Below are 54,455 nucleotides of genomic sequence, written 5' to 3' on the forward strand. Positions count from 1 at the left end.
AAAGCCCGTGAGCATGGGGCACTGATGGCCGCTTGCCGCCTTTGAAGCGAGGCCGGCGGCTCCCTAGAATGTGCCGTTCATGCCGTTGCCTGTGGGCGACGGTCCCAGGATCGCGGGACGCACGGGAGTTGCATGAAGAAGGGAGCGATGCTTTTCGCCGTACTCTGGGCGGTACTCGGCGTGGGCCTGCTGGTCGGTTTGCCGGTGGCCATCCATTTCGTTCTCGGCCAGTACGACGAGGCCGGGTTCAGCGGGCCGCAACTGGTCTTCGAGGAACAGGGCCATTCCTACCTGGCGTTCACCCTCGACGACTATCGCGCCAACGAAGTGGACAACGGCGTGGTACACGGCAGCAGCCGCAGCTATGCCCAGGTGGTCGACCTGGAGGACGGCAGCCTGCGCTGGAGCACGCGCCTGGATGCCGACAACGAGCGCGGCGACGACTGGGGCTCCGGCGAACTGCTGGGCCAGTCGTCGCGCTACCTGTTCTTCCTGCGCAACGAACTCTACGTACTCGACCGGCGCGACGCCGCCCCTGCGCTGGCGTTCGACGATCTGGAGCAGCGCACTGGCGGCCTGCCGTTGAAGTCGGCGCCCTGGGGGAAGGACGCCTATCGCTACGACGAAGGCCGGGGCGGATTGCTGATGCTCGCCCTGGACGGTCGCGTCTGGTTCCTCGACGGCGACAGCCTGGCCCTGCGCGAAGCTCCGGAAGTCGATGCCGCGCGGTATTTCCACGGCGACCCGATGCCGCCGGCGAATGCCGGGATCGACTGGCAGGCGCCGGGCCTGACGCGCCTGCCCGACGGACGCCTGCTGATCCTCGCCAGCGATCACGAAGCCCGCGCGCTGGAGCGTGGCGAGGCGCTGCCGGCAGCGAACCAACGGGCGCGACGCCAGCGCCTGTCACTGGGCACCCTGGATTGGCGGTCGCCGGCGGAGAACCGACTGCGTCCGCTGCTCGACGCGGCCTTCCTGCAGGCTGGCCTGCTGCCCGATCCAGCCGCTGCCGAAGAGCCGCAGCGGCTGCTCGAGCGACCGTCCGAGCGGCAGCGCCAGCGTCCGTCGCTGCCGCCCGAGCCGCAGCCGCCGGAAGAGTTCGACGAGCGCGTGGAGCGTTTTCCCAGTACCCGTGCGTTCCTCGCGGCGCGCGACGCCTACCGCCAGGAACGGCGACGCTGGATCGCCGCGCACGATGCCTGGCGGGAGCGGGTCGCCGACCTGGAGGCGGCGGCGGATGCCGAGTACCGTCGCCGGCGCGACGAGCAGACGCGCGAGGAGGCGTTGTACCGTCGCTATGCCTCGGCGCTGCCGGGCGGCGATTCCAGGTTGGCGCGCCGGCCCTGGCGAGTCGACGGCAACTGGCTGGTGCTGCACCGGCGCAGCCTGGCCGAGCGTAGCGAGCTGCTGCTCAGCTCGGTTTCCGCCGATGGCAGCTTGCTCTGGACCCTGGGGCTGCCCATCGAGCGTCCGGAACGGCTGTTCCGCCTGGATGCCCACAACCTGCTTCTCAGCGGCCGTGGAGAGGAAGGCGGGCGGTTGCTGCGGGTCGATCTGCGCCGGGGCAGCGGCATCGTCCATCGCCTCGGGCGCGGCGGCGCGCCATTGCAGCGGGTCGAGTGGCCCGAAGGCCAACCGTGATCGCCTGCGCCCGGCCTGGGTGGCTGCCCAGCGGCGAGGGCCGGGCGCCGACTCAGGGGTTCCTGAAGACGAATACGTCACTGTCCACCAGGCGCGTCAGGCGGATGCGCAGCAGCAGGGTGCGGTGGGCTGCGAGGAAGCGCGGCACTTGCGCCAGCGGAATTGCCAGGCCTTCGCTGTCGCCGGGGCCCACTGCGGTATAGCCGACCGGCTGGCGCGGCGGATCGAACGGCGGCTGGGCCGAAACGCTGAGCGACAGGGTGTCCACGGCGAAGCCGGCGAGCAGGTCGTCGAGGGACTCGATCGACAGGTACAGCGAGCGGTAGGCGGGGTTGTCCTCGTAGGGATGGACGTCGGTGATGACCTGCTCGTAGAAGCGCTGTTCGAAACGCCGGTCGCTGTTCAGCTTGCGAAAGAACTGGATGAAGTAGTCGCGCACCTCCTGGTCGAGGTCGTCGCAGATATGGCTGACCAGGTTCAGGTAGCGCGGCGAGCGGCGCTCGATGCCGGGGTCGAGCTGATCGATGCGGCGCTGCCAGGGGAAGCTTGCGCCGCTGCTCCGGTAATCGGCGTCCTCGACCTCCAGCGCGGCGCGGATCAGCTCCAGGGTATGCGGGTTCTTCGGCCCGCGGTCCTTCAGCGCCACGCTGGCGTGGTTCTCGCCATCGACGATGGCGAAGGCGATCTCGCCGCGCGATTCTTCCAGGCGCCAGCCGGGCCTGGCGCGCTGGCGGACATCCAGTTCGAGGCTCAGGCGGCAGGCGTTGAGGTTCGCCGTGGCGATCCGCACCGTGCCGTCGCCGCCGGCCTCGTTGGCGATGGCTTCGACGCCGTTGTAGCCGACATTGCCCACCAGCACCGTGGCGAGCAGGCGGCCGGCGCCGTACCAGGCCTCGGCGCCGAACAGGTCGCGCTCGGCGAGTTGCCAGGAGTACGGCGAGCCCAGTTCCAGTCCCTTCAGCACCTGGGTGCCGGTCTGCCCGACGAAGCGGTTCCAGCCTTTCAGCACGCGACCGATGAAGGAGCGTCCCTTGTGCGCCAGCGGCGAGCCGAAGTTGGCCGGGGCGAGCATCAGGAAGCGCTTGACCGGCGCGCTGGCGGGGTCGAAATGGCGGGTCAGCCAGTCGCGCAGCACCAGGGCGCCGGTGCTGTGCACCACCACGTCAACCGTGCGCGGCGCCCGCGACAGTCCCTGGGCGGTCCAGGCGCGATCCAGGGCGGCGGCGAGGTCGGCGTAGGTGACGTCGTCCTGCAGGGAGATCCAGTCGGCGAGGCGGATCTGCGTCGGCGCGCTGCCGAACCAGGCTTCCAACTGTTCGGCGAGGCGGCGGAACGACTTCGAATCGTCGCTCCAGCCGTGGACGATGACGATCGAACGGGGCATGTCCGGCATCCTCTGGGGCTGATCCGGGCGACTATAGATCATGCACCGCGGCGACGTGCCCTGACCTGTGAAAACGTCTAGGATGCGGCGGTCGCCATCCGGAGGTCGCATGTCGTCGTCAGCGCTTTCCATCCGTACGGGCCGCCCGGCCGACTTCGCCGGGTTGTTGGCCATCGACCCGATCGCCCGCGAGCAGGCCGGGCGCCGTGGCTTTCTGGTCGAGCGGCTCGCCCAGGAGCAGTGCCGCGTGGCGGAGGAGGACGGGCGGCTGCTCGGTTACGCGGTGCTGGAGCGGAGCTTCTTCGGCCGCGACTTCGTTTCCCTGCTGATGGTCGCGCCCGACTGCCGCCGGCGCGGCATCGCCAGCGCGTTGCTGCGGCAGGCGCGGGACGACTGTCGCGGCGACCGCCTGTTCACTTCCTGCAACCGCTCCAACCTGCCGATGCGGCGCCTGCTGGAGCGCGAGGGTTCCAGCCGAGCGGGATGATCGACAACCTCGACGAAGGCGATCCGGAGCTGGTCTTCGTGCGTTTTCTCGCGCCGTCGCGCTGAGCCTCGGGCTCATGTCAGGTTGCCGGCGAGGAACTGGCGCAGGCGCTCGCTGCGCGGCGCGCCGAACACCTGGTCCGGCGTTACCCGGCGCGGCGGCGCCCTCAGCAATCCGGCGCCGCGCCCGTTCGGCGAAGAAGGATGACCGGCGCCTGTTCGAAACCCTGCGCCTGCTAGTCTGATTCCTACTGGCACGGACGTACGGTCGCTCAAGATCGGTCGTGCTGCGACCGATAGCCTGGAAAGCCACGAGCGAGGATGCCGGCATGCTGCAATGGTTCGCTAACCTGTCGTTCCGCAGGAAAATCGCCCTGCCTATCCTCTTGCTGGCGGTGCTTCTGCTGCTGGTGGGCGCGCTCGGCGTGCATGGCATCGCCCAGCTGAACGAATCCAACCAGCGCCTGGGCAAGCGTTTTCTCCCCGGCATCGCCCTGCTGCTCAACGCCGACCGCGATCTCTACCAGGCCTTCGTCGCCGAGCGCAGCCTGCTCGAGGGTCACCTGAGCGCCGAGCAGATCGCCGGCCTGAGGAACGATCACGCGGAAAACCTGCAGCAGGCCCTGGATCGGGTGCGCCAGTACGCGGCGATGCAGCCGGGCGAGGCGGAACTGGCCAAGGTCGCCGAGTTCGAGCGCGGCTATGCCCTCTGGAGCGCGACCTCGGCGCGGGTGCTGAGCCTGGCGGCCAGCGATCCGAGCGCCGCGGCGCAGCTCAGCTACGGTGACAGCGATCGCCAGTTCGGGGCGATGCGCGAGGTGATCAACCAGCTCGACGAAATGGAAGAGGCGGCCGCGGCCGCCGACGGCGAGGCATCCTCCGCGCTGGGCGAGCGCCACCGCTGGCAGCAGGTGGCGCTGGTGGCGTTCGGCCTGCTGGTCTGCCTGTCGCTGGTGCTGATGTTCCCCGGCCTGGTGACCCGTCCGTTGCAGCGCCTGTTGCAACGCCTGGAAGAGATCGCCAACGGCGATGGCGACCTGCGCGTGCGCCTGGAGGTCACTTCGCGCGACGAACCCGGCCGCCTCGGCAGCGCCTTCAACGCCTTCCTCGACAAGTTGCAGCCGCTGATCCGCGAGGTCGGCCGGGTCACCGGCGAGGTCGCCGATTCCGCCGGTTCGCTGGCCGGCATGACCGCCGCCAACGATCGTCTGATCAACAGCGAGCACGCGTCGGTGGACCAGGTCAGCACCGCCGCGACGCAGATGAGCAGCGCCGTCCACGAAGTGGCGCGCAACGCCCAGAGCGCCGCGCAGGTGGCCCATGACGCTCGCCGGCAGGCGCGCGAGGGCGCCAACGTGGTGGAAGCGACCATCGAGGTGATCCGCCAGTTGGCGCAGGAAGTGGAGAGCAGTTCCGAGAGCATCCAGCAACTGGCCCAGGAAACCGCCAGCATCGACGCGGTGCTGACGGTGATCAAGGGCATCGCCGAACAGACCAACCTGCTTGCCCTCAACGCCGCCATCGAAGCCGCTCGGGCTGGCGAGCAGGGTCGCGGTTTCGCCGTGGTGGCCGACGAGGTACGGGCGCTGGCGGCGCGCACCCAGGATTCGACCAAGGACATCCAGGCGCGCATCGAGCGCCTCCAGGCCGGGGTGCAGAACGCCGTGCGGGCCATGCAGTCGGGCAGTCTCAAGGCGCGCGACAGCGTCGAGCGCGCCGCCGGGGTCGACGGTGTGCTGGCCGCCACCGGCGACGCGGTGGGGCGGATCAACGACCTCGCCGCGCAAATCGCCTCGGCCTGCGAGGAGCAGAGCCGGGTGATCGACGAAATCGCCCGCAACATCAGCGAGGTGCGCGAGCTTTCCGCCCAGGCGGCGGAACATTCGGAGCAGGGTACCGGGGCCAGTCGTCGGCTGTCCGAGCTGTCCTCGGAACTGGCGCGGCTGGTCGGGCGTTTCCGCGTCTGAAGCGCCGCCGCCTAGCGCGGCGCCAGCCAGATCGCCACGCCGGCCAGGGCCGCCGGGACCAGGAAGACCAGCAGCAGGATCGGCAGTTCTTCGCGCAAGCCATAGCCGGCGTGCTGGACGCCGACCCACAGGTTGACCAGCGCGACGGCCAGCCAGGTCGGCAGGAACAGGCCGGCAGCGAGCGCCGGCCCGGCATCCCAGAGTTTGCCGAAGAGCAGGAACAGGCCGAGCAGGACGATGCCGCCGGCGATTACCAGGGTCACGTGCATGGAGATTTCCCGGGCAGGTGCCGGTCGCCGTGGCGGCGACCGGCACCTGGGTCACTTGGTGGTGTAGCCGCCGTTGATGAGGATGGTCTGGCCGGTGATCCACCAGCCTTCGCTGACCAGGTGGCGGATGAACGGCACCACGTCTTCGATGTCGGTCAGGCCGGTCCTGGAGAAGGGCGACAGCGCCGCTGCGGTCTTGTGGTAGGCCACCGCGTCGGCGCCCTCGGCGGGATAGAAGAACGGCGTGTCCATGGGGCCCGGGCCGACCGCGGTGACCGAGATGCCGCGCGCGCCGAATTCCTTGGAGGCGGCGCGGGTGAAGTGTTCCACCGGCGCCTTGGTGCCGGCGTAGGCGGCGTAGTACGGGGTATAGGCGCCGAGCAGGGAGGTCACCAGGGTGCAGATCTTGCCGTTGTCGTTGACGTGCTTGCCGGCTTCGCGCAGGAAGAAGAACGCAGACTTGGAATTGACCGCGCTCATCTCGTCGTATTCGGTCTCGCTGATCTCGGTGATGGGTTTCTTCAGCACCTTGCCAACGGTGTTGATGGCGATGTCCGGCTTGCCCACCGCGGCGATGGCGTCGGCGAACAGCTTTTCCATGGCCGCGGCGCTGGTGAGATCGCCCTGCAGCGCTACCGCCTTGGCTCCGGCTGTCTGCAGCGCGGCGACGGTGGCGTCGGCATCGGCCTTGCTCGCGGCGCTGTTGTAGTGGATGGCGATCGCCTTCGCTCCGTGGGCGGCGAGATCACGGGCGATCAGCCCGCCCAGGTTCTTGGCGCCGCCGGTGATGAGGACGGTCTTGCCTTGGATGGAGTGGTCGACCATGGGGTGGTTCTCCTGCGGTGAGTGGAGAACCCAGTCTAGGGAGGGCGGCCTTGCGGAGTAATCGCGGCGACCTGGATAGATTGTCCAGAAACGCCGATCAATTCCCGCCTCCGGAGGAGCGCAGCCAACTGCACGAATCTTCTAGAACCCCGGGGCGGGCGCGTTATAGTCGCGGCGACGAAACCAACGAGTGGGAAGACCTGACGCACGATGGGCAGCCGAGACTGGATCGACCTGGCCCGCGACGCCGAGACCGGGATCGAGACCCTGCGCGCCCATTTCGAGGGCCACGCCTACGATCCGCACTGGCACGACAGCTACCTGATCGGCTACACCGAGATCGGCGTGCAGCAATTCAACTGTCGCCGACGCCGACACGACAGCACCGCCGGCCAGGTATTCCTGGTCGAACCGGGAGAGATCCACGACGGCCGCGCGCCGATCGCCGGCGGCTTCACCTACTCGATGCTGTACCTGCAACCTGACTGGCTGCGGCGCGAACTGCGGGCGACCTTCGACGACGCGCCCAGCGACCGTGACCCCGGCTTCCACGCCAACCTCACCGAAGACCCGCGCCTGACCCTGGCTATCGCCCAGGCCTTCCGCGTCCTGCATGGCCGCGAGCTGCGGCTGCTGCGGCAGACCGCCCTGGAGCTGGTGCTGGAGCGGCTGCGCGTGCACCTCGGCTGGCGCGAGGCGAAGCCGTTCGATCCGCGCCTGCCGCTGGTGGCGCAGAAAGCCCGCGACTACCTGCACGCGCACTTCTACCAGGACATCGGCCTGGACGAACTGGCCAGTGCCTGCGGCACCGACCGCTTCCGCCTGAACCGTGCATTCAAGGCCGCCTACGGCTTGCCGCCCTACGCCTACCTGGTCCAGCTGCGCCTGGCCAAGGCGCGGCAGATGCTCGCTGTCGGCGGACAACCGGCGGACCTCGCCGGCGCCCTCGGCTTCGCCGACCAGAGCCATCTCGGCCGCTGGTTCCGGCGCGCCTACGGGATGACCCCGGCGGCCTACCGCAGGCAGTGCACCCAGCTTCCAGACTGAGGCCCGGCGCGCCGCCAGGATGAAGGCTTCCCCCGCCACAGGAGCCTGTCCATGCAATCCCTCGTTCCTTTCCTGCTGTTCGCCGTCGTTGCCTCGATCACCCCCGGACCGACCAACATCCTGGTCCTGAGCAACAGCCAGCGCCACGGCCTGGCTGCCACCTGGCCGATCGTACTCGGCGCCTGCGCGGCGGTGGCGGCGCTGATCCTGCTGCTCGGGCTCGGCCTGGGCGAGCTGCTGCGACGCCACCCGCTGCTCCAGCAGGGGCTCGCCTGGCTCGGCGTCGGCTGGCTCAGCTACCTGGCCTGGAGCCTGTTCCGCAGCGCTGGCGGCATCGACGGCACGGAGCCGCCGCGGCGCCTCGGCGTGTTCGGCGGCGCGGCGTTGCAACTGGTCAATCCCAAGGCCTGGATGATGGCCCTGGCCGCGCTGGCGCTGTTCGCCGGGGAGGGGGCCGGACAGGCCGGGCGGATCGGCCTGCTGGCATTGCTGTTCTTCCTGGTTTCGTTGCCGTGCCTGGCCAGTTGGGCCTTGCTCGGCGTCGGCAGCGCGCGGCTGCTGCGCTCGCCGTCGCTGATGAAGCGCTTCAACCAGGGCATGGCGCTGTTGTTGCTGGCATCGGCCTGGGCCGCCCTGCTGCTCTGAGGCGGTCCGGTAGCTTCCTGACAAACCTGTGGGTTGGTACGCGAGGCCCGGGTTGGCTATGGTGGGACGATCCGTAGCCATGGCGCGGCCGCCGTCAGCACGCCGCGCAAGGAACCCCCATGCTGAAACCCGATATCACCGCCTTCTTCGACCCGGCCACCTCCACTTACAGCTATGTGGTGCGCGACCCGTCCAGCCGCGCCTGCGCCATCGTCGACCCGGTGCTGGACTACGACCCGGCCGCCGGGCGTACCAGCCATGCCAGCGCCGAACGCCTGATCGCCCACGTTCGCCAGCACGACCTGCAGGTGGAGTGGCTGCTGGAGACCCACGTGCACGCCGACCACCTGTCGGCGGCCATCTTCCTGCAGCGCGAACTGGGCGGGCGCCTGGCCATCGGCGCGCGAATCACCCAGGTGCAGGCGAAATTCTCCGGCCTGTTCAACCTCGGCGAGGCTTTCCCGGTGGACGGCCGCCAGTTCGAGCACCTGTTCGAGGACGGCGAGTCGTTCCGCATCGGTGCCCTGGAATGCCGCGCGCTGCATACCCCGGGGCATACCCCGGCGTGCATGACCTACCTGGTCGGCGACAGTGCCTTCGTCGGCGATACCCTGTTCATGCCCGACTACGGCACCGCCCGCTGCGATTTCCCCGGCGGCGACGCGCGCCAGCTTTATCGCTCGATCCAGCGCCTGTTCGCACTACCCGACGCGACCCGCCTGTTCATGTGCCACGACTACACGGCTCCCGGCCGCGACGAGCACCGCTGCGAAACCAGCGTCGGCGAGCAGCGTCGGCACAACGTGCACGTCCGCGAAGGCGTCGCCGAGGAGGCGTTCGTCGCCATGCGCCAGCAGCGCGATGCCACCCTCGGCATGCCGACCCTGATGCTGCCGGCGATCCAGGTCAACATGCGCGGCGGCAACCTGCCGCCGGTGGAAGGCAACGGGGTGCGCTACCTGAAGATCCCGCTGGATCTGTTCTGATCAGTTGCGGCGACGCAGCAGGAGAATGAAGAACAGCCCTCCGATGGCCGCGGTGGCGATGCCGATGGGCAGATCCTGGGGGGCGATCAGGGTGCGCGCGGCGACATCCATCCAGACCAGGAACAGCGCGCCGAGCAGGGCGCACACCGGCAGCAGTCGGCGGTGCTCGGCACCCACCAGCAGGCGCGCGGCGTGCGGCAGCATGAGACCGACGAAGCCGATGGCGCCGCTCACCGAGACCAGCACGCCGGTCAGCAGCGAGCAGCAGACGAAGACCCACAGGCGTACGCGGCGGGCGTCCAGGCCGAGGGTCACGGCGGTCTGTTCGCCGGCCATCAGCGCGTTCAGCGCACGGCCCAGCCCGAGCAGCACCAGCAGGCCGCCGGCCACGCACAGCGCCGGCAGCCAGATCAACGACCAGCGCGCCAGGCCGAGGCCGCCGAGCATCCAGAACAGCACCGAGGAGGCGGCGCGGTGGTCGCCGAGGAACAGCAGCAGGTTGGCCAGCGCCAGGAGCACGAAGGACACCGCGACCCCCGCCAGCAGCAGCCGGTCGCTGCCCAGGCGGCCGCCGCGGCTGGCCACGCCGAGCACCAGCAGCATGCTGCCGAGGGCGCCGAGGAAGGCCGCCAGCGGCAGGGTCAGCAGGCCGATTACCTCGCCGATGTAGAGCACCACCAACACCGCGCCGAGGGTCGCGCCGGAGGTGGCGCCGAGCAGGTGCGGATCGGCCAGCGGATTACGCGTGACCGCCTGCAGCGCCGCTCCCACCAGCGCCAGGCCGGCGCCGACGCAGGCGCCGAGCAGTACCCGCGGGGCGCGGATCAGCCAGACGATGTGCTCCTGGCCGGCGCTCCAGGCGCCGGGCTCCGCCGCCACGCCGAACAGGCGCTGGAGGACGATGCGGCCGACCAGGCCGCTGTCGAGTCGCGCCGGACCGAAGCCGAGGGCGACCACGCAGGACAGGCCGAGCAACATGACCAGGCCGCCCAGCAGCAGGCAATAGGCGCGGGGGCTGCGGAACAGGGTCATGGACGTGGCGCCCGAGGGTGGAGGCCGGCGACCAGGGTTTCTATCGCCGCGACGTTGCCGATGCCCGGCGTGGCCTGGTTATAGGGCAGGACGATGAAGCGTCGCTCGCGGATCGCGGTCAGGCTGCGCAGCGCCGGGTTCTCTTCGAGGAAGCGCTGTTTCTGCGCGGCGCTGGTCTCGCCGTAGTCGACGATGACGATGACCTGCGGATCGCGGGCGACCACGCTTTCCCAGTTGACCTGGGTCCAACTGGCCGCCACGTCGTCGGTCACGCTGCGACCGCCGGCGGCCTCGATCAGCGCCTGCGGCATGCCCAGGCGGCCAGAGGTGAAGGGGCGGTCCTCGCCGCTGTCGTAGAGGAACACCCGCGGCGCCTCGGCGTTCGCCGGGATGCCGGCGCGGGCGCGCTCGATGCGTGCCTGGAGACTGGCGACCAGGCGCTCGGCGCGCGATTCGACGTCGAAGATCCGTCCCAGGTTGCGCAGGTCGCGGTACAGCTCGTCGAGGCTGGCGCGGCGCGGCGCGGCGATCTGTGCGCAGGATTCGCTCAGCTCGTAGACCTTCACCCCCAGCGGCTCCAGGCTGGCCGGAGTGAGGTCGCCGCCGACGCGCATACCGTAGCCCCAGCCGGCGAAGAAGAAGTCGGCGTCGACATCGAGCAGGGTTTCCGCCGTGGGGTAGCGCGCCACCAGCTCGGGCAGCGGCTTGAGCGCGGCGATCAGTCCGGGATCGGCATTCTTCCACCAGCCGCTGATGCCGGTATAGCCGACCATGCGCGTCTGCAGGCCGAGGGCGACCATCATCTCGGTGAGGTTGATGTCGTGGCTGACCGCGCGCGACGGCGCGCGCTCGAACGTCACCTCGCGCTCGCAGCTGCGCACGCTGAGCGGGTAGCGCTCGGCCAGCGCGGCATCGGCGCAGGCGAGCAGGGCGCCGAGCAGCAGGTGGTGCAGGATCGGGTGCTTCATGCTTGGGTAATCCAGGTCAGGCGTGGGTGGTCGGCGAGGGGGTGGCGGTCGACCAGGGCGCGGACGCCGAACACCCGCAATAACAGATCGGCGTCGAGCACCTCGGCCGGCGTACCCTGGGCGACGATGCGGCCGCCGTCGAGCACGTAGAGGCGGTCGCAGAAGGCCGCCGCCAGGTTGAGGTCGTGGAAGCTCGCCAGGGTGCTCAGGCCGAGGCCGCGCAGCAGGCGCAGAAGCTCCAGCTGGTAGCGCGGGTCGAGGTGGTTGGTCGGTTCGTCGAGGATCAGCAGGCGCGGCTCCTGGACCAGCGCGCGAGCCAGCAGGGCACGCTGCTTCTCGCCACCGGAGAGGCTGGCGAAGGGGCTCGCTGCACGCCCTTCGAGACCGACCTGGAGCAGCGCCTGGCGGACCCGCTGGCGGTCGTCCGCGCCGTGGCCGTCGAACAGGCCCTTGTGCGGCGTGCGGCCCATGGCGACCACGTCCTCGACGGCGAGGCCGAAGTCCTCGGGGAATTCCTGCAACACCACCGCGATACGCCGTGCGGCCCAGCGCGGCGGCTGGCGCCAGAGGTCGTCGCCGTCGAGCACCACCCGACCGCGCTGCGGTCGCGCATAGCGGAAGGCGCAGCGCAGCAGGCTGGTCTTGCCGCTGCCGTTGGGGCCGATCAGGCCGACGAAACTGCCGGCCGGGACTTCCAGGTGCACGCCGCGCAGCAGCTCGGTGGAGGCGTCGGGCGACCAGTGCAGGGCATCGAGGTGAAGGGACGACATGGCTACTCGCAGGTCCGGTGGTTCAACAGAGACGATTGCCGCGGCGCCGGCTTCAGAAACTGAAGTCGGCGGTGACGTTGAACGAGCGCGGCTGGCCCATGATCCATTGCTGGCCGTTGTTGTTGTCAGCCAGGGCGTATTGGCGGTCGAACAGGTTGTACAGCTCAAGGCCGAGGGTCAGGTCCGGCCGTACCCGCCAGCCCAGGTTGGCGTCGACCACCGTGTAGCCGGGCAGGCTGGCCTGGTTGGCGGCGTCGGCGTAGCGCCGGTCGACGTAGCGCAGCCCGGCGCCGACGCGCAGGGTATCGGCGAAGGATTTGTCCAGCCAGAGGTTGGCGGTGCGCCGTGGCACGTTCCTGGGGCGGTTGCCGTTGCGCGAGTAGGTCTGCCCGGCGATCGATTCGTCGAAGTCGTCGTATTCGGCACGCACCAGCGCGGCGTTCGCCGACAGCCGCCAGTCCTGGGCCAGGTTCAGTTCCAGGCTGGCCTCCAGGCCGTCCGAACTCTGCTGGCCGACCTGCTGCGCGTCGTGCGGCGGCAGCGGGTTGGCGCTGAGCAGCTTCTTCTTGACGATATGGTAGGCGGCCAGGGTCCATTCGCCGCGACCGTCCGGGAACAGCTGCTTGAGGCCGACCTCGGTCTGCTTCGAGTGGGTCAGGTCCATCTGCTGCTGGGCCGCGTTGAGGGTGATCAGGTTGCTCACACCGTCCTCGCTGGTGGAGTACTGGCCGTACAGCGACAGTTCCGGGGTCAGCGCGAAGACCAGCCCGGCGCGCCAGTTGCCGCCCCGCAGGCTGCGGTCGCTGCGGGTGCCGGCGCGCAGGTCGTCGCGGTCGATATGGTTCTGGTCGCGGCGCACCCCGGTCACCAGCGACAGGCGCTCGTTGAGTTGCAGGCGGTTCTCGGCGAACAGGGCGAAGGTGCGGGTCTGGCTGCGCGAGTGCGGCCGGTAGGGCGAGCGGCTTTCGAAATAGCCGGGCGCGGGATGCCAGGGGTCGATGCTTTCGCCGCCGTCGACAACGTCCTCGTATGGTGAGTTGTTGGTCAGGCGGAAGCGGATGCGGTTGTACTCGGCGCCGACCAGGGTGCGGCTGTCGAGGCCGAACAGGGCGTGCTGGAAGGCGAAGGTCTGGCGGTCGCCGATCTGCTCCTGCTCGTGGCTGATGCGCAGGTAGTCCCTGCGCAACAGCTCTTCGCGCGGGACGTCCCATTCGTAGGTTTCGGCGTTGCGCCAGTGGCGGCGGGCCTTGATGTAGTACAGCTGGTTGCTCGCGGTGACGTTGTCGGAAAGGCTCCAGTCGCTGGTCAGGCGGGTCCACTGGTCGTTGTAGCGCTGCACGTCGTTGCGCACGTTGTAGTTCTTCTCGCGCAGGCGCTTGTGGTACTTGCCGCCGACCAGCGGGGTGCCGAAGTCGTTCATCGGCTCCTGGTCGCCATAGTCGTGGGCGAGGGTGAAGGCCAGATCGTCGCTGGCCTGCCAGCGCAGCGCCGCGCTGATGCCCAGGTTGCGCGAGTCGCCACGGTCGATCCAGCCGTGGCTCTGCTGCTGGTTCAGGTTGAGCCGGTAGCTGAGGCTGTCGGTCAGCGAGCCGCCGCTGTCCAGGGCCAACTGGCGGTTGTCGTAGGAACCGTAGCCGAGGTGCAGGTGGTTGCGAATCTCGCCGGCGAAAGGCTTCTTCGGCACTACGTTGATCACCGCGCCGGTGGCGCCTTCGCCGTACAGCACCGAGGCCGGGCCACGGATCACGTCGATGCGCTCGACCATCCACGGATCGCTGGGGAAGTTCACCGTGCCCATGCCGGTGTACAGGCGCGTGCCGTCGAACAGTTGCATCACCGACGCATGGCCGCTGAAGCCGCGCGCCGAGAGGCCGGTACCGCCATCTCCTGGGGTGCCGATGAAGCTGATACCGGGGCTGCGGGTAACGGCGGCCTGGACGCTGGGGTTGTTGCGTCGGCGAACTTCCTCGCCGCTGATGCTGCTGGTGCTCGCCGGGGTGTCCAGGGCGCTGAGGCCCAGGCGCGAACCGGCGCCGACCGGAGTGGCGAGGTCGATGTGGTCGAGTTCGGCGGGGTCCTGGCGAACGCTGACCAACTGGCTGGGCAGGGCAAGGGCGGCTTCTTCGGTTTCGGCGAAGGCAGGCGGCACCAGCAGCAGGCTGGTGGAGAGGCCGAGGGCGAAAGGCTCGGTGCGCAAACGGCTGAAGCGGGGCATGGGCGTTCCATCTCATGACCGGGCAGGACGGAACGCGCAGGAAATCGCAGGCGCGACAGCGCCTCGAACAACCGGCTCGCTCCCGCCCACCGCGGGTGTGCCAACAGGGCGTTGCAGGCCGGTCTCCGGGCTTGCGAGGGTCGTGAAATCCTCGCCTTCCCATGCCGGAGCACAGTGGCCTGAAGAGGATTTCGCTCGCTTACCGTTGCGGGGGCAGCGCCGGACTGATCACCGAAGTGACGCACCGGCTTCCCGTTTCACCTCCTGCGCGGCGGCAGGAGGCACCTGGAACGGGCCGGATGGGAACATCCGCACCGTTTCCAGTCAAGCCTTGAACGATCTGGATTGGATAAAATGTTATAATATAACAATTCATCCGTGCAATTTTTCTTCCCCGCGCCCTGGCGTGGCTTCCCGGGTCATCACATTTTCTTCACGCCGGCCTGCTATGCTGCCGGCCTTCCTTGGGGAGTAGCCTGCCGTCACCCGTTGACGGCGCGCTGGTCAACATTCTTGGCAACCTGCCATGGCCAGCGCATCCAACCGGATTGGTGAGACCAACGACATTCCTGCGCCGAAGCCGGGCCGCGGGGGCATGTCGTTGACTCATGCCCGGCTGGAGTATCCGCGTGAATCCCGTTTCCCTGATCTTCCTCGCCTTCGCCATGTCCACCGATGCCTTCGCCGCAGCCATCGGCAAGGGCTCCAGCCTGGATCGGCCGCGCCTGTCGGAGGCGCTGCGCACCGGGATAATCTTCGGCGTGATCGAGGCGATCACCCCTCTGGTCGGCTGGCTGCTTGGCCAGGCCGCCAGCCAGTTCGTCGCCGACTGGGACCACTGGATCGCCTTCGTCCTGCTGGTGCTGCTCGGCCTGCACATGATCCACAACGGCCTGCGCGCGGATCATGCGACGGAACAGGAAAAGCCCGGCCAGCATTCGTTCTGGATTCTCGCGGTGACGGCGCTGGCGACCAGCATCGACGCGCTGGCGGTGGGCGTCGGCCTGGCTTTCGTCGACGTCAATATCTTCCTCGCCGCCGGTGCCATCGGCCTGGCCACCACGACCATGGTCACCCTCGGCACCATGCTCGGCCGGGCGCTCGGCGCGGTGACCGGCAAGCGCGCGGAGATGGTCGGCGGGCTGGTGCTGATCCTGGTCGGCGCGACCATTCTCTACGAGCATCTCGGCGCGGCGTGAGCGGCGCCGGAGACGGAGGCGGGACAGGTCGCGGCGAGTGGGTGGGCGTTCGCTTCAGGCGCTTTCCCAATCGCGGATCGCCGTCAGCAGCGCCTCGCCGTCGGCGAACTCGCGGTCCGCCGGCGGCAGCGCCGGACGCGCCAGGACCAGCACCGGCAGGCCCATTTCCCGCGCCACCTGGAGCTTCGGCTCGGTGGCCTGGCTACCGCTGTTCTTGCTCACCAGTACGTCGCAGGCGAGGCGCTCGAACAACGCCCGTTCGCCATCCAGGCTGAACGGCCCGCGCGCGCCGATCACCTCGGCGCGCGGCGCGGCCGGCTGGCCTTGCAGGCAGCGCACGGTCCAGTGCTGGTGCGGCGGGACCTGGCCGAGATGCTCCAGCGGTTCGCGGCCGAGGGTGAACAGCGGACGGCGGAAGGGTGCGAGGGCGGCGATCAGTTCGCGCCAGTCGGCTACCTCGCGCCAGTCGTCGCCGGGCCCGGCCTGCCAGCCGGGCCGGCGCAGCGCCCAGCAGGGCACTCCGGCCAGTCGCGCGGCGCGCACGGCGTTCCGGCTGATCCTTGCGGCGTAGGGGTGGGTGGCGTCCACCAGCAGGTCGAAGCCCTGCTCGTCGATGAACGCCGCCAGCCCTTCGGCGCCGCCGTAGCCGCCGACCCGGACCCGGCAGGCCAGGTCGCCGGGCACCTTGCCCAGCCCGGCGAGGCTGTAGAGATGCGCCGGACCGAGCTGGCGGGCGAGGGCCAGGGCCTCACCGATCCCGCCGAGCAGCAACAGGCGCTTCATCGGCGCTCCTCGCAGGCCTGGCCGACCAGGTTGCCCTGGCGGTCGATGGCGAAGACTTCCAGCGCCACCTCGGCGGGCACGATGCCGCGGGCGAAGCGCAGGGCGTGGGCGCAGACCGCATCGCCCAGGGCCACGCCTTCGGCGTGTGCCTGGGCCAGCGCCTGCTGGCTGGTATTGGCGGCGCGCATGCTGTCCTGTAGCGCGGTGCCGGCACCGAGCGCGGCGGCCCAACCGGCCAGTTGCGGCAGGTCGATGCTGGAATGGCGGCTGTGCAGGTCGAGGTGGCCGCCGGCGAGCTTGCTGATCTTGCCGAAGCCGCCGCACAGGCTGAGCTTTTCCACCGGCGCCCTGCGCAGGTGCTTGAGCACCGCGCCGGCGAAGTCGCCCATCTCGATCAGGGCGATCTCCGGTAGCGCATAGCGCCGGCGCATGGCGTCCTCGCTGGCGTTGCCGGTACAGGCGGCGATGTGACGGACGCCGTTGGCGCGAGCGACATCGATGCCCTGATGGATCGAGGCGATATAGGCCGAGCAGGAGAACGGCCGGACGATGCCGCTGGTGCCGAGGATCGACAGCCCGCCGAGGATGCCCAGGCGCGGGTTCATGGTCTTCAGCGCCAGCTCGGCGCCGCCCTCCACGCCGATGGCGACCTCGAAGCCGCCGGCGTAGCCCCGTTCGGCGGCGAGCTGGGCGAGGTGGCGTTCGATCATCTGTCGCGGTACCGGATTGATCGCCGGCTCGCCGACCGCCAGGGTCAGCCCCGGGCGGGTCACCGTGCCGACCCCGGGGCCGGCATGGAAGCGCACGCCAGGCTCGGCGCTCAGGCGCACCCGGGCGAACACCAGGGCGCCGTGGGTGACGTCGGGATCGTCGCCGGCATCCTTGAGGGTGCCGGCTTCCGCGCCGTTTTCCCAGGCGCGGCAGAATTCCAGGCGCATCAGCACCTGCTGGCCCTTGGGCAGGACGATCTGCACCGCGTCGCTGATCGTGCCGCCCAGCAGCAGGCGCGCCGCCGCCAGGCTGGTGGCGGTGGCGCAACTGCCGGTGGTGTAGCCGCTGCGCAACGGCGCGGGCTGCTCGGGGGTTTCCTCACGCATCGCGGGGAGGCTTCCTGGCGGCGGGTTTGCGCAATTCCAGCAGGGTGATCGGCAAGGCCTGGCGCCAGGTGTCGAAACCGCCCAGCGGCCGCGCGTGGGCGACGCCGAGGCGGGTGAGGTCGCCACCCAGGCGTTGCTGCCAGTCGAGCAGCACCCGTTCGCTCTGCAGGGTGACCGCGTTGGCGAGCAGGCGACCGCCGGGCCGCAGGCGCTCCCAGCAGGTCTCCAGCATGCCCTCGGCGGTGACCCCGCCGCCGATGAAGATGGCGTCCGGCTCGGGCAGTTCCAGCAGCGCCTCCGGGGCGCTGCCGGCGACCAGGTGCAGGGTCGGTACGCCGAGGGCGTCGCGGTTGTGGCGGATATGTTCCTGGCGCTCGTCGTTGGCTTCGATGGCGATCGCCCGGCAACTGGGGTGCGCGCGCATCCATTCGATGCCGATGGAGCCGCAGCCGGCGCCGACGTCCCAGAGCAGCTCGCCGGGGCAGGGCGCCAGGCGCGCCAGGGTCACGGCGCGGACGTCGCGCTTGGTCAACTGGCCGTCGTGGCGATAGGCCTCGTCGGCCAGGCCCGGGGTCAGCGGCAGGCGCACGGCACCGGCGCCGGCGCGGCATTCCACCGCCACCAGGTTGAGATCGGCGGCGCGCGGCAGCGACCAGTCGCCGGCGAGGCCGTCGAGACGGCGCTCGAGCGGCCCGCCGAGGTGTTCCAGCACGCTCAGGCGACTGGCGCCGAAGCCACGGGCGTTCAACAGGCGGGCGATGGCGGCCGGGCTGTCGCCGTCGTTGCTGAGGACCAGCAGGCGCCGGCCGTCGTGGACCTGTGCCTGCAGCGCCGCCAGCGGACGCGCCACCAGCGACAGGCAGGTGACCTCCTGCAGGGCCCAGCCGAGGCGGGCGGCGGCCAGCGACAGGGAGGAGGGCGCCGGCAGGACCCGCAGTTCGGTCGCCGGCAGTTGCCGGGCGAGACTGGCGCCGACGCCGAACAGCATCGGGTCGCCGCTGGCCAGCACGCAGGTCGGCTGGCCGCGCCGGGCCAGCAGTGGTTCCAGGGAGAACGGCGTCGGCCAGGTTTCGCGGGCGCCGCCGATGCACGGCGGCAGCAGTTCCAGCTGGCGCGCCGCGCCGACGATCCGGCTGGCTTGCAGCAGGGCACGCCGGGCCTGCTTGCCGAGGCCGGGATAACCGTCCTCGCCGATGCCCACCAGGGTCAGCCAGGGAGGCGTCGAGTCTGCCGATGACACGGTTCCGATACTCCTGAAATGCGTCTGTGAAGGGCCCGCGACGGCTTCCGGACGGAATGGGTTTTCCCGGCCCCGGGCTGGGCGGCATAATAGCGCGTTCGTCGGTGCCCGGCCCTTTCGCGTTAGCGCGGGGCCAACGAGGGCCGAAGAGGGAACACGGAGCCCCGGTCTTTTCGAAGCCCGGGCCTAGCCGTGGCTGCCCCCGCAACTGTATGCAGCCTGTATTCGCGCCATTCGCCACTGGATTACCGGGAAGGCGGCGCGAAGCGGAGGTTCCTCCCCCGGGTGGAACGCCGGGCTGCGAGCCAGGAGACCTGCCGCCGAAACCAGTCGCGAGTGCCAACATCGGGCGGGGTGTACCGATGCCGTGGTCTGTCCCTGGGGGACAGCGGTGCGGTCGCCGCGACGCCGATTCGAGTAGCGTTTTTGAACGACGACCAGACCCCGGCGCCCCTGCCCGTACCACGTCCGTCGCCCTGTCCCGGCCTGCTGCGTATCGTCCAGGCGCTGGACGGCGGCATCTGCCGCGTCAAGCTCGACGCCGGCCGCCTGGACGCCGCCCAGGCACGCGCCGTGGCGGCCGCGGCGCGGGATTGCGCCAGCGGCGTGATCGAGGCGACCAACCGTTCCAACCTGCAATTGCGCGGCGTCCGTCGCGGCGAGGAAGAGCGGCTTGTCCGCCGCCTGCTGGACGCCGGCCTCGGTCCCCGGCATGGGCCCCTGGCCGGCGCCGACGACGTGCGCAACCTGATGCTCAGCCCGGCCGCCGGGCTCGATCCGCACCTGTCGCTGGACGTACGCCCGCTGGCCGCTCGGCTGTTGCTGCGGCTCCAGGCGGACAGCCGCTACCACGCGCTGTCGGCCAAGTTCGCCATCCAGCTGGACGGTGGCGAAGACCTGGCGATGCTCGAGCATCCCCATGACATCTGGCTGTCGCCGATGCCCGCGGCGCCGACCGCGACGCTGGTCTTCGGACTCGCCGGCTGCCCGGCCCGCGACCGCCCCCTGGCGGCGTTGCCGGCGGAGCGGGGCGAGTCCCTGGTGCTGGCGCTGCTCGACCTGTTCCTCGAACGCGCCCAGCCGCAACAGACGCGGATGCGCCACCTGTTGCAGGAGCTGGCCGGAGAACCCTTGCTGGAGGCCTTGCAGGCGCGCCTGGATTTCCCTCTGCGGCGTGACGAGCGGGTGGCGGCCTGGCGGCGTTCGCCGGGGCGTCCGTGGAGTCATCTCGGCGTCCAGCCGCAACGCCAGCCAGGCCTGGCGATGGTCGGCGCGGCGGCGCCGCTCGGCCGGCTCGACAGCGCTTGCCTGGAAGGCCTGGCCGAGCTGGTCGAGCGCCATGGCGACGGCAGCCTGCGCCTGACCCCCTGGCAAGGCGTGCTCCTGCCGAACCTGGCGCACGTCGAGGCCCACCAGGCGCTGCTCGGCCTGCGCGGGCTCGGCCTGCTGACCGAGCCCGACGCGCCGTTGGCGCGGCTGATCGCCTGCAGCGGTTCCAGCGCCTGCGCCAAGGGCCTGGCCGACACCAAGGGCGACGCCTTGCGCCTGGCCGAACGCCTCGGCCCGCGCAGCGACCTGCCGCAACTGCACCTGTGCGGCTGCGAACGGTCCTGCGCCGCTGCTCACCGCGCGCCGCTCACCCTGCTGGCGCGCAGCGGCGGGTTCTACGACCTGTACCGGCACGACCCATGTCACCCCGGATTCGGCCAGTTGCTGGCCAGCCGCCTGACTTTCGCCACTGCCGCCGACTACCTGGCGGCCCTGCCTTCCCAGCCCACTTCCGGAAAACCCGCATGATTGACTACATCCGCGATGGCCAGGCGATCTATCGCCAGTCGTTCGCCACCATCCGCGCCGAAGCGAACCTCGCCGGCATCCCGGCCGACCTGGAAAAGCTCGCGGTCAGGGTGATCCACGCCTGCGGCATGATCGACGTGGTCGACGACCTGCGCTTCTCGCCGGGCGCCGGTGCCGCCGGCCGCGCCGCGCTGGCCGCCGGCGCGGCGATCCTCTGCGACGCGCGGATGGTCGCCGAAGGCGTGACCCGCTCGCGGCTGCCCGCCGCCAACCGGGTGATCTGCACCCTCAACGAAGCGGACGTGCCGGCGCTCGCCACGGAACTCGGCAATACCCGCTCGGCGGTGGCCCTGGAGCACTGGCGCGAGCACCTGGAGGGCAGCGTGGTGGTGATCGGCAACGCGCCGACCGCACTGTTCTACCTGCTGGAAATGCTCGACGCCGGCGCGCCGAAACCGGCGCTGATCCTGGGTTTCCCGGTCGGCTTCGTCGGTGCCGCGGAATCCAAGGAGATGCTCGCCGCCGATAGCCGCGGGGTGCCCTACGTGATCGTCCGCGGTCGCCGTGGCGGCAGCGCCATGGCCGCCGCGGCGGTGAACGCCCTGGCCACGGAGCGCGAATGATGAGTGTCGCGAAGGGCCGCCTGCTGGGCCTGGGCGTCGGGCCCGGCGATCCCGAACTGATCACCCTCAAGGCCCTGCGCCTGCTGCGTGCGGCGCCGGTGGTCGGCTATTTCGTGGCCAAGGGCAAGAAAGGCAACGCCTTCGGCATCATCGAGGCGCACCTGGACGAGGCCCAACTGCGCCTGCCGCTGGTCTATCCGGTGACCACCGAGAAGCTGGAGCCGCCGCTGTGCTACGAGACCATCATCAGCGATTTCTACGACACCGCCGCCGAGCAACTGGCCGCGCACCTGGATGCCGGCCGCGACGTGGCGGTGATCTGCGAGGGCGACCCGTTCTTCTACGGTTCCTACATGTACCTGCACGACCGCCTGGCGACGCGCTACGAAAGCGAGGTTGTGCCTGGCGTCTGCTCGATGCTCGGCGGCGCGGCGGTGCTCGGTGCGCCGCTGGTGTACCGCAACCAGAGCCTCTCGGTGCTCTCCGGAGTGCTGCCCGAGGAGGAGTTGCGCCGGCGCCTGGCGGATGCCGACGCGGCGGTGGTGATGAAGCTCGGACGCAATTTCGACAAGGTCCGCCGCGTGCTGGTCGAACTTGGCCTCGAGCGCCGCGCGCTGTACGTCGAGCGGGCGACCATGGCCAACCAGCGGATCGTGCCGTTGGAACGGGTGGAGCCGATGGCCTCGCCGTACTTCTCGCTGATCGTCGTCCCCGGCGACAAGTGGCAGGGAGGGGCCGGCGGTGAGTGACGCCCAGCTGGTTCCGGCCATCGTCATCCTCGGCCAGGGCGCGCTGGATACCGCGCGGCGGGTCCAGGCGCGCTATCCCGGAGCGCTGGTCCACGGACTCGCCGGGCGGGTCGAGGCCGACCGTTCCTATACGGACTTCGGCGACACCCTGCGCGAACTGTATTGCGCCGGCCGCCCGATCGTCGCCCTGTGCGCCGCCGGCATCGTCATTCGCAGCCTGGCGCCGTTGTTGCAACGCAAGGGAGCGGAGCCGCCGGTGCTGGCCCTGGCCGAGGACGGCAGCGCGGTGGTGCCGCTGCTCGGCGGGCTGGCCGGGGTCAACCGGCTGGCGCGGGAAATCGGCGAGGTGCTGGCCGTGGCGCCGGCGATCACCACCAGCGGCGAGCTGCGCTTCGGCACCTGCGTGCTCAACCCGCCCGCCGGCTATGTCCTGGCCGACCTGGAGCAGGGCAAGCGCTTCGTTGCCGATTTGCTCGGTGGCCAGCCGGTGCGCGTCGAGGGTGCCGCCGGTTGGCTCGACGCGGCCCGTTTGCCGCGCGACCCGGAGGCAGCGCTGGCGATTCACGTGACGCCCTCGGCGCGTGCGCCGCGGGCCGAGGAACTGCTGATCCATCCGCGCTGCGTGCTGGCGGCGCTCGAACCTGCCGACGCGGCGGCCGACGCGGTGCGCCAGGCGCTGGCCGATGCCGGCCTGGCCGCGGCGGCGCTCGGCGGGTTGCTGGCCGACAGCGCGCGGATGGCCGATCCGCGCCTGCAGGCCGCCGCCGATGCGCTCGGCGTACCGCTGCGCTTCCTGGCGCAGGCCGATCCCGCTGCGCGCCTGCGCCAGGCCTTGCCCGCCGCCGAGCAGGTCGGCGACCGGCTGGCGGTGGCCGCCGCGCCCTTGGCGATGGACCGCATCGGCCAGCGTCGCGGCCGACTCACGGTGATCGGCCTGGGGCCCGGCTGCGCCGAGCTGATGGTGCCTGCGGCGCGGCGGGCACTGGACGAGGCCGAGGACATCCTCGGCTACCAGACCTACGTCGACATGGCAGGACCCTTCCGCGCCGGACAGGTGCTGCATGGCAGCGACAACCGCGAGGAATTGCAGCGCGCCCGGCATGCCTTCGAACTGGCGGCGACGGGCAGGGCGGTGGTGGTGGTATCGTCCGGCGACCCCGGCGTGTTCGCCATGGCCGCCGCGGTGCTGGAAGCCCTGCATGGCGCTGGCGAGCCGGCCTGGGACGCGGTCGAACTGCGGATCTTCCCTGGCGTCTCGGCGGCCCTGGCCACCGCGGCCAGGGCGGGGGCGCCACTGGGCCACGATTTCTGCCTGCTGTCGCTGTCCGACAACCTCAAGCCCTGGGAGGTGATCGAGCGGCGCCTCGACCTGGCCGGCGCCGCCGACCTGGCGATGGCTTTCTACAATCCGATCTCGCGGGCGCGGCCCTGGCAACTGGGACGGGCGCTGGAGATCGTCGCCCGCCATCGTTCGCCGCAGACCCTGGTGGTGCTCGGCCGCGACATCGGGCGGCCCGGCGAGCGCCTGCTGCGCACCACCCTGGGCGAGCTGCGTGCGGAGCAGGTGGACATGCGCACCCTGGTGATCATCGGCTCGTCCACCACCTGCAGCTTCCCGCGCGCCGACGGCGAAGCCTGGGTCTACACGCCGCGCTGGTACCCATCGGAATAGCGGGGCGGGAGCGCGCGCGGAAATGTGGCAGACTGCTGCGCGCATCCCTGTACCGCGGAGCCTGAATCCATGTCCTTTCGCTGTTCCCCGTGTCGCCTGGCCGGCATCCTGCTGGCGGCGCTGTTCGTTCCGGGGCTGGCCGCGGCGGCCGGCTCCTGCGAGCGCCTGGTGGCCACCGGCAACCCGGAATACCCACCCTACCTGTGGCGCGACCCGCAGGATCCGAAGCGCCTGATCGGAGCCAATGCCGACCTGTTGCAGCGCCTGGGCAAGGAGCTCGGCGTGCGCATCGACGTGCTCTACAGCGGCTCCTGGGAGAAGGCCCAGGAAGAGGTGACCAGCGGTCGCGCCGACCTGCTCGCCGGGGCCTACCTGACCCTGGCACGGCTCGGCAGCATGGACTACGTGCATCCTCCGTTCCTGATGACCAGCGGGGTGGTCTGGGTGAACAAGGACGCCGCGTTCCCGTTCATCGGCCGCGACGACCTGATCGGTCACAAGGGCAGCGTGCTGGCCGGCAGCAGCCTGGGCGAGGAGTTCGACCGCTTCGCCAAGGCCAGCCTCGACCTGAAGCCGGTGCCGAGCCTGACCCAGGGCTTGCAGGACCTGATGCTCAAGCGCAGCGAGTTCCTCCTCTACCAGGCGTTGCCCGGGCAGGCCCAGGTCGAGGCGCTGGGCATGGCCGACGACCTGGAAGCGCTGGAACCGGTGCTGAGCAGCGAGGGGCTGTACCTGACGCTGTCGCACAACTCCGCCTGCAACGATCCGTGGCTGCGCGGACAACTGGCGAAAAAGATGACAGAATTGTCGGCTGCCGGCGTTCCCGTAACGCTCTTGCAGGACAATCTCGAACGCTGGAAAGCCCAGCAATTGCCGGCTTCCGGCGCCAGCTCGACTACGCAGGAAAGTGACTTGTGAGCATTCGATGGATGATGGCCGCAGGCCTCGCCGCGCTGACCCTGAGCGGTTGTGCGAGCAACGACCCGGCTCCGCTGGAGCAGATGCGCCTGACCGAACAGGCGCTGGAGCAGGCCAAGGCGGTGGGTGCCACCGACGACGTGGCCGAGCTGAAACTGGCCCAGGACAAGTACGCTGCGGCGCAAATCGCAATGACCGCGGAGTCCTACAAGAAGGCTCGCCTGTTGGCCGAGCAGGCCGAACTGGACGCACGCCTCGCCGAGTCCAAGGTGCTGACGCAGAAGAGCAAGGACCAGCTCGGCGAGCTGGACAAGAGCCTGAAACGTCTGCGCAAGCAACTGGGGGAGACCGACTGATGCCGGGCAAAGCGACTCTCTTCGCCACCCTGCTGGCCTGTGCCGCGCTGGCTGGCTGCGCCGACCACAAGCTCAGCGAACAGTCGCTGGCCAAGGCGCAGAGCGAGTTCGACCAGGTCAAGGAAGATTCCGACGTGCTCCGCGCGGCGCCCAAGGATGTGATCCGTGCCGGCGAATCGCTGGCCCGCGCCGAACGCCTGTCCAGCTACTGGGGCAGCAGCAGCGACGTGATCCAGTATGCCTACCTGAGCCAGCGCTACAGCGAGATCGCTCGCCAGCACGCCTTGCTCAACCTCAACCAGGAGCGCCTGACCCGCCTGCAACTGGAGCGCGAGCGCCTGCAACTGGCCCTGCGCGAAGCCAAGCTGCTCAGCGTGCAGGAGCAGGGCCAGCGCCTGAGCGAGGAGATCGCCAGTCTCAGCACCGAGGAAACCGAGCGCGGCCTGGTGCTCACCCTTGGCGACGTGCTGTTCGACTTCAACCGCGCCGAACTCAAGCCGGCGGCCAACCGCACCGCGCTGAAGCTGGTGCAGTTCCTCCAGCTCAATCCGCGGCGGGTGATCCGCATCGAAGGCTATACCGACAGCGTCGGCGACAGGCAGGCCAACCTCGACCTGTCGCGCGAGCGCGCCCAGGCGGTGGCCGACGTGCTCGCCGATCTCGGCGTGGATCCCGCGCGCATGCAGGTGGTCGGCTACGGCGAAGCCTTCCCGGTCACCGACAACGCCTCCAACCGGGGGCGGGCGCAGAACCGCCGGGTGGAGATCGTCTTCTCCAACGACAAGGGCCAGCTCAGCGCGCCGCGCTGAGAACCGCGCCGCCGCAGGAAGCCCCGGTACCCCAAAGGGTCCGGGGCTTTTTTCGTCTGGCGAACCGGGCGGCGCCGGATTTCTCTGTCAGAACTTGCGCAAGAGCGGGCTATCATCGGGATCGAACTAGTTCGAGCGGCAATCCGTGCAGCATAAGCACCTTGTATTTCGTTATAACGAGTAGAGAGGCGCAATGAGTTCGAACGAAACCCTGCCGGGGTTGGTGATCGCCGATTCCTTCCCGGTCATGCAGTGGGCGCTGCAGCGCTACCTCAGCGAGGAGTGCGGACGCCAGGTGCTGGCGGTGGTCGGCGATAGCGACAGCCTGGTGGAGCGCCTGGCCGACCTGCCGCCGGAAAGCATCCTGATCACCGAGCTGGGCTTGCCGGGCCAGCGCAGCCGCGACGGTATCCACCTGGTGGAATGGCTGACCCGGCACTGCCCGCAAATGAAGGTGATGGTCTACTCGGTGTTCAGCGCGCCGTTGCTGGCCAAGGCGGTCCTGCGCAGCGGCGCCTCGGCCTACATCAGCAAGCGCAGCCCGCTGGAGACGCTGAAGGCGGCGCTGGAGTGCATGGCGCTCGGACAGACCTTCCTCGACCCCGGCCTGCACCCGCAGCGGCATACCGGCAAGCCGCTGAGCCCCACCGAGGTGGACATCCTCCGGCGCCTGGCGCGTGGCGACACGGTCAGCGAGATCGCCCAGCGGACCATGCGCAGCGTGTCGACCATCAGCACCCACAAGAAGAACGCGATGGTCAAGATAGGCCTCAACAGCGACGCCGAACTGATCGCCCTGGGCGTGATGAACTGGCTCCACGAACTCGCCTGACCGGGTTCGAAACATCTCGACCGCCAGTTGCGGAACAATCCTCGCCAGCCCCCCGGGAGCCATCCCGCCGCAGCCGAGGAATCCGCATGATCCGCCAGCCCCGCTTTGCCCGTTTCGTCCTGCCGTTGTTGCTGAGCCTGTGCCAGCCGTCCTTCGCCGCCGAACTCCGCGCGATTGCCGAAGCCCGTCGCCAGGAGCTCCTGCTGGAGGACTCGCCGGTGGCGTGCGGCGAGGCGGGCTGCACGGCGCGGGAAAGCCTCAGCCTGGTGGCGTTGCAGGCGCAGGCCCGGGTCCTGGTGACCCGCCTCGGCCGCGATGACTTTTTCCCGGCCGCCCGCCAATCCGCCGCCGTCCCGGACTACCGCCTGTTCGGCGATCTCGGCCTGGCGCCAAGCCCCTTCGCCTGGCACGCGTCAACCGGCGAGAGCGCGGCGGCGGACGCGTTGCGTTTCTGACTTTCCCTATGGCCGCTCCCCAGGCGGCTCTTGGCGGACTGTTTCCCGCCCGTACCCGGCCGGTGGCGACCGACCGGGTTTTCTTTTCCTCGCGAACGTGCCGCCTCTGCGACCGACCCGTACAGTTTTGCGACTGTATGCCTGGTTGTCGGCCGAACTGTTCTGGAGCAGTTTCACGAATTGAGCTACTGTTTCGGTTCAATCGCCGAGGAAAACCCGCCATGACCAATCTGCTGCTTTACCAACGCATCGCCCAGCAGTTGGCCGAGGACATTCGCCGTGGCGTCTACCAGCCGGGCGAGCGGGTACCGTCGGTGCGCAAGCTCAGTACCCAGTTGAACGTCAGCCACGCCACCGTGTTGCAGGCCTACGCCACCCTCGAGGACCAGGGACTGATCCGCGCCCGTCCGCAATCCGGCTTCTACGTCCACCGCACCCCGGCGCTGACCGCGCCGACCCCGGATATCGCGCGGGTCGAGCGTCCCGGCCTGGTCACCCGCAGCAGCATCATCAACCAGGTGCTCGCCGAGTCCCGCCGCGAAGGGGTATTCCCGCTCGGCGCGGCGGTGCCGCACGTGGACTACCTGCCGGTGCGCGCCTTGCACCAGCAACTGGCCAAGGTCACCCGCTTCCAGAGCCCACGGGCGTTCAGCTACATGTTCAGCCCCGGTTTCGAGCCGCTGCGGCGGCAGGTGGCGATCCGCATGCGCGACGCCGGCGTGGTGGTCGACCCGTCGCAGGTGACCATCACCCACGGCTGTGTGGATGCGATCCACATGGCCCTGCGGGTGCTGACCCGTCCCGGCGACCTGATCGCCACCGAGTCGCCGAGCTACTACGGCCTGTTGCAACTGGCCGACGTGCTGGGCCTGAAGGTCATCGAGATTCCCAGCGACCCGCGCACCGGGATCAGCCTTGAAGCGCTGCAACTGGCGGCCAACCAGTGGTCGATCAAGGCCTTGGTGCTGACCGCGCGGCTGAGCAATCCCTTCGGCGGGACGATTCCCGAGGATCGCCAGAAGCAACTGCTGAAACTGACCGCCGAACACAACATCGGGGTGGTCGAGGACGACATCTACGGCGAACTGATGTTCGACCAGGGCCAGGCGCGCTCGCTCAAGTCCCACGACCGCGACGGCCGGGTGATCTACTGCTCGAGTTTCTCCAAGACCATCTCGCCCGGCGTACGCATCGGCTGGATCATCGCCGAGCGCTACCAGGAGGAGATCCGTCGCCTGCAGACCTTCACCACCCATTCGGCCTGCACCGTGACCCAGATGGGCGTCGCCGCCTACCTGGAGAACGGCGGCTACGACCGTCATCTGCGCTACATCCGCCAGGAGTACCGGAAGAACATGACCGCCTACCAGCTGGCGGTGCAGCAGTATTTCCCGGAAGGTACGCAGATGACCCGGCCCAAGGGCGGCTTCATTCTCTGGGTCAGCCTGCCGGCCAAGGTCAACACCAAGGAACTCCACGTGCGAGCCCTGGAGCAGGGCATCAGCATCGCCCCGGGGCTGATCTTCAGCAACACCGAGCAGTTCAACAACTGCCTGCGGCTGACCTGCGGGATTCCCTGGAACCGCGAGGCGGAGCGGGCGATCATGACCCTCGGCATGCTTGCCGGGCAGCTTTGCCAGGAAGGCCTGATCGCCGCCTGAGCGCGAGGCGCTCCCTTGGCTGAGGGGCGCCCCGCGACAGTCCGCGAAGAATTTTCCCGGGGTTTAACCCGAATCCACCGACAGCTTCGTCTCAGCGGGTATCTCCGCTGCACGACGAGGTCGTCTCGATGTTTTTCCCGGCTTCCATCCGGACCGGCACTTTCGCCGAACTGTCCGACGCTGGAAAATGTCTACCGATAGCCGCTCCGGCCGCGCTTCTGGCGACGGCCCGGGCGTTTCGTGGCGACGCCGATGCGCGCCGCGAAGGATGTGGCCGATGAGCCTGCTCTCGGTCGCCTTTGACACAGGACAGGAGTCGACCAGCGGCATGCATGCCTCCACCAGCGCCACGACGGCCGCCGGCAGCGACGAAACGCTGCTGGCGCGTTACCGCAAGGGCGACAGTGCGGCCTTCGAGGTGCTCTACCAGCGCCACCGGCAAGGTCTCTATCGTTTTCTCTGCGGCCTGGCCGGACAGACCGAACTGGCCGACGAGATCTACCAGGAAACCTGGCTCAGCCTGATCCGCAGCGAGAGCCAGCCGCAGGGCCGGGCGAGCTTCCGCACCTGGCTCTACCAGATCGCCCGCAACCGCCTGATCGATCATTGGCGCAAGCATGGCCAGCGCCAGCCGTTGCAGGACAGCTACGACGAACAGTTGCACGCGCAACCCGACCAGGGCGCCGGCCCCGAGCAGCAGCTCAGCCTGAGCCGCGACGGCGAGCGCTTGCAGAGCGCGCTGGAGACCCTGCCCGAGGAGCAGCGCGAGGTATTCCTGATGCGCGCCCACGGCGAACTGGAACTGGCCGAGATCGCCACGCTCACCCAGTCGCCGCTGGAGACGGTGAAGAGCCGTTTCCGCTACGCGGTGCAGAAGCTGCGCCGGCTGCTGGCCGAGGAGGTGGCGGTATGAACCCACAGAAGCATTCCGCGAGCGTCGCCGAAGAGCAGATGCTGGCGCATTTCCGCGCCCATACGCCGCAGCAGCCGGTGCCGGCGCTGGATCAGGCGATACTCGCCGCCGCGCGTCGCCAGGCGGCGCATGTCGAACCCGCCCGGTCCTGGTGGCGGCGCTGGCTGGAAGCCTCCCGCAGGCCGCGTTGGCAGGCGGCCTTCGCCAGCCTGCTGGGCGTGGCGCTGGTGCTGGGGCTGGTCAGCCACAATGTGCTGGACGACGCCGAGCGCCCGGCTCCTCCCGAAGTGGCGTTCAGCGATGTGCCCCTGCGCGACGGAGTCACCGGGGCCGCCACGGCGAAGCGGGCCATGCGCGCGCCGGCGGCGCCGGCTCCGCTGTCCAGCGAGATGTCGGAGCCCCCGGCCTTGCTGGCCAGCTACGCATCGTCCGGGGAGGCGCCGCAACTGATGGCCGAGGCCGCGCCGCCGGCTCCGGCTGCCCTGGCCGACCGACCGCCGGCCCAGGCTGCGCAGCAGGCGAAGGTCCAGGCGGAGCTGGCCGGCGACTTCGTCGCCCAGGCCAGGGGCAAGGCGGTTGCGGTGAAGCCGGAGGTGCTCGACGAGGCGCTCGGGGCGGTCCTTGCCCTGCGTGAGCAGGGCAAGACGGAGCAGGCCGCGACCCAATTGGCCGAGCTGCAGAAACGCTTCCCCGGAGAGAACCTGCTGGAACGACTGGAACGCCTCGCGACGATAGCCGCGAGCGCCCGGAAACAGCCGTGACGACCATGGCCTGCGACGCCGCGATGGCGTCGCGGGCTGACATCAAGCGGTTATCCGTGCATGACAGGTTAGACATGGTGCGAACAACCGAGAGAGTGCCAGGATGACGATAGTGACCCCTTGCCTTGGTTGCAGTCTGCCGTCAGCATTGCCGCAATTGGCCATACCTGCGTGACTATGAAACGTCTTTGCCGAATTTGCGTCGTTGTTCTTTTCGGTTGCTTCCTGGCGGCCTGCGATGACGGCTCCAAGGCACCGGAAAAGAAAGCCCCGGAAGCACCGCCGCAGGAGCAGCGCGCCCCTGCCAGGCCAGTGAAGCCTGCACGAGCGGAGCCAGCGCCTGCCGTGCCTGCCGCGCCGAAAGCCGCTGCGAAGAAGGTCGCGCCAGCCGCGGAGCAGGTTGCCGAACCCAAGCCGCCGGCCAAGCCGAAGCCTACGGCTGCGCCGCCGAAGCCGGCCAGCAGGCCGGTCGCCAAGGACAAGCCGGCGCCGGCGAAGCGCGCTTCCACCGCTCGTCTCGACCCCGAGGTACGCAAGCCGCTGCCGAGCGCCAAGCTGGACCTGCGCCTGCCGAAGGAACTGGTGCAGAAGATGGCGCCGCCCGGCACGGAAGAGACCCATAAGCCCAAGCCGCTGTTGCCGCCGATGTTCGAGGAAAAAGACGACAGCGACTTCCGCCTCAACGGCCAGTTGCTCTATCGCGACCGCGAACTGGGCGTGTCGCGGCCCCTGGAAGGGGCCGAGTTGCAGTTCGAGTTCCGCCAGTAGGCCGCCACGGTGCTCAGAAGCGGTAGCGCTGCTCCTGCAACGCCTGGTACAGCTCCGCGTCCAGCGGCTGGTAGCCGGCGCTGCCGGGCAACCTGACGAAGAGTTTGTCGCTGACCCGCGCGGGATCGTAGGCGTCGCGCTTGAGGTCGGTCTTCTTGTACTTGAAGGTGCCGGTGGTCTCGACTTCGCGCAGCAGGCGCAGGAACACCGGTGTGGCATAGGCCGGCAACTCGCGGTCGAGGTGCGCGGCGAGGGCGTCGCGGTCCAGTTCGACGCCATCGGCCAGGCGCAGCGCGGCCATCCCGCAGCGGCCGTTGGTGCCGGGAATCTCCACGCCGTAGACCACCGCATCCTCGACCCCGTCGAAGGCGCCGAGGGCGTTTTCCACCTCGGTGGTGGAAACGTTCTCGCCCTTCCAGCGGAAGGTGTCGCCGAGACGGTCGACGAACTGGGTGTGCTTGAAACCGATATCGCGCATCAGGTCGCCGGTGTTGAACCAGGCGTCGCCCTTCTTGAACACGTCGCGGAGGATCACCGCTTCGCTCTTGGCCGGATCGGTGTAGCCGTCGAACGGCCACTTCGCACTGATCTCGCTGATCAGCAGGCCGACCTCGCCCTTGCCGACCTTCTCCATGAAGCCCTTGGCGTCGCGCACCGGGCGGTCGTTCTCCAGGTCGTAGCGGACGATGGCGTAGGTGGCTGGGGAGAAGCCCACCGTATTGTCGAAATTGAATACGTTGGTGAAGCCGATGTTGCCTTCGCTGGAAGCGTAGAACTCGGTGATCCGCTGGATCTCGAAGCGTTGCTTGAACTCGGCCCAGATCGACGGGCGCAGGCCGTTGCCGATCATGCAGGTCAGGCTATTGCCGCGTTCCTCGGCGCACGGCGGCTGGTTCAGCAGGTAGCGGCAGAGCTCGCCGATGTAGCCGAAGCAGGTCGCCCGGTAGTGTTGCACGTCCTTCCAGAAACCGCTGGCGGAGAACTTGCGGCGCAGGGCCATGGCCGCGCCGCCGGCGAGCGCCGCGCTCCAGCAGACGGTCACGGCGTTGTTGTGGTAGCAGGGCAGGGTCAGGTAGAGCACGTCGTCGCGGCCCAGGCCCAGGCCGGAATGGCCGAAGCCGCCGTAGGCCTTGATCCACTTGCCGTGGCTCATGATCGAGGCTTTCGGCAGGCCGGTGGTGCCGGAGGTGTAGATGTAGAAGCAGGAGTCCTTGAGCCGCACCCTGCCGGTGTCCTCGAGGTTCTCCGAGGTCTGCCCCTGGGCCAGGCGCATCAGGTTGCGCCAGCCCATCGGCGGCGAGCCGGGATCGCCGAGGGTGTCGCCGTCATCGACCCAGTAGCAATGGCCGGCGTTGCCGAGCACCTCCTGACGGACTTCCTCGAACACCTCCCGCAACTCTTCGCCGACCACGAAGTGGCCGGGCTTCACCAGGTTCAGGCTGTGCACCAGGACCTTGCCGCGCTGGGTGGTGTTGACCAGTGCGCCGATGGCGCCGAGCTTGGCCAGGGCGGCGAGGATCGCCAGCAGCTCGACGCGGTTCTCCAGCATCACCGCGACCACGCTGCCGTGGCCTACGCCCTCGGCCTTGAAGGCGCGCGCCAGGCGATTGGCCCAGCCGTTGAACAGGGCGTAGCTGATCCGCCGCTGGCCGTCGAGCACCGCCGGGTTGTCCGGGTACAGGCGTGCCGCGCGCTCCAGCGCCCAGCCCAGGGACAGGCTCTTCTCGCGGTTACGGATCGCGGTGTAGTACAGGCCGCGCAGCATGCGCGGCACGCGGCCGAAGGTGGCAGGCAGGCGGGCAACGAAACGGTTGAAAGTGATCAGGTCGGCGTGGGTCATGGCTCTCGCGCTTGTCGTTGTTGTGCGGGGCGTAGGACGCTCCCGCGACTCTAGACCGCAGCCGCCGCCTCGGCTATGACCGTTGCGCGGTCGCCCCGGGGCACTTCGGCAAATAGCCCGGAAGCCCGCCGCAGAGCGCCGCGCGCCTTTCGTCGGAGACCTCAGTCGAGGAACAGGTCGGGCACCAGCGCGCCACCCTCCGGGTCGTAGCGGTACTGTTCGAAATCGCTCTGGCCGCGCTCGCGCAGCAATTCCTCGTCGACCAGCAGGCGCCCGCTGAGGCTGCGCCCCTCGCTGGTGAGAATGGCGTGCGCGGCGTCGGCCATGATCGCCGGGGTGCGCGCACGGCGGAAGGCGTCACGGCTGCCCAGCTCGAACTCGATGGCGGCGGTGGCGATCATGGTCTTCGGCCACAGCGCGTTGACGCTGATGGCGTATTTCCCGAACTCCTCGTGCATCCCCAGGGTAAGCATGCTCATGCCGTACTTGGTGACCGTGTAGGGGCCGTGCTGGGCGAACCACCTGCCGGCCAGGTTGATCGGTGGCGACAGGCTGAGGATGTGGCCGTTGGCACTCCTGCGCAGGTAGGGCAGGGCGGCCTGGCTGCAGACCAGCACTGCGCGGGTGTTGATCTGGTACATCAGGTCGAAGCGCTTGGGCTCCAGCTTCTCCACCCCGACCAGGCGGATCGCCCCGGCGTTGTTGACCAGCGCGTCGATCCCGCCGAAGCGTTCGGCGGCGCGGGCCATGGCCGCCGCCACGGCCTGCTCGTCGCGCACGTCGAGTTGCAGCGGCAGGGCCTGGCCGCCGGCGGCCTCGACCTCGGCGGCGACGCTGAAGATGGTGCCTTCCAGCTTGGGATGCGGCTCGGCGCTCTTCGCCGCGATCACCAGGTTGGCGCCATCGCGCGCGGCGCGCAGGGCTATCTCCCGGCCGATGCCGCGGCTGGCGCCGGTGATGAACAGGGTCTTGCCGTGCAGTGACATGGGCGTCTCCGTTTTCTTGTCGTTGTCGTTGCGGATGAGCGGCGGGTTGTCTCAGGCGTCGGCTTCCACCTCGACCAGCACCTGCCGGTTGCGCACCTGCTCGCCACGGCCGACCTGGACGCGGCGGACCACGCCGTCGACTCCGGCCTTCAGCGGGTGTTCCATCTTCATTGCCTCCAGCACCAGCAGCAGTTGGCCCTTGCCGACCCGTTCGCCCTCGCCGACCAGCACCTCGACGATGGCGCCGTCCATCGGCGCCTTGACCGTGCCGGAACTGGCGCCGACCTGGGCGCTGGCGCCGGCGTGGGTGACGTCGAGCAGTTCGAGGTTGCCGCCGTGGCCGTACAGCCAGAGGCGCCCGCCGTCCAGGCGGTAGGCGTGGCGACGGCGAATGCCGTCGAGTTCGGCGCTGGCCCAGCGTCCGTCGCAGTCGAGCAGGCGCACGGCGATCTCGCGTCGCTCCAGGCGCGCCAGCAGTCGCGGCCGACGACCGCTTTCGAGGACGTCCAGGCCGATCTCCAGGCGCTGTTCGGCGTGCTTCAGGACGATCTTCCACGGCGCCCCGGCGGCGCTGCGCCAGCCGGCCAGGCCGGGCTGGTGCGCGCTGGCCTCGGCGCCGGCCTGGTAGAGCAGGGCGGCGGCCAGGGCCAGTTCCTCGGCGCCCGGCTGGCGCGGTTGCAGGCTGGGGTCATCGGCGAAGCGTTCGCCGATGAAGGCGGTGGTCGCCTCGCCGGCGGCGAAGTCCGGATGCGCCAGGAGGTTGGCGAGGAACCGCTGGTTGCCGTCGACCCCCAGCAGCACGCAGCGCTCCAGCGCGCGGATCAGTTTGCGCCGGGCTTCGTCGCGGGTCGCTCCGTAGGCGATCAGCTTGGCCAGCATCGGGTCGTAGAAGGGCGTCACCGCCTGCCCCTCGACCAGGCCATGGTCGATGCGTACGCCGGGCAGCAGTTCCGGGTCCCAGCGCAGCACCGTGCCGGTCTGCGGCAGGAAGCCGCGACCGGCGTCCTCGGCGTAGAGGCGGACCTCGATGGCATGCCCGCGCAGTTCCACCTGCTCCTGCCGCAGCGGCAGCGGATGGCCCTCGGCGACGCGGATCTGCCAGGCCACCAGGTCCTGGCCGGTGACCAGTTCGGTGACCGGGTGTTCGACCTGCAGGCGGGTATTCATCTCCAGGAAGTAGAAGCGGCCATCCTCGCCGAGAAGAAACTCGACGGTGCCGGCGCCCACGTAGTTGACCGAAGCCGCGGCCTTCACCGCCGCCTCGCCCATGGCGCGACGCAGGTCGGCATCGAGCACCGGGCAGGGGGCCTCCTCGATGACCTTCTGGTGGCGGCGCTGCACCGAGCAGTCGCGTTCGCCGAGGTAGAGCAGGTTGCCGTGGCGGTCGCCGAACACCTGGATCTCCACGTGGCGCGGGCGCAGCACGGCCTTCTCCAGGATCAGTTCGGCGCTGCCGAAGGCGCCCAGCGCTTCCGAGCGCGCGGTGCGCAACTGGTCCAGCAGTTGGTCGGGTTCCTCCACCAGGCGCATGCCGCGGCCGCCGCCGCCGGCACTGGCCTTGATCATCAGCGGGTAGCCGATGCGTTCGGCCTCGCGCCGCAGGGTCGCGTCGTCCTGTTCGGCCCCTTCGTAGCCGGGGATGCACGGCACCCCGGCGGCGAGCATGGCGATCTTCGACAGGCGCTTGCTGCCCATCAGGTGGATGGCCTCCGCATCCGGGCCGATGAAGACGATCCCGGCGGCTTCGCAGGCACGGGCGAACTCGGCGTTCTCGGAGAGGAAGCCGTAGCCGGGGTGGATCGCCTCGGCGCCGCTGCGACGGGCGGCGTCGAGGATCGCCTCGAGGTTCAGGTAGGACTGAGCCACCGGTGCCGGGCCGATGCACACGGCTTCGTCGGCCAGTTGCACATGGCGGGCGTCGGCGTCTGCCTCGCTGTACACGGCGACGCTGCGGTAGCCCAGTTCATGGGCGGTGCGCAGCACCCGGCAGGCGATTTCACCGCGGTTGGCGACGAGGATCTTGTTGAAGCTGGGCATGTCGTTCGGCTCCTGCAGGCAATTGCCCTGTTTCGCGGTGGTGGCTCACTGGGCCCAGACCGGTTTGCGTTTTTGTACGAAGGCCAGGGTGCCTTCGCTGCCTTCGGCGCTACCCACCGCTTCGGCGAACTGGCGCGCCGCATCGTCCAGCAGGGCTCCGAGTTCGCCGCTTTCGCTGGCCAGCAGCAGGGCCTTGGTGGCGGCGTTGGCGTTCGGCGCGCAGCGGCGCAGTTGCTCGAGGGTTTCCTCCAGGCGCTGTTCGAGGGCGTCGGCATCGGCCTCGCAGAAATGCACCAGGCCCAGGCGCAGCGCCTCGCGGCCGTCGAAGCGGGCGGCGGTGAGGGCCAGGCGGCGGGCCTGGGTCAGGCCGATGCGGCGGACCACGAAAGGCGCGATCTGCGCCGGGAGAATGCCGAGGCTGGTTTCCGGCAGGCCGAATTGCGCATCGGCGGCGGCGATCGCTACGTCCGACACGCAGGCCAGGCCGAAACCGCCGCCGAGCACCGCGCCTTCCACCAGCGCCACCAGCAGTTGCGGGGCGGCCTGGGCTTCCTCCAGCAGGCTGCCGAAGGCGCGGTTCAGCGTGCGGTAGGCTTCCGCCCCGGCGGCGCGGGCACCGGCCATGTCCTTGATGTCGCCGCCGGCGCAGAAGTGCCCGTCGGCGCCGCGCAGCACCAGCGCCCGCACGCTACGGTCGTCGCGCACGGCGGCGAGCACCGCGCGCAGTTCGCCGACCATCGCCAGGCTCATGGCGTTGCGGCTTTGCGGGCGGTTCAGGGTGATCCGCAGGACGCCCTCGACGGGTTCCAGCAGCAGGGTCTCGCAATGCGGTAGGCTCATGCCGGTTTCCTCCTGGAACGTCAGCCTTTCTTCTTGCCCGGCAGGATGCCCATCAGCTTGCAGATGATGCCGAGCATGATCTCGTCGGCACCGCCGCCGATGGACACCAGGCGGGTGTCGCGGTAGGCGCGGGAGACCGGGTTGTCCCACATGAAGCCCATGCCGCCCCAGTACTGCAGGCAGGCGTCGCTGACCTCGCGGCCGAGGCGGCCGGCCTTGAGCTTGGCCATGGAAGCCAGGCGCGTCACGTCCCTGCCTTTCACGTACAGCTCGGTGGCCTGGTAGACCAGGGCGCGCAGCGCCTCGACCTCGGTCATCATCTCGGCCATGCGGAAGTGGATGACCTGGTTGTCGATCAGCGGCTGGCCGAAGGTCCTGCGCTCCTTGCAATACTCGATGGTGACGTCGATGCAGTGCTCCAGGCCCTTGATCATGTTGGCCGCGCCGAACAGCCGTTCTTCCTGGAACTGCAGCATCTGCATCATGAAGCCGGCGCCTTCCGCGCCGATGCGGTTGCGCTGCGGTACGCGGACGTTGTCGAAGAACACCTGGGCGGTCTCCGAACTGCGCATGCCGAGCTTGTCCAGGTGCGGACTGAGGGTAATGCCCGGGGTCTTCATCGGGACCACGATCAGCGACTTGTTGACGTGCGGCTTGTCGTCGGAGGTATTGGCGAGCAGGCACATGAAGTCGGCCGACGGCGAGTTGGTGATCCACATCTTGCTGCCGTTGATCACATAGTCGTCGCCGTCCTTGCGCGCGGTGGTCTTCAGGCCGGCGACGTCGGAGCCGGCGCCGACCTCGGAGACGCCGATGCAGCCGACCATCTCGCCGGCGATGGCCGGGCGGAGGAACTCCTCGCGCAACTCGTCGGAACCGAAGCGGGCCAGGGCCGGGGTGCACATGTCGGTCTGCACGCCGATGGCCATCGGGATGCCGCCGCAGGTGATGCTGCCGAATTCCTCGGCGGCGACGATCGAGTAGCTGTAGTCCAGGCCCATGCCGCCGAACTTCTCCGGCTTGGAGATGCCCAGCAGGCCGAGTTCCCCGGCCTTGCGGAAGATCTCGTGGATCGGGAAGCGGCCGTCCTTTTCCCACTGGTCGACGTTGGGGTTGATTTCCCGCTCGACGAAGCTGCGAACGGTGCGGCGGAGTTCCTCGTGTTCCTGGGTGAAGATCATGGGTTGTCTTTCCTCCTGGGCATCATTGTTTTCCGGCAGGATCCGCTTGCTCTCTCCCAACCTTCTTCCTTCAGGGAGCGCGCGGGGAGAGGGGCTGTCGCCGGCTCGCCTGTTTCAGTCAGAACCTCGCGACCCCGAAGCTGTTGCCCTTCAGCGGCCGCGCCTCGGCTTCCGCGCAGATATCCAGCAGGTAGCCGAGCAGCCTGCGGCTGTCGCGCGGGTCGACCAGGCCGTCGTCCCACAGGCTGGCGGTGCCGTAGAGCGCGGTGGACTGGCTGTCGAGCTTCTGCGCGGTGACGGTTTCCAGCATGTCGAGCATCTTCGGATCGGCTTCCTTGCCTTCCTTGGCGTGTTTCTCCTCGGTGACGATGCGCAGCACCTTGCCGGCCTGGGCGCCGCCCATCACCGCGGTGCGACTGTTCGGCCAGGCGAAGATGAAGCGCGGGTCGAGGCCGCGTCCGCACATCGCGTAGTTGCCGGCGCCGTAGGAGCCGCCGACCACCAGGGTCAGCTTGGGCACGCGGGCGTTGGCCACCGCCTGGATCATCTTCGAGCCGTGCTTGATCACGCCCTGGCGCTCCGACTCCGTGCCGACCATGAAGCCGGTGGTGTTGTGCAGGAACAGCAGCGGCGTGTTGCTCTGTTCGCAGAGCTGGATGAACTGCGCCGCCTTGGCCGCGCCCTGCGGGGTGATCGGTCCGTTATTGCCGATCAGGCCGCAGGCGTGGCCCTCGATGCGCAGGTGGCCGCAGACGGTCTGGCCGTCGAACTCGTTCTTGAAGTCGAGGAACTCGGAGCCGTCGGCGATGCGCGCGACGATCTCGCGGACGTCGTAGGGCTTCTTCGGGTCGGCCGGAACCACCCCGAGCAGCTCCTCCACCGGGTACAGCGGTTCGCGCCAGGAACGCGCCGGGCGCGCCGGCAGTTGTGCGTTCCACGGCAACATGCCGACGATCTCGCGGGCCAGGCGCACGCCGTCGGCGTCGTTTTCCGCCAGGTATTCCGCGGTGCCGGCGACCTGCGCGTGCAGTTCGGCTCCGCCGAGCTCCTCGTCGCTGGCGATCTCGCCGGTGGCGGCCTTGAGCAGCGGCGGCCCGGCGAGGAACATCTTGGCCTTGCCGCGCACCACCACCACGTAGTCCGACAGCCCCGGCTGGTAGGCGCCGCCGGCGGTGCTGGAACCATGCACCACGGTGACCTGGGGAATGCCCATGGCGGAGATCCGCGCCTGGTTGGCGAAGCCGCGCGCACCTTCGACGAAGATCTCCGCCGCATAGTTGAGGTTGGCGCCGCCGCTTTCGGTGAGGGTCACCACCGGCAGCTTGTTCTCCATGGCGATCTGCTGCAGGCGCAGGGTCTTCTTCAGCCCGGTCGGGGAGATGGTGCCGCCCTTGATCGCGCTGTTGCTGGCACTGACCAGGCAGCGCACCCCGGCGATGTAGCCGATCCCGGCGATGATCCCGCCGCCGGCCTGGGTACCGTCCTTGTCGTCGTGCAGCTTGTAGCCGGCCAGCGAGGACAGTTCGAGGAACGGCGCGCCCGGGTCGAGCAGCAGCGCCAGGCGTTCGCGCGGCAGCAGTTGGCCGCGTTTCTCGAACTTCGGCCTGGCCTCGGCGGCCTTGTCCAGGACCTTCTGCTCCAATTCGCGGAAGCCGGCCACGGCGGCGAGCATGGCCTCGCGGTTGCGGGCGAAGTCCTCTCCGTTGACGTCGAGTTCCGACTGGATCGCGGGCATGTCAGTCCTCCTGGTCCTTCAGTACGTCGGGCAGGTAGGCGCGGTGGAAGCCGTTGTACGCGCGGCTCTGTCCCGGCTTGCCCTTGAATAGCGGGAAGGCGCGGCTGCCCTGGCTGGCGGCGCCGTCGATGCGGATCGTGTTGCCGCTGACGAAGGCGGCGCCGGGGGAGAGCAGGAAGACGATGGCGGCGGCGACTTCCGACTCGCTGCCGATGCGCTTGAGCGGCACGTGCTCGCGCAGGGTCGGGATCACCGCCTTGAACGCGCCTTCGTAGGTATCCATGCCGCTGGACGCGATCCAGCCCGGCGCCACCGCGTTGACCCGCACGCCGGCATGGCCCCACTCGACGGCGGCGGTCCTGGTGAAATTCTCCATGCCGGAGCGTGCGGCGCCGGAGTGACCCATGCCGGGCATGCCACCCCACATGTCGGCGAGCATGTTGACGATGCTGCCGCCGGTCTTGCTCATCGACTGGTTGAACACTTCGCGGGCGACCAGGAAGCCGCCGACCAGGTTGGTGCGGAGCACGGTCTCGAAGCCCTTCTGGCTGATCGAGGCGAGGGGCGAGGGATACTGGCCGCCGGCGTTGTTGACCAGGTGATGGATGGTCCCGCGTTCGGCCAGGATATTCGCCACCAGCGTCTTCACCGCCTCCTCCTCGCGGATGTCGCAGGCGTGCCAGCTGACGCTGCCGCCGTCCTCGACGATCTCGCCGGCGGTCTTCTCCAGCTTTTCCGCCTTGCGTCCGACCAGCACCACGTGGGCGCCGAGGGCCGCCAGCTCGTGGGCGGTGCAGCGGCCGATGCCGCTGCCGCCGCCGGTGACGATGATGGTCTGGCCGTCGAACAGACCAGGTCGGAAGATCGAGTTGTAGCTCATTGTTCTGGTGACTCCGATGAATCCCGTAGAGGGGCAGCGGAACGCCGCATTCGCCGTTCCTGGTTGTGGTTATCTGCCTTGCGTTTCCAGCGCGTCGGCGAGCGCCTGCGGCACCGCCACCGGGAACTCCAGCATCTGCTGGGCAAAGGCCTTGCCCTGCGGGTCGATGCGCAGGCTGGCGACGCCGCCGCCGCCGAGGGCGTTCTCCAGCAGGAAGTTCAGGCTGTGGCTGCCCGGCAGGTACCAGCGGCCGACCCGGCCGGTCTGCGGGTCGAGCACATGCTGCATCCAGTCCACCACTGCGCCTTCCTCCAGTGCCTCGGCGATCCACGGCAGGTACTCCGGGCGCCGCGCCATGACCCCGATGTTGCTGTGGTTGCCCTTGTCGCCGGAGCGCGCCACCGCCAGCTTCACCAGCGGCACGCTGGCGCTGGCGGGCTGCCCCGGGCGTGGCGGCTGGCGCGCCTCGGCCAATCGTGCAGGGTCGAAGGCTTCGAGGACCGGCAGTTCCAGCGGATGGCGCTGGCCGTCGATCTCTACGCTCAACGCGCATTGCGCCTTGTCGATCAGGAAAGAGAACAGGCGGATCACCGGATACACCGTCGGCCGGCCGCCGACGATGCCGGTCAGGCCGGGCGCCATCCCGGTGGCGGCCTGGGCGATCTCGCGGGAGAACAGCACCAGGGCTTCCTTGCGCGGATGCCGGACGGCCAGCTTGACCACCACTTCGCGGCTGTCCTGCCGACGCCCATGGGGGCCATAGGTGGCTTCGCTGCCGAGCAGTTCGACGTTGACCTCGCGGTAGGGCTCCCAGCCGCGCTCGGCGAAGATTTCCTCGGTCCTGGCGATGATCGCCTGGCTGACCCGCTCGGCCTTCCTCAGCGCATCGATGCCGGCGATCAGGCAACTGGCGGTGCAGCGGAAACCGTCCGGATAGGTGGCGCTGACCTTGTACCGGTCGGTGGGCGGCAGGCCGCGCGCGCCTTCCACCGCGACCCGGTCGGGTCCGACCTGGCGCAGGCGCACCTCGGTGAAGTCGCAGACCACGTCGGGCAGCAGGTAGGCGCGGGGGTCGCCGATCTCGTAGAGCATCTGTTCGCCGACGCTCAGTTCGCTGACCAGGCCGCCGGTGCCGGGCGCCTTGGTCACCACGAAGCGCCCGTCGGCCTCGACCTCGACGATGGGGAAGCCGATGTGCTCGTAGTCCGGCACCTGCTCCCAGTCGGTGAAATTGCCGCCGGTGCACTGCGCGCCGCATTCGACGATGTGCCCGGCGAGGGCGGCCTGGGCCAGTCGGTCGTAGTCGTCCCAGGCCCAGCCGAACTCGTGCACCAGGGCGGCGCTGACCACCGCGCTGTCGACCACCCGGCCGCTGATCACGATGTCCGCGCCCAGGCGCAGGGCCTCGACGATGCCCGGTGCGCCGAGGTAGGCGTTGAGCGAGACGCACATCGGCGGGAAAGGCGCGTCGCTGAACATCTCGCGGATGCCGGCCTTGGCCAGTTCGGCCTGGCGCGCTTGCAGGTTGTCGCCATGCAGCACGGCGATCTTCAGCTGCACCCCGGCCTTCTCGCAGGCCGCGGCGAGGGCGGCGGCACAGGCCTGCGGATTGACCCCGCCAGCGTTGCTGATGACGCGGATCTTCTTCTCGGCGATCTCGCCCAGCAGCGGTGCGAGGACCTCGACGAAGTCGGTGGCGTAGCCGGCGTCCGGCTGTTTCAGGCGGGCGCCGGCCATGATCGACATGGTGACCTCGGCCAGGTAGTCGAACACCAGGTAGTCCAGCGGCGCGCCGCGTACCAGTTGCGCGGCCGCGGTACAGGTGTCGCCCCAGAAGGCCGAGGCGCAGCCGATGCGTACGGTCTTTTGCATTGTTCTTGACCCGTGACGGCGGAAGTGTGGGGCGACATTACCAAGCAAGCGCTTGGTTGAGAAGAGGGTGGAAACAAATCCGTTCGCGGCTGTTACCCAAGCGCTTGCTCGGTCGTCTTCGCAGGCATACATTTCATGAATGCCGACAAGCACTTGCGGGGCAATCCCGAGGCCGGTCGGCAAATACGGAGCGGCCGGGCGCGCGGATGAGCGGCACCGAGCCGCCGACGATCCGGAAAAGGGGTACTCAGCGTTGGACGATCAGAAAGCCCGGGAAGTGATGCTGGAGCTGGTGGCCACCGGACAGCTCACCGATCCGGAAAGCGCCCGCGGCAAGCTGCTGCAGACCGCCGCCCACCTGTTCCGCAGCAGAGGCTACGAACGCACCACGGTGCGCGACCTGGCCAGCGCGGTGGGCATCCAGTCGGGCAGCATCTTCCATCACTTCAAGAGCAAGGATGAGATCCTGCGCTCGGTGATGGAGGAGACCATCCTCTACAACACCGCGCTGATGCGCGCCGCCCTGGCCGATGCCGAGGACCTGCGCGAGCGGGTGCTGGGACTGATCCGCTGCGAGCTGCAATCGATCATGGGCGGCACCGGCGAGGCGATGGCGGTGCTGGTCTACGAGTGGCGCTCGCTGTCCACCGAAGGCCAGGAGTACATCCTCGGCCTGCGCGACATCTACGAGCAGATGTGGCTGGACGTGCTCGGGGAGGCGCGGCTGGCCGGCTACTGCCAGGGCGATCCGTTCATCCTGCGGCGCTTCCTCACCGGCGCGCTGTCCTGGACCACCACCTGGTTCCGTCCGGAAGGACCGATGAGTCTCGACCAGCTCGCCGAGGAAGCCCTGGCGCTGGTGATCAAGGACGCCTGATCACTCGGAGATCAGGCGGAACGGGTAGCTCAGCAGGAGGAAGTGCAGGGTGTTGATCGAGGCGTGCAGCAGCACCGCCAGGGACAGCCGCCCGCTGAAGTGCAGGACCATGCCGTAGCCCAGCCCGGCGATCCCGGCCAGCAGCGCGTACACCGGGTTCACCAGCAGGTGCAGCGCGGCGTAGGCGAGGGTCGCGACGATGATTCCCGGCCAGGCGCCGAACCAGCGGATCAACTGGCTTTGCAGCAGGCCGCGGAAGAAAGCCTCCTCGGCCAGGGAGACCACCCCGACGTTCAGTACCAGCCACCACCAGAAGGCATCCGGCCACTTCGGCTGCCAGCTCGCGGCATTGGTCATGATCGACAGCAGCGGCACCACGAAGAAGGTCAGGCAGAAGGCCAGCGCGGTGATATCCAGCGACACCAGCGGTTGCTTCGGCCGGCGCAGCCACCAGGCGAGCAGGGTAAGGGCGACCAGGGCCTTGTCCCAGGGCAGCCAGATCATCTGGATCGGCGGGCTGGCGCTGGCCAGGTCCCAGGGGAACAGGCGCAGGGGAATGAAGCCGGGCAGGTAGTGGATGGCGATCAGGGCGCTGGCGGCGAGGCTCACCGGCCACCAGAGCAGGGTCGGCAGCCAGCGTTCGGCGTAGGTCACCCAGATGATGTAGAGCAGGACGATGACCGCCGTCAGCAGCGCGACGTGCCCGGTGAAGAAGCCCCCGAGCAGGAACAGAATGGGTAGAAGCGGTATCAGACGCCCGAGCATGCAGCCTCCCGTTTAAAGGAGGGATTCTAAAGGCATTTCGACCCGCGGATGGGAAAAGCTCAAGGAACGGTCCTTCTGCCAGAGGGAAACACACGGGGAACGAACCCCAGGTTGCGCAGGAAAAACCACGCGCGGCCCGCATGACTCCGCTCCGCGAGCCTTCGCCTCGCCGGTTTTCGCCCGCCGGGGTTTTCCTTCGAGACCTAGTGACCCGCCGGCAGGCCAATAGGTTCAGCGGTCCTTCGCCTCCTGCGCGTCCAGCTCGGCGTTGCGTTCATGGATGCGTTTGAGCTGTTCCTCGCTCAACGGCAGCTTCTTCGCCGAGTCGCGCAGCAGCAGGAGTCCGCCGACGATGGAGCCCAAGGCGAGGACGATGATCAACCAGGCGTACCAGGGCATGTTGTTCTCCCTCATCGATATGAATGTTCACCATACGCCGGGTTTGCCTTTCTGTCAGACAACGCTCCGGCGCAAGGTCCTGTGGTTGAGACTCCCGGCGGCGCTCGGAAGTTGCGGGCGGAGAAAGCGCTGAGCCTGGCCGGCGTGATGCCTGTCACATGTTGGCAATCTGACATTGCTTAACTGGCGGGTATCCCTTCATTGCCCCGTCCGGGCCTGCCAGCGAGAGGTTGCCGATGTCTCCGAGCGCGTTGTCCCGTCTGTTGCGCCCGGTGGAACCCCTGACTCCGGCGATGAGCATCAGCGACGTCGCCGACCGCCTGCTGATGCCGGAGCACCGTGCCTTCCTCTCGCTGCCGGTGGTCGACGACGAGCGTCGGGTTCTCGGCCTGGTCAGCCGCTACACCCTACAGGATATCTTCATGCAGCGTTTCGGCCGCGACCTCTGGGGCCGCCATCCGGTGCGCGACGTCATGAACCGGGCGCCCCTCAGCGTCTCCCTCGGCGCCAGCCTGGAAGAGGCGGCGCAGCAGGTCACCGGTCGCCTGCAGTATCCGATCACCGAGGACTTCGCCCTGGTCGACGAAGAGGGCCGCTATCGTGGCCTGGGCACCGTGCTCGACCTGCTGAAGGCCATGGAGGTGCGCATCGCCCAGCGCAACCGGGTGCTGCGCAAGGCGCTGGTGGACCTCAAGGAGTCCCAGGCGCAACTGGTGCAGTCGGAAAAGATGGCTTCGCTCGGGCAGATGGTGGCCGGGGTCGCACACGAGCTGAACACGCCGCTCGGCTACGTCGGCAACAACCTGGCGCTGCTGGAGGAGCTGAGCGATCCCTTGTTGCGCCTGGCCGATGCCCAGGCGGCGCTGGTCGACTGCCTGGGGGACCCGCAGTGCGACGAAGCGCGCCTGGCGCAGGCGCTGCAGGCGGCCGACGCGGTGCGCCGCGAAGCCGCCGTCGAACAGTTGCGCGAGGACCTGCGGCAGTTGTTCGCCGATACCCGCTACGGCCTCGGCCAGATCGGCGAGCTGGTTTCCGGGCTCAAGGACTTCGCCCGCCTGGACCGCGCCTTCAGCGAGGAGGTCGACCTCAACGACTGCGTGCGCAACGCCGTGCTGATCGCCCGCACCGCCATCAAGGACAAGGCCGAGATCAGCAGCCAGCTCGGCGAGTTGCCGCTTATCGCCTGCGCGCCGTCGCAGATCAACCAGGTGCTGCTGAACCTGCTGACCAACGCTGCGCAGGCCATGGAGCGTTTCGGCCGCATCCTGCTGAAGAGCTGGGCCGACGAGCGCCAGGTGTTCCTCTCCGTGCAGGACAACGGCAAGGGCATGCCCGCCGAGGTCCTCGGGCGGATCTTCGACCCGTTCTTCACCACCAAGCCGGTGGGGCACGGCACCGGGCTCGGCCTGTCGATCAGCTACAAGATCATCCAGCAACATGGCGGGACCATCCGCGTGGCCTCCGAACCGGGCCGCGGAACCCGCTTCCTCATCAGCCTGCCGCGAGAGCAGGCCCGCGAACTGAAACGGAGCGCCTGACATGAGCCCATCTCCCGTCCGCATCCTCTTCGTCGATGACGAGGAGCGCATCCTGCGCAGCCTGGCCATGCAGTTCCGCCGCCATTACGAGGTGCTCACCGAGAGCGACCCGCGACGCGCCCTGGAGCGCCTGAAGACGGAGCGCATACAGGTGCTGGTCAGTGACCAGCGCATGCCGCAGATGAGCGGCGCCGAACTGCTGGCGCAGGCTCGCGAGCGCTATCCGGAGACCCTGCGGATTCTCCTCACCGGCTATTCCGACCTCGATGCCGCCGTCGATGCGCTCAACGACGGCGGCATCTTTCGCTACCTGACCAAGCCCTGGAATCCCCAGGAAATGGCCTTCACCCTGCGCCAGGCGGCGGAGATCGCCAGCCGCCAGGGCCTGCCGGCGCCGCCCTCGGCCACGCTGGCGGCGCCGCTGAGCGTGCTGCTGCTCGACGAGGACCCGGAAACCCTGGACTGCGTCGGTGCCTTCTGCCATGCCGGCGGGCATCGCCTGCTGCGCGCGCGCAACCTGGCCGAGGCGCTGGTGTGGCTGAACACCGAACCGGTGGAGGTGCTGGTCAGCGACCTGAAGCTGGCCGGGGAGCATACCGCGCCGCTGCTGAAATCCCTGGCCCAGGCCCATCCGCGCCTGCTCAGCCTGGTGGTTACGCCGTTCCGCGACACCCAGGCCCTGCTCGAACTGATCAACCAGGCACAGATATTCCGCTACCTGCCCAAGCCGATCCGCAGGGGATTGTTCGAGAAAGGCCTGAAGGCGGCCGCCGAGCAGGCCTTGCTGTGGCGCGGGCGAAGCCTGCCGGAGGTCGACCGGCTGGCCGAGGTGCCGCGCGACGAGCGCGAGAAGGAACGGGTCGGCAGCCTGCTCGGCATGCTTGGCCGCCTGCGCGAGCGGCTGACGGCCTGAACGCCGGCCTAGCCGGCGTCGCAACCGGCGGCCTTGGCCTGGCGGCTTTCCACCAGGCGTGCGCGGAGTACGTCGTAGCTCCAGTTGAAGGCCATGGTGTAGGGCAGGAAGAACAGGATCAGGCCCATGTCGAGGAGGAACGCCTCGACCAGTCCGATCGACAGCCACCAGGCGGCCAGCGGTACCAGCACCACGATCAGGCCCAGCTCGAAGAGCATCGCATGCAGCACCCGGACCTGCAGGGTGCGCTGGAAGCCCATGCGCCGCTGGGCGCGGTCGAAGAGGCTGTTGAAGAGCATGTTCCAGAGCATCGCCACGGTGGAGAACATCAGCGTCAGCGCACCCATGTGCGCCAGGGGCTTGTTCATCACCAGCGACAGCACCGGCGCGGTGAGAAGGACGGCCAGGCCCTCGAAGGCCAGGGCGTGGAAGATCCGCTCCTTGAGAGTCTTGTCGAGGGCGGTGTGGGTGTGGGTCATGGCGAACGCTCCCGGTTCGTCGTTGAAGTCGGGCTGTATTGTCATCGGTCTTTGGGATAGGGTTAAGTTGGATACCATCGGAAAAACCGATATGCATTTGTCGCCCGAATCCCTCGAGGCCTTCGTCCAGGCCGTTTCCCTCGGTTCCTTCAGCGCCGCCGCGCGCAAGCTGGGCAAGAGCCAGTCGACCGTCAGCGAGGCCATTGCCCGGCTGGAGATCGACCTCGGCCTGGAACTCTTCGACCGCAGTGGCCGCCAGCCGCAACTGACCGAGGCCGGACGCACGCTGCTGGGACGGGTCGAGGAGGTCCTCGGCGCATCCGACCGCCTGCGTCGGGTCGCCGCACTGCTCGCCGGCGGCTCGGAGCCACGGGTGACCCTGGCGCTATCCGACACCTACCATTCGGCGCGCTACGAGGCGCGCCTGGCCGAACTGGACGAGCGTTACCCTGAGCTTGAGTTCGAATGCCTGATCGCCGAGGACCAGGACGTGATCGCCCAGGTCAGCCGCGGCCGCGCCACCCTCGGCCTGCTCGCCGCGCAGCCGCACTACCCGCCGGAGCTGGGCGTGGCGGCGGTCGCCGAGCGTGCCGAGTTCGGCCTGTTCGCCGCCGTCGACCATCCGCTGGCGGGCCTGGAGCGGGTCAGCGAGCGCGACCTTTCCGAATGGCGTCTGCTGCGCCTGAACACCTATAGCGAGACCGGCGCGGCGATCAACGACGGCCTGCCGTCCAGCGGCGGGCGCTGCTGGTCGGCGCCCAACTACCTGTTGCTGCTGGAAATGGCCACCCACGGCTTCGGTTGGGCCGAGCTGCCGCGCTGGCTGGTCAGCGGCTACGCCAACGGACGGCTGAAGGAGTTGCCGGTGTCCGGCTGGCCGCGCAGCCAGGCGGTGGATGTGGTCTGGTCGCGGCAGCGGCCGTTGGGACCGGCGGCCAACTGGTTGCTGGACCGCTTGCTGGATCGCGACCTGCCTATCTAGGGAGGGGCCGGCTGAGCCCTGGTTCAGCCGGCGAAGCCGCCGGCGGCGAGGAAGGCGAGTTCCTCGGCGCTGGACGGGCGACCGAGGATCGGATTGCGATGGGGGAAGCGCCCGAAGCGGCGGATGATCTCGCGATGCTCACGAGCGTGGGCGAGAAAGGGCTGGCCGAGTCCCTGGTTCAGCGTTACCGAGCGATCCTGGTCGGCAAGGTTCTCGGCATGGGCGAACGGCAGGTAGAAGAACAGCCGCAGCGCGTCCTCGACCTGGTGGTCTAGGCCTTGTTCCAGTGCCCGCTCCGCCCGGCGCCGCGCTTGGGCGTCGCTGGCGTACATGCGCGGGGTGCCGCGGAAGGCGTTGCGCGGGTACTGGTCGAGCAGCAACAGCAGGCCGAGATGGTCCTCGGCTTCACCGGCAGCCGGGCGCAGCGCGTTGGCGCAGGCTAGCTCGTAGAGATGGGCGAAGCGCTCGCGGAAGCGCCGGTCGAAATCGGCGTTCCTGGCGAACCAGAGGGCAGGGCCGGCATTGCGCCAGAAACCGACCACTTCCGGCAGCGGGGACGCGCTGGGAGGAGGCAAAAGCGCTGCATGGGGCATCTGCGGATCCTGGGAGTAGAGTAGGGACTCCAGGCTATTGGTCCGGGTTCTTTGGATAAACGTGGGTGGCATGGATAGACTGTCCAGCCATCCCGAATAGAGAGAAGGGGCCTGCCCATGGATCGTCTGGACAGCATGCGCGTGTTCCTGCGCGTTGCCGAAACCGGCAGCTTCACCAAGGCCGCGGACCTGCTGGACATGCCGCGGGCGACGGTCTCGGCGGCGGTCCAGCAGCTCGAAGCGCAACTCGGCAGCCGGCTGCTGCATCGCACCACCCGGCAGGTCCAGTTGACCCACGACGGCAGCGTGGTGCTGGAGCGTTGCCGCCACTTGCTGGAAGACATGGAGGAGCTGGAGAGCCTGTTCCACGACGGCAGCCGTGCCAGCGGCCGGCTCAAGGTCGACGTGCCGAGCCGGGTGGCGCGACTGCTGATCGCCCCGGCGCTGCCGGAATTCTTCCGCCAGCATCCGGACATCGAACTGGAGCTGGGCTCCAGCGACCGTTCGGTGGACCTGGTGCAGGAGGGCGTCGACTGCGTCCTGCGGGTCGGCCAGTTGGGCAACAGCAGCCTGGTGGCGCGACGCCTCGGCGAGCTGCAACTGATCAATTGCGCCAGTCCCGCCTACCTGGAAGAGCATGGCGAGCCACGGACGCCAGCCGACCTCGACCGGCACTGGGCGGTCAACTATGCCTCGCCCAGCAGCGGCCGGGTGTTGCCCTGGGAGTACCGCGAGGATGGGCGCACCATGACCCGCGCGCTGCGCAGCCGGGTCACGGTGAACAACGCGGAAAGCTACATCGCCTGCTGCCTGTCCGGACTGGGCCTGATCCAGATCCCTGCCTACGACGTGCGCGAGCACCTCCAACGCGGCGAGCTGTGCGAGGTGCTGCCGCAGTGGCGGGCCGAAGCGATGCCGGCGTACGCCCTGTATCCGCACCGGCGGCATCTGTCGCGACGGGTCAGGGCATTCGTCGACTGGCTGGAGCAACTGCTCCGCGCCCGCCTCTAGTCCGCGACGTTCATCTCCCCGGCGCGTTCCGGGCTACGGCAAACGGCCGGATTCTGCGACAATGCGCGCCGTTTTCGATTCGCCGCGAGAGAGCCCATGTCCGCCTGCCAGTCCCCCATCATCGTCGCCCTGGATTTCCCCACCCGTGAGGCCGCCTTGGCGCTGGCCGATCAGTTGGACCCGAAACTGTGCCGGGTGAAGGTCGGCAAGGAACTCTTCACCAGTTGTGCCGCGGGTATAGTCGAGACCTTGCGCGGCAAGGGCTTCGAGGTGTTCCTCGACCTGAAATTCCACGACATCCCGAACACCACGGCGATGGCGGTGAAGGCCGCCGCCGAGATGGGCGTGTGGATGGTCAATGTGCACTGCTCCGGCGGCCTGCGCATGATGGCCGCCTGCCGCGAGACGCTGGAGGCCTTCAGCGGGTCCAGGCCGTTGCTCATCGGCGTGACCGTGCTGACCAGCATGGAGCGCGAGGACCTGGCGGGCATCGGCCTCGACATCGAGCCCCAGGAGCAGGTACTGCGCCTCGCCGCCCTGGCGCAGAAGGCCGGCATGGACGGCCTGGTCTGCTCGGCCCAGGAAGCGCCGGCGCTGAAGGCTGCCCATCCGGGCCTGCAACTGGTCACGCCGGGCATCCGCCCGGCCGGCAGCGCCCAGGACGACCAGCGGCGCATCCTCACCCCGCGTCAGGCCCTGGACGCCGGCTCCGACTACCTGGTGATCGGCCGGCCGATCAGCCAGGCCGCCGACCCGGCCAAGGCGCTGGCGGCGATCGTCGCCGAGCTGGGCTGAGGCGGCTTCCCCCACGCCTGCCGTCGGCGACTGTCGCGCGCCGTGTCGAGCCGGACATGGCGCAGGCATCATCCGCGCCGGCGCCCTGGGGAGCGCCTGCGGTCGCCTGTCCCTCCCCAGCGTCTAGGCTTGTAGCGGGCACTCCGGCAAGTACCGGTGGCAACGGTTTCACAGTTTCGTGAGGAAAAATTGCAAGTGCCTTGCCGGCTGGCCCCAGGCCAGTAGGATCGCTGTTTTCCCCGGAAACGCGAGGTCGGGATGCTGAACACCCTGGAAGCCTGCCTGAAGGCGGTCGATGAGATTCTCCTGGGCAAGGACCGCCAGGTGCGCCTGGCCCTGGCCTGCCTGCTGGCCCGTGGGCACCTGTTGATCGAAGACCTGCCGGGGATGGGCAAGACCACCCTCAGCCATGCCCTGGCGCGGGTGCTCGGGCTCAGTTTCCAGCGCATCCAGTTCACCTCGGACTTGCTGCCGGGCGATATCCTCGGTACCTCGGTGTTCGACAAGGACAGCGGGCAATTCGTCTTCCATCCCGGGCCGATCTTCGCCGAACTGGTGCTTGCCGACGAGATCAACCGTGCCACACCGAAAAGCCAGAGCGCCTTGCTCGAGGCGATGGAAGAAGGCCAGGTGACCATCGAGGGGGCCACCCGGCCCTTGCCGGAACCGTTCTTCGTCATCGCCACGCAGAACCCGGCCAGCCAGGGCGGCACCTTCTCCCTGCCGGAATCGCAGCTGGATCGCTTCCTGATGCGCCTGTCGCTGGGTTACCCCGGGCGCGCAGCGGAACGCTCGCTACTGCTCGGCGAAGCCCGGCGCGATCTGCTGCCGCGCCTGGAACCCTTGCTCGACCACGCGGCGCTGGCCGCTTTCCAGGCCGAAGTGCCGAAGGTCCGCGCCAGCGACGCGCTGGTGGACTACGTGCTGCGCCTGGTCGAAGCGACCCGCACGCAGCCGGCCTTCGCCCTCGGCCTGTCGCCGCGCGGTAGCCTGGCGTTGCTCGCTGCGGCGCGTGCCTGGGCGCTGCTGGCGGGACGCGACTATGTGATTCCGGAAGACGTGCAGGCGGTGTTGCCGGCGGTCGCCGGGCATCGCCTGCGCGACCAGGCGGACCCCACCGGGCACGGTGGCGGCGCGCTGGTGCAATGGCTGCTGCGCGAAGTCCCGGCGCTCTGATGCGCCTGCGCAACTGGCCGCGCTGGCAGCGCTGGCTGAACCGGCGGATACCGCCGGCGAGCAGCGTCGAGCTGAACCAGCGCCGCGTATTCATCCTGCCGACCCGCCAGGGCGGCGCTTTCGGCCTGGCGCTGCTGGTGATGCTGCTGGCGGCGATCAACTACCAGAACAGCCTGGCCTACGGGTTGACCTTCCTGCTGCTGTCCCTGGGCGTGGTGACCATCCTCCATACCTATCGCAACCTTGCCGGCCTGCGCCTCACGGCGTTGGGAGCGGACCCGGTGTTCGCCGGCGAGCGCGCCGGTTTCCGGGTGCGCCTGGAAAGCCCGCGACGGGCGCGCCAGGCCATCGCCGTCGGCTGGCCGGAGCGGCCGCTGGAATACGCCGACCTGGCAGGCGACGCGGCTGCCGAGGTGCTGCTGTTCCACCCGACCGAGCGCCGCGGCTGGCTGCGGCCGGGGCGCCTGCGGGTGGAGAGTCGCTTTCCCCTCGGCCTGCTGGTGGCCTGGAGCTGGGTCGACCTGCGCCAGCAGGCGCTGGTCTACCCTCGGCCGCTGGCCGGCGAGCCGTTCCTCGCGCCGGGCGCGGAGGACGCCGAGGAGCAGGGGCGCGCGCTGGCGAGCGCGGGTGTCGACGACTACCAGGGACTGCGCGCCTACCAGCCGGGCGACTCGCGGCGGCGCCTGCACTGGAAGGCGTTTTCCCGTGGCCAGGGGCTGCTGGTGAAGGACTTCGCCGCGCTCGGCGGGGAAGACCTGTGGCTGGAATTCGAGCGCCTCGGCGGGGATCTCGAAAGTCGCCTGGGCCGCTTGTGCCATGCAGTCCTGGAACTCTCCGCGCGGCAGCAGCCCTATGGCCTGGCGCTGCCCGGCACGCGCCTGCAACCGGCCAGCGGCGAGGCCCAGCGCGAGGCCTGCCTGCGCGCGCTGGCGTTGTTCGGAGCGGCGCGATGAACGCGATTCCGCGGGTCGCGCTGGTCTGGCTGCTGGTGGCGCAGGTGCTGGTGATCCTGCCGCACCTGGCCTACATGCCGCCGTGGATCGCGGCCATGTGGCTCGGTTGCGCGGCCTGGCGGGTGCAGGTCTTCCGCATGCGTGCCGGCTATCCGCGCGCCTGGGTCAAGCTGGCCCTGGCGCTGCTCGCCGGGGCCGGGGTCTGGTTGTCGCGCGGCAGCCTGGTGGGCCTGGACGCGGGGGCGGTGCTGCTGATCGCCGCGTTCATCCTCAAACTGGTGGAAATGAAGACCCGCCGCGATGCGCTGGTACTGGTGTTCCTCGGTTTCTTCGCGGTGGTGGTGGGCTACCTGTTCGACGATGGTTTCCTCGCCGCGCTGTACAGCCTGCTGCCGGTGACCGCGTTGCTGGCGGCGTTGATCGGCTTGCAGCAGAGCGCTTTCGCCAGTCGGCCCTGGCCGACCCTGCGGCTGGCCGGCGGGCTGTTGCTGCAGGCGCTGCCGCTGATGCTCCTGCTGTTCCTGTTCTTCCCCCGCCTGGGGCCGCTGTGGTCGTTGCCGATGCCCGGCAACAAGGGGGTCACCGGACTCTCGGAGAGCATGGCGCCAGGGGATATCGCCGAGCTCGGGCGCTCCGCCGAACTGGCGTTCCGGGTCCGTTTCGAGGGCGCACCGCCACCGCGCGAGCAGCTCTACTGGCGCGCCTTGACCATGGAGCGTTTCGACGGACGACGTTGGGCTCAGGCGCCTCAATGGTCGGGCGAGGATGCTTTGCACTGGCAGAAGCGTGGCCCCGAGCTGCGCTACGACGTGATCATGCAGCCCAGCTCGCAGTCCTGGCTGTTCGCCCTCGACGTGGCGCAGACCGACCAGACCGACACGCGCCTGATGAGCGACTTCCACCTGCAGCGGCGGCAGCCGGTCGAGCAACGTCTGTTCTACCGAGTCAGTTCCTGGCCACAGGCGCTGCGCGAGTCCAGCATCGATCCGCGCACGCGCTGGCGCAACCTGCAGTTGCCGATGCACGGCAATCCGCGCGCGCGAGCGCTGGCCGACGAGTTGCGCCAGGCCCATGCGCAACCGCAGGCGCTGGTCGCGGCCCTGTTGCAGCGCTTCAACCGCGAGCCCTTCGCCTACACCCTGAAACCGCCAGCGACCGGCGCCGACGGGGTGGACGATTTCCTGTTCGACACGCGCAGCGGCTTCTGCGCGCATTACGCCGGGGCGATGGCTTTCGTTCTGCGCGCCGCGGGCATTCCTGCGCGAGTGGTGGCCGGTTACCAGGGCGGCGAGCTGAATCCGGCGGGCAACTACCTGCTGGTGCATCAGTTCGACGCCCACGCCTGGGTCGAGTATTGGCAGCCGGAGCAGGGCTGGCTGAGCGTCGACCCGACCTACCAGGTGGCGCCCGAACGGATCGAACAGGGGCTGGAGCAGGCCCTGGCCGGCGACAGCGAGTACCTCGCCGACGCGCCGCTGTCGCCGTTGCGCTACCGTGGCCTGCCCTGGCTCAACGACATGCGTCTGGCCTGGGACAGCCTGAACTACGGCTGGCAACGCTGGGTCCTGGCCTACCAGGGTGAGCAGCAGGGCGCCTTCCTGCAGCGCTGGTTCGGCGGGCTCGATCCGACCCGACTGGGCCTGTTGCTCGGTGCCGCGGCGATATTGTCGGTCGGTCTGCTCGCGCTGTTCCTGCTCAAGCCCTGGCAAGGCCGTGGCGATCTGCGCAGCCGCCA

51 protein-coding genes, 2 pseudogenes and 3 riboswitches (1 of these 56 only partly in view) are annotated in these 54,455 nt (G+C 69.1%); of the genes and pseudogenes, 30 read left to right on the top strand and 23 right to left on the bottom strand.

Going from position 1 to position 54,455, the window contains the following annotated elements:
- The first annotated feature begins 132 nt into the window (after positions 1-132).
- Complete coding sequence (locus HMPREF2886_RS17565) at positions 133-1,641, top strand: PA2928 family protein (RefSeq protein WP_058018330.1); 1,509 nt, start codon at positions 133-135, stop codon at positions 1,639-1,641.
- 52 nt (positions 1,642-1,693) lie between these two features.
- Here HMPREF2886_RS17565 and HMPREF2886_RS17570 read toward each other — a convergent pair whose 3' ends face one another.
- Positions 1,694-3,025 carry an esterase/lipase family protein gene (locus tag HMPREF2886_RS17570; protein ID WP_070747949.1) on the bottom strand — a complete coding sequence of 444 codons (1,332 nt, stop codon included), beginning with the start codon at positions 3,023-3,025 and terminating at the stop codon, positions 1,694-1,696.
- A gap of 109 nt (positions 3,026-3,134) precedes the next feature.
- On the opposite strand from HMPREF2886_RS17570, the gene HMPREF2886_RS17575 reads away from it, so the two are divergent.
- Entirely contained in the window at positions 3,135-3,512 is a 378-nt protein-coding gene (locus HMPREF2886_RS17575) for a GNAT family N-acetyltransferase (protein ID WP_237730540.1), read from the top strand.
- A 74-nt stretch (positions 3,513-3,586) separates the two neighbouring features.
- On the opposite strand, the pseudogene HMPREF2886_RS35025 reads toward HMPREF2886_RS17575, so the two are convergent.
- Positions 3,587-3,658: pseudogene (locus HMPREF2886_RS35025) on the bottom strand (hypothetical protein); the annotation flags it as partial.
- 23 nt (positions 3,659-3,681) lie between these two features.
- Here HMPREF2886_RS35025 and HMPREF2886_RS35030 point away from each other — a divergent pair.
- Both HMPREF2886_RS35030 and HMPREF2886_RS17580 read left to right on the top strand, forming a co-directional pair.
- Positions 3,682-3,756 (top strand): annotated as a pseudogene (locus HMPREF2886_RS35030) (hypothetical protein); the annotation flags it as partial.
- An 84-nt stretch (positions 3,757-3,840) separates the two neighbouring features.
- Positions 3,841-5,478 (top strand): methyl-accepting chemotaxis protein, encoded by a 1,638-nt coding sequence (locus tag HMPREF2886_RS17580; protein WP_033975998.1) that lies wholly within the window; start codon positions 3,841-3,843, stop codon positions 5,476-5,478.
- 11 nt (positions 5,479-5,489) lie between these two features.
- Here the strand turns inward: HMPREF2886_RS17580 and HMPREF2886_RS17585 are convergent, their stop codons facing one another.
- Together HMPREF2886_RS17585 and HMPREF2886_RS17590 are read right to left on the bottom strand one after the other, a co-directional pair.
- Complete coding sequence (locus HMPREF2886_RS17585; protein WP_003101434.1) at positions 5,490-5,747, bottom strand: hypothetical protein; 258 nt, start codon at positions 5,745-5,747, stop codon at positions 5,490-5,492.
- A 51-nt stretch (positions 5,748-5,798) separates the two neighbouring features.
- On the bottom strand, positions 5,799-6,572 hold the full coding sequence (locus tag HMPREF2886_RS17590) for an SDR family oxidoreductase (RefSeq protein WP_042164443.1): 774 nt from the start codon (positions 6,570-6,572) through the stop codon (positions 5,799-5,801).
- A gap of 210 nt (positions 6,573-6,782) precedes the next feature.
- On the opposite strand from HMPREF2886_RS17590, the gene HMPREF2886_RS17595 reads away from it, so the two are divergent.
- The 3 genes from HMPREF2886_RS17595 to HMPREF2886_RS17605 all read left to right on the top strand — a co-directional run bounded on the left by HMPREF2886_RS17595 (position 6,783) and on the right by HMPREF2886_RS17605 (position 9,250).
- Positions 6,783-7,619: an AraC family transcriptional regulator gene (locus tag HMPREF2886_RS17595; RefSeq protein ID WP_033976001.1), complete on the top strand. Its 837-nt coding sequence runs from the start codon at positions 6,783-6,785 to the stop codon at positions 7,617-7,619.
- 51 nt (positions 7,620-7,670) lie between these two features.
- Positions 7,671-8,264: a LysE family translocator gene (locus HMPREF2886_RS17600; protein ID WP_033970378.1), complete on the top strand. Its 594-nt coding sequence runs from the start codon at positions 7,671-7,673 to the stop codon at positions 8,262-8,264.
- A gap of 119 nt (positions 8,265-8,383) precedes the next feature.
- A complete protein-coding gene (locus HMPREF2886_RS17605; RefSeq protein WP_070747951.1) occupies positions 8,384-9,250 on the top strand; it encodes an MBL fold metallo-hydrolase in 867 nt (288 codons plus the stop codon).
- Here HMPREF2886_RS17605 and HMPREF2886_RS17610 read toward each other — a convergent pair whose 3' ends face one another.
- Genes HMPREF2886_RS17610 through HMPREF2886_RS17625 form a run of 4 tightly spaced genes read right to left on the bottom strand, consistent with a single transcriptional unit; the run spans position 9,251 to position 14,235 of the window.
- Positions 9,251-10,282 carry a FecCD family ABC transporter permease gene (locus HMPREF2886_RS17610; RefSeq protein WP_039027674.1) on the bottom strand — a complete coding sequence of 344 codons (1,032 nt, stop codon included), beginning with the start codon at positions 10,280-10,282 and terminating at the stop codon, positions 9,251-9,253.
- Positions 10,279-11,250, bottom strand: a complete 972-nt coding sequence (locus tag HMPREF2886_RS17615) for an ABC transporter substrate-binding protein (protein WP_070747953.1) — start codon at positions 11,248-11,250, stop codon at positions 10,279-10,281. Before HMPREF2886_RS17615 ends, HMPREF2886_RS17610 begins: the two co-directional genes overlap by 4 nt.
- A complete protein-coding gene (locus HMPREF2886_RS17620; protein ID WP_033970374.1) occupies positions 11,247-12,020 on the bottom strand; it encodes an ABC transporter ATP-binding protein in 774 nt (257 codons plus the stop codon). Before HMPREF2886_RS17620 ends, HMPREF2886_RS17615 begins: the two co-directional genes overlap by 4 nt.
- Before the next feature lie 52 nt (positions 12,021-12,072).
- Positions 12,073-14,235, bottom strand: coding sequence for a TonB-dependent receptor (locus tag HMPREF2886_RS17625; RefSeq protein WP_070747955.1), 2,163 nt, complete (start codon positions 14,233-14,235; stop codon positions 12,073-12,075).
- 98 nt (positions 14,236-14,333) lie between these two features.
- Positions 14,334-14,539: riboswitch (cobalamin riboswitch) on the bottom strand.
- 150 nt (positions 14,540-14,689) lie between these two features.
- A riboswitch (yybP-ykoY riboswitch) is annotated at positions 14,690-14,855 on the top strand.
- 9 nt (positions 14,856-14,864) lie between these two features.
- Here HMPREF2886_RS17625 and mntP point away from each other — a divergent pair.
- Complete coding sequence (mntP, locus tag HMPREF2886_RS17630) at positions 14,865-15,434, top strand: manganese efflux pump MntP (protein WP_070747957.1); 570 nt, start codon at positions 14,865-14,867, stop codon at positions 15,432-15,434.
- A gap of 54 nt (positions 15,435-15,488) precedes the next feature.
- On the opposite strand, the gene HMPREF2886_RS17635 is transcribed toward mntP, so the two are convergent.
- From HMPREF2886_RS17635 to HMPREF2886_RS17645, 3 genes are read right to left on the bottom strand one after another with little or no spacing between them, the layout of a single operon-like run.
- On the bottom strand, positions 15,489-16,217 hold the full coding sequence (locus HMPREF2886_RS17635; RefSeq protein ID WP_033976012.1) for a cobalt-precorrin-6A reductase: 729 nt from the start codon (positions 16,215-16,217) through the stop codon (positions 15,489-15,491).
- Positions 16,214-17,314 carry a cobalt-precorrin-5B (C(1))-methyltransferase gene (locus HMPREF2886_RS17640; RefSeq protein ID WP_070747959.1) on the bottom strand — a complete coding sequence of 367 codons (1,101 nt, stop codon included), beginning with the start codon at positions 17,312-17,314 and terminating at the stop codon, positions 16,214-16,216. Before HMPREF2886_RS17640 ends, HMPREF2886_RS17635 begins: the two co-directional genes overlap by 4 nt.
- On the bottom strand, positions 17,307-18,554 hold the full coding sequence (locus tag HMPREF2886_RS17645; RefSeq protein ID WP_033970365.1) for a bifunctional cobalt-precorrin-7 (C(5))-methyltransferase/cobalt-precorrin-6B (C(15))-methyltransferase: 1,248 nt from the start codon (positions 18,552-18,554) through the stop codon (positions 17,307-17,309). Before HMPREF2886_RS17645 ends, HMPREF2886_RS17640 begins: the two co-directional genes overlap by 8 nt.
- Positions 18,555-18,639: 85 nt before the next feature.
- Positions 18,640-18,891: riboswitch (cobalamin riboswitch) on the top strand.
- Between the two features lie 89 nt (positions 18,892-18,980).
- Here HMPREF2886_RS17645 and cobG point away from each other — a divergent pair.
- The 13 genes from cobG (at position 18,981) to HMPREF2886_RS17710 (ending at position 30,868) form a co-directional block, all read left to right on the top strand.
- Positions 18,981-20,351 carry a precorrin-3B synthase gene (gene cobG / locus HMPREF2886_RS17650; protein ID WP_070747961.1) on the top strand — a complete coding sequence of 457 codons (1,371 nt, stop codon included), beginning with the start codon at positions 18,981-18,983 and terminating at the stop codon, positions 20,349-20,351.
- Entirely contained in the window at positions 20,348-20,974 is a 627-nt protein-coding gene (locus HMPREF2886_RS17655; RefSeq protein ID WP_033976019.1) for a precorrin-8X methylmutase, read from the top strand. Before cobG ends, HMPREF2886_RS17655 begins: the two co-directional genes overlap by 4 nt.
- Positions 20,971-21,723 carry a precorrin-2 C(20)-methyltransferase gene (locus HMPREF2886_RS17660; protein ID WP_061194903.1) on the top strand — a complete coding sequence of 251 codons (753 nt, stop codon included), beginning with the start codon at positions 20,971-20,973 and terminating at the stop codon, positions 21,721-21,723. The genes HMPREF2886_RS17655 and HMPREF2886_RS17660 overlap by 4 nt, the downstream gene beginning before the upstream one ends.
- Positions 21,716-23,395, top strand: a complete 1,680-nt coding sequence (gene cobJ / locus HMPREF2886_RS17665; RefSeq protein WP_039027668.1) for a precorrin-3B C(17)-methyltransferase — start codon at positions 21,716-21,718, stop codon at positions 23,393-23,395. The genes HMPREF2886_RS17660 and cobJ overlap by 8 nt, the downstream gene beginning before the upstream one ends.
- Positions 23,396-23,464: 69 nt before the next feature.
- Positions 23,465-24,313 (top strand): substrate-binding periplasmic protein, encoded by an 849-nt coding sequence (locus tag HMPREF2886_RS17670; RefSeq protein ID WP_003091009.1) that lies wholly within the window; start codon positions 23,465-23,467, stop codon positions 24,311-24,313.
- Positions 24,310-24,669, top strand: coding sequence for a DUF4398 domain-containing protein (locus HMPREF2886_RS17675; protein ID WP_003091008.1), 360 nt, complete (start codon positions 24,310-24,312; stop codon positions 24,667-24,669). Before HMPREF2886_RS17670 ends, HMPREF2886_RS17675 begins: the two co-directional genes overlap by 4 nt.
- The gene (locus tag HMPREF2886_RS17680) at positions 24,669-25,478 is read left to right on the top strand and encodes an OmpA family protein (protein WP_003091007.1); all 810 of its coding nucleotides are present in this window, start codon (positions 24,669-24,671) and stop codon (positions 25,476-25,478) included. Before HMPREF2886_RS17675 ends, HMPREF2886_RS17680 begins: the two co-directional genes overlap by 1 nt.
- A gap of 193 nt (positions 25,479-25,671) precedes the next feature.
- The gene (locus HMPREF2886_RS17685) at positions 25,672-26,310 is read left to right on the top strand and encodes a LuxR C-terminal-related transcriptional regulator (RefSeq protein ID WP_003091005.1); all 639 of its coding nucleotides are present in this window, start codon (positions 25,672-25,674) and stop codon (positions 26,308-26,310) included.
- 86 nt (positions 26,311-26,396) lie between these two features.
- Entirely contained in the window at positions 26,397-26,765 is a 369-nt protein-coding gene (locus HMPREF2886_RS17690; protein ID WP_070747963.1) for a hypothetical protein, read from the top strand.
- A 221-nt stretch (positions 26,766-26,986) separates the two neighbouring features.
- Positions 26,987-28,426: an aminotransferase-like domain-containing protein gene (locus HMPREF2886_RS17695; RefSeq protein WP_003091003.1), complete on the top strand. Its 1,440-nt coding sequence runs from the start codon at positions 26,987-26,989 to the stop codon at positions 28,424-28,426.
- 328 nt (positions 28,427-28,754) lie between these two features.
- Complete coding sequence (gene sbrI, locus HMPREF2886_RS17700) at positions 28,755-29,339, top strand: ECF family RNA polymerase sigma factor SbrI (protein ID WP_003119848.1); 585 nt, start codon at positions 28,755-28,757, stop codon at positions 29,337-29,339.
- A complete protein-coding gene (gene sbrR, locus HMPREF2886_RS17705) occupies positions 29,336-30,100 on the top strand; it encodes an anti-sigma factor SbrR (RefSeq protein WP_033970356.1) in 765 nt (254 codons plus the stop codon). Before sbrI ends, sbrR begins: the two co-directional genes overlap by 4 nt.
- Before the next feature lie 345 nt (positions 30,101-30,445).
- Positions 30,446-30,868, top strand: a complete 423-nt coding sequence (locus tag HMPREF2886_RS17710; RefSeq protein ID WP_033976034.1) for a hypothetical protein — start codon at positions 30,446-30,448, stop codon at positions 30,866-30,868.
- A gap of 13 nt (positions 30,869-30,881) precedes the next feature.
- Here HMPREF2886_RS17710 and HMPREF2886_RS17715 read toward each other — a convergent pair whose 3' ends face one another.
- From HMPREF2886_RS17715 to HMPREF2886_RS17750, 8 genes are all read right to left on the bottom strand, one after another.
- Positions 30,882-32,708 (bottom strand): long-chain-acyl-CoA synthetase, encoded by a 1,827-nt coding sequence (locus tag HMPREF2886_RS17715; protein ID WP_003138713.1) that lies wholly within the window; start codon positions 32,706-32,708, stop codon positions 30,882-30,884.
- A gap of 161 nt (positions 32,709-32,869) precedes the next feature.
- Positions 32,870-33,694 carry an SDR family oxidoreductase gene (locus HMPREF2886_RS17720; RefSeq protein ID WP_003101741.1) on the bottom strand — a complete coding sequence of 275 codons (825 nt, stop codon included), beginning with the start codon at positions 33,692-33,694 and terminating at the stop codon, positions 32,870-32,872.
- Positions 33,695-33,745: 51 nt separating this feature from the next.
- Entirely contained in the window at positions 33,746-35,731 is a 1,986-nt protein-coding gene (atuF, locus tag HMPREF2886_RS17725; protein ID WP_033976038.1) for a geranyl-CoA carboxylase subunit apha, read from the bottom strand.
- 45 nt (positions 35,732-35,776) lie between these two features.
- Complete coding sequence (gene atuE / locus HMPREF2886_RS17730; protein WP_033970350.1) at positions 35,777-36,571, bottom strand: isohexenylglutaconyl-CoA hydratase; 795 nt, start codon at positions 36,569-36,571, stop codon at positions 35,777-35,779.
- A 20-nt stretch (positions 36,572-36,591) separates the two neighbouring features.
- Positions 36,592-37,752 (bottom strand): citronellyl-CoA dehydrogenase, encoded by a 1,161-nt coding sequence (atuD, locus tag HMPREF2886_RS17735; protein ID WP_003101733.1) that lies wholly within the window; start codon positions 37,750-37,752, stop codon positions 36,592-36,594.
- Positions 37,753-37,870: 118 nt separating this feature from the next.
- Positions 37,871-39,487: a geranyl-CoA carboxylase subunit beta gene (gene atuC / locus HMPREF2886_RS17740; RefSeq protein ID WP_003090993.1), complete on the bottom strand. Its 1,617-nt coding sequence runs from the start codon at positions 39,485-39,487 to the stop codon at positions 37,871-37,873.
- A gap of 1 nt (position 39,488) precedes the next feature.
- Positions 39,489-40,367, bottom strand: a complete 879-nt coding sequence (locus HMPREF2886_RS17745; RefSeq protein ID WP_031629417.1) for an SDR family oxidoreductase — start codon at positions 40,365-40,367, stop codon at positions 39,489-39,491.
- Positions 40,368-40,436: 69 nt separating this feature from the next.
- Entirely contained in the window at positions 40,437-42,239 is a 1,803-nt protein-coding gene (locus HMPREF2886_RS17750; RefSeq protein ID WP_070747965.1) for an acyclic terpene utilization AtuA family protein, read from the bottom strand.
- 253 nt (positions 42,240-42,492) lie between these two features.
- Here HMPREF2886_RS17750 and atuR point away from each other — a divergent pair, with 253 nt between their 5' ends.
- Positions 42,493-43,116 carry an atu genes transcriptional repressor AtuR gene (gene atuR / locus HMPREF2886_RS17755; protein WP_033976042.1) on the top strand — a complete coding sequence of 208 codons (624 nt, stop codon included), beginning with the start codon at positions 42,493-42,495 and terminating at the stop codon, positions 43,114-43,116.
- On the opposite strand, the gene HMPREF2886_RS17760 is transcribed toward atuR, so the two are convergent.
- Positions 43,117-43,881, bottom strand: a complete 765-nt coding sequence (locus HMPREF2886_RS17760) for a CPBP family intramembrane glutamic endopeptidase (protein WP_033970340.1) — start codon at positions 43,879-43,881, stop codon at positions 43,117-43,119.
- A 231-nt stretch (positions 43,882-44,112) separates the two neighbouring features.
- The gene (locus HMPREF2886_RS17765) at positions 44,113-44,280 is read right to left on the bottom strand and encodes a DUF2897 family protein (protein ID WP_003090984.1); all 168 of its coding nucleotides are present in this window, start codon (positions 44,278-44,280) and stop codon (positions 44,113-44,115) included.
- Positions 44,281-44,516: 236 nt separating this feature from the next.
- On the opposite strand from HMPREF2886_RS17765, the gene HMPREF2886_RS17770 reads away from it, so the two are divergent.
- Positions 44,517-45,818, top strand: a complete 1,302-nt coding sequence (locus HMPREF2886_RS17770) for a sensor histidine kinase (RefSeq protein ID WP_033970339.1) — start codon at positions 44,517-44,519, stop codon at positions 45,816-45,818.
- A gap of 1 nt (position 45,819) precedes the next feature.
- A complete protein-coding gene (locus HMPREF2886_RS17775) occupies positions 45,820-46,731 on the top strand; it encodes a response regulator (RefSeq protein WP_039027660.1) in 912 nt (303 codons plus the stop codon).
- Between the two features lie 8 nt (positions 46,732-46,739).
- Here HMPREF2886_RS17775 and HMPREF2886_RS17780 read toward each other — a convergent pair whose 3' ends face one another.
- On the bottom strand, positions 46,740-47,210 hold the full coding sequence (locus HMPREF2886_RS17780; protein WP_003101714.1) for a multidrug/biocide efflux PACE transporter: 471 nt from the start codon (positions 47,208-47,210) through the stop codon (positions 46,740-46,742).
- A gap of 91 nt (positions 47,211-47,301) precedes the next feature.
- On the opposite strand from HMPREF2886_RS17780, the gene HMPREF2886_RS17785 reads away from it, so the two are divergent.
- Positions 47,302-48,192, top strand: a complete 891-nt coding sequence (locus HMPREF2886_RS17785) for a LysR family transcriptional regulator (RefSeq protein ID WP_003090978.1) — start codon at positions 47,302-47,304, stop codon at positions 48,190-48,192.
- Between the two features lie 23 nt (positions 48,193-48,215).
- Here the strand turns inward: HMPREF2886_RS17785 and HMPREF2886_RS17790 are convergent, their stop codons facing one another.
- A complete protein-coding gene (locus HMPREF2886_RS17790; protein ID WP_083318570.1) occupies positions 48,216-48,857 on the bottom strand; it encodes a DUF924 family protein in 642 nt (213 codons plus the stop codon).
- A 45-nt stretch (positions 48,858-48,902) separates the two neighbouring features.
- Here HMPREF2886_RS17790 and HMPREF2886_RS17795 point away from each other — a divergent pair, with 45 nt between their 5' ends.
- From HMPREF2886_RS17795 to tgpA, 5 genes are all read left to right on the top strand, one after another.
- Entirely contained in the window at positions 48,903-49,796 is an 894-nt protein-coding gene (locus HMPREF2886_RS17795) for a LysR family transcriptional regulator (protein WP_033970335.1), read from the top strand.
- Between the two features lie 96 nt (positions 49,797-49,892).
- Positions 49,893-50,591, top strand: coding sequence for an orotidine-5'-phosphate decarboxylase (pyrF, locus tag HMPREF2886_RS17800; protein WP_033970333.1), 699 nt, complete (start codon positions 49,893-49,895; stop codon positions 50,589-50,591).
- Positions 50,592-50,849: 258 nt separating this feature from the next.
- Entirely contained in the window at positions 50,850-51,767 is a 918-nt protein-coding gene (locus tag HMPREF2886_RS17805) for an AAA family ATPase (protein WP_003090974.1), read from the top strand.
- Positions 51,767-52,720, top strand: a complete 954-nt coding sequence (locus HMPREF2886_RS17810) for a DUF58 domain-containing protein (protein ID WP_057389017.1) — start codon at positions 51,767-51,769, stop codon at positions 52,718-52,720. The genes HMPREF2886_RS17805 and HMPREF2886_RS17810 overlap by 1 nt, the downstream gene beginning before the upstream one ends.
- Positions 52,717-54,455, top strand: partial view of a protein-glutamine gamma-glutamyltransferase TgpA gene (gene tgpA, locus HMPREF2886_RS17815; protein WP_039027658.1) — the 5' portion only. 268 nt of this gene lie beyond the right edge of the window; 1,739 of the gene's 2,007 nt are visible here — the first part of the coding sequence; its start codon is at positions 52,717-52,719; the stop codon falls past the right edge of the window. Before HMPREF2886_RS17810 ends, tgpA begins: the two co-directional genes overlap by 4 nt.

Source organism: Pseudomonas sp. HMSC066A08 (assembly GCF_001813025.1).
GTDB lineage: Bacteria > Pseudomonadota > Gammaproteobacteria > Pseudomonadales > Pseudomonadaceae > Pseudomonas > Pseudomonas aeruginosa.

Bases quoted from the DNA above. Each gene is read 5' to 3' on its own strand.
- sbrR (WP_033970356.1), top strand. From the start codon at position 29,336: ATGAACCCACAGAAGCATTCCGCGAGCGTCGCCGAAGAGCAGATGCTG.
- HMPREF2886_RS17780 (WP_003101714.1), bottom strand. From the start codon at position 47,210: ATGACCCACACCCACACCGCCCTCGACAAGACTCTCAAGGAGCGGATC.
- HMPREF2886_RS17685 (WP_003091005.1), top strand. From the start codon at position 25,672: ATGAGTTCGAACGAAACCCTGCCGGGGTTGGTGATCGCCGATTCCTTC.
- HMPREF2886_RS17795 (WP_033970335.1), top strand. From the start codon at position 48,903: ATGGATCGTCTGGACAGCATGCGCGTGTTCCTGCGCGTTGCCGAAACC.
- HMPREF2886_RS17680 (WP_003091007.1), top strand. From the start codon at position 24,669: ATGCCGGGCAAAGCGACTCTCTTCGCCACCCTGCTGGCCTGTGCCGCG.
- atuC (WP_003090993.1), bottom strand. From the start codon at position 39,487: ATGCCCGCGATCCAGTCGGAACTCGACGTCAACGGAGAGGACTTCGCC.
- HMPREF2886_RS17635 (WP_033976012.1), bottom strand. From the start codon at position 16,217: ATGAAGCGCCTGTTGCTGCTCGGCGGGATCGGTGAGGCCCTGGCCCTC.
- HMPREF2886_RS17625 (WP_070747955.1), bottom strand. From the start codon at position 14,235: ATGCCCCGCTTCAGCCGTTTGCGCACCGAGCCTTTCGCCCTCGGCCTC.
- HMPREF2886_RS17640 (WP_070747959.1), bottom strand. From the start codon at position 17,314: ATGCGTGAGGAAACCCCCGAGCAGCCCGCGCCGTTGCGCAGCGGCTAC.
- HMPREF2886_RS17805 (WP_003090974.1), top strand. From the start codon at position 50,850: ATGCTGAACACCCTGGAAGCCTGCCTGAAGGCGGTCGATGAGATTCTC.
- HMPREF2886_RS17615 (WP_070747953.1), bottom strand. From the start codon at position 11,250: ATGAAGCACCCGATCCTGCACCACCTGCTGCTCGGCGCCCTGCTCGCC.
- HMPREF2886_RS17575 (WP_237730540.1), top strand. From the start codon at position 3,135: ATGTCGTCGTCAGCGCTTTCCATCCGTACGGGCCGCCCGGCCGACTTC.
- HMPREF2886_RS17690 (WP_070747963.1), top strand. From the start codon at position 26,397: ATGATCCGCCAGCCCCGCTTTGCCCGTTTCGTCCTGCCGTTGTTGCTG.
- HMPREF2886_RS17715 (WP_003138713.1), bottom strand. From the start codon at position 32,708: ATGACCCACGCCGACCTGATCACTTTCAACCGTTTCGTTGCCCGCCTG.
- HMPREF2886_RS17655 (WP_033976019.1), top strand. From the start codon at position 20,348: ATGATTGACTACATCCGCGATGGCCAGGCGATCTATCGCCAGTCGTTC.
- HMPREF2886_RS17585 (WP_003101434.1), bottom strand. From the start codon at position 5,747: ATGCACGTGACCCTGGTAATCGCCGGCGGCATCGTCCTGCTCGGCCTG.
- HMPREF2886_RS17595 (WP_033976001.1), top strand. From the start codon at position 6,783: ATGGGCAGCCGAGACTGGATCGACCTGGCCCGCGACGCCGAGACCGGG.
- atuE (WP_033970350.1), bottom strand. From the start codon at position 36,571: ATGAGCCTACCGCATTGCGAGACCCTGCTGCTGGAACCCGTCGAGGGC.
- pyrF (WP_033970333.1), top strand. From the start codon at position 49,893: ATGTCCGCCTGCCAGTCCCCCATCATCGTCGCCCTGGATTTCCCCACC.
- HMPREF2886_RS17570 (WP_070747949.1), bottom strand. From the start codon at position 3,025: ATGCCCCGTTCGATCGTCATCGTCCACGGCTGGAGCGACGATTCGAAG.
- atuF (WP_033976038.1), bottom strand. From the start codon at position 35,731: ATGCCCAGCTTCAACAAGATCCTCGTCGCCAACCGCGGTGAAATCGCC.
- HMPREF2886_RS17605 (WP_070747951.1), top strand. From the start codon at position 8,384: ATGCTGAAACCCGATATCACCGCCTTCTTCGACCCGGCCACCTCCACT.
- HMPREF2886_RS17580 (WP_033975998.1), top strand. From the start codon at position 3,841: ATGCTGCAATGGTTCGCTAACCTGTCGTTCCGCAGGAAAATCGCCCTG.
- HMPREF2886_RS17770 (WP_033970339.1), top strand. From the start codon at position 44,517: ATGTCTCCGAGCGCGTTGTCCCGTCTGTTGCGCCCGGTGGAACCCCTG.
- HMPREF2886_RS17670 (WP_003091009.1), top strand. From the start codon at position 23,465: ATGTCCTTTCGCTGTTCCCCGTGTCGCCTGGCCGGCATCCTGCTGGCG.
- HMPREF2886_RS17620 (WP_033970374.1), bottom strand. From the start codon at position 12,020: ATGTCGTCCCTTCACCTCGATGCCCTGCACTGGTCGCCCGACGCCTCC.
- HMPREF2886_RS17775 (WP_039027660.1), top strand. From the start codon at position 45,820: ATGAGCCCATCTCCCGTCCGCATCCTCTTCGTCGATGACGAGGAGCGC.
- HMPREF2886_RS17810 (WP_057389017.1), top strand. From the start codon at position 51,767: ATGCGCCTGCGCAACTGGCCGCGCTGGCAGCGCTGGCTGAACCGGCGG.
- HMPREF2886_RS17720 (WP_003101741.1), bottom strand. From the start codon at position 33,694: ATGTCACTGCACGGCAAGACCCTGTTCATCACCGGCGCCAGCCGCGGC.
- HMPREF2886_RS17590 (WP_042164443.1), bottom strand. From the start codon at position 6,572: ATGGTCGACCACTCCATCCAAGGCAAGACCGTCCTCATCACCGGCGGC.
- HMPREF2886_RS17790 (WP_083318570.1), bottom strand. From the start codon at position 48,857: ATGCCACCCACGTTTATCCAAAGAACCCGGACCAATAGCCTGGAGTCC.
- HMPREF2886_RS17760 (WP_033970340.1), bottom strand. From the start codon at position 43,881: ATGCTCGGGCGTCTGATACCGCTTCTACCCATTCTGTTCCTGCTCGGG.
- HMPREF2886_RS17600 (WP_033970378.1), top strand. From the start codon at position 7,671: ATGCAATCCCTCGTTCCTTTCCTGCTGTTCGCCGTCGTTGCCTCGATC.
- sbrI (WP_003119848.1), top strand. From the start codon at position 28,755: ATGCATGCCTCCACCAGCGCCACGACGGCCGCCGGCAGCGACGAAACG.
- HMPREF2886_RS17785 (WP_003090978.1), top strand. From the start codon at position 47,302: ATGCATTTGTCGCCCGAATCCCTCGAGGCCTTCGTCCAGGCCGTTTCC.
- HMPREF2886_RS17695 (WP_003091003.1), top strand. From the start codon at position 26,987: ATGACCAATCTGCTGCTTTACCAACGCATCGCCCAGCAGTTGGCCGAG.
- atuD (WP_003101733.1), bottom strand. From the start codon at position 37,752: ATGATCTTCACCCAGGAACACGAGGAACTCCGCCGCACCGTTCGCAGC.
- HMPREF2886_RS17750 (WP_070747965.1), bottom strand. From the start codon at position 42,239: ATGCAAAAGACCGTACGCATCGGCTGCGCCTCGGCCTTCTGGGGCGAC.
- HMPREF2886_RS17610 (WP_039027674.1), bottom strand. From the start codon at position 10,282: ATGACCCTGTTCCGCAGCCCCCGCGCCTATTGCCTGCTGCTGGGCGGC.
- HMPREF2886_RS17745 (WP_031629417.1), bottom strand. From the start codon at position 40,367: ATGAGCTACAACTCGATCTTCCGACCTGGTCTGTTCGACGGCCAGACC.
- HMPREF2886_RS17660 (WP_061194903.1), top strand. From the start codon at position 20,971: ATGATGAGTGTCGCGAAGGGCCGCCTGCTGGGCCTGGGCGTCGGGCCC.
- HMPREF2886_RS17565 (WP_058018330.1), top strand. From the start codon at position 133: ATGAAGAAGGGAGCGATGCTTTTCGCCGTACTCTGGGCGGTACTCGGC.
- HMPREF2886_RS17765 (WP_003090984.1), bottom strand. From the start codon at position 44,280: ATGCCCTGGTACGCCTGGTTGATCATCGTCCTCGCCTTGGGCTCCATC.